At 66.1% G+C, this 52,890-nt stretch carries 39 protein-coding genes, 2 other RNA genes and 8 pseudogenes; 21 read left to right on the top strand and 28 right to left on the bottom strand.

Annotated elements, in window-relative coordinates; translation table 11 throughout:
* Window positions 1-254, top strand: a 254-nt coding sequence (locus tag XCSCFBP4642_RS30210) for a hypothetical protein (RefSeq protein ID WP_235048243.1), incomplete at its 5' end; no start/stop codon positions are given.
* A 145-nt stretch (window positions 255-399) separates the two neighbouring features.
* Here the strand turns inward: XCSCFBP4642_RS30210 and XCSCFBP4642_RS0119230 are convergent.
* Window positions 400-2,373, bottom strand: coding sequence for a transglycosylase SLT domain-containing protein (locus XCSCFBP4642_RS0119230; RefSeq protein WP_029221201.1), 1,974 nt, complete (start codon window positions 2,371-2,373; stop codon window positions 400-402).
* Between the two features lie 274 nt (window positions 2,374-2,647).
* Between XCSCFBP4642_RS0119230 and XCSCFBP4642_RS25350 the strand changes: the two are divergent.
* Window positions 2,648-5,527, top strand: a pseudogene (locus XCSCFBP4642_RS25350) (TonB-dependent receptor).
* Between the two features lie 441 nt (window positions 5,528-5,968).
* Here XCSCFBP4642_RS25350 and betA read toward each other — a convergent pair.
* The 7 genes from betA to XCSCFBP4642_RS0119185 all read right to left on the bottom strand — a co-directional run bounded on the left by betA (window position 5,969) and on the right by XCSCFBP4642_RS0119185 (window position 14,671).
* A complete protein-coding gene (gene betA / locus XCSCFBP4642_RS0119215) occupies window positions 5,969-7,639 on the bottom strand; it encodes a choline dehydrogenase (protein ID WP_029221200.1) in 1,671 nt (556 codons plus the stop codon).
* 148 nt (window positions 7,640-7,787) lie between these two features.
* Window positions 7,788-9,260 carry a betaine-aldehyde dehydrogenase gene (gene betB, locus XCSCFBP4642_RS0119210; protein ID WP_029221199.1) on the bottom strand — a complete coding sequence of 491 codons (1,473 nt, stop codon included), beginning with the start codon at window positions 9,258-9,260 and terminating at the stop codon, window positions 7,788-7,790.
* A 39-nt stretch (window positions 9,261-9,299) separates the two neighbouring features.
* A complete protein-coding gene (gene betT, locus XCSCFBP4642_RS0119205) occupies window positions 9,300-11,279 on the bottom strand; it encodes a choline BCCT transporter BetT (protein ID WP_029221198.1) in 1,980 nt (659 codons plus the stop codon).
* A 136-nt stretch (window positions 11,280-11,415) separates the two neighbouring features.
* Window positions 11,416-12,153, bottom strand: a complete 738-nt coding sequence (locus XCSCFBP4642_RS0119200) for an endonuclease/exonuclease/phosphatase family protein (RefSeq protein ID WP_029221197.1) — start codon at window positions 12,151-12,153, stop codon at window positions 11,416-11,418.
* Window positions 12,154-12,202: 49 nt separating this feature from the next.
* Window positions 12,203-13,018, bottom strand: a complete 816-nt coding sequence (locus XCSCFBP4642_RS0119195) for a thiol:disulfide interchange protein DsbA/DsbL (protein WP_029221196.1) — start codon at window positions 13,016-13,018, stop codon at window positions 12,203-12,205.
* A gap of 91 nt (window positions 13,019-13,109) precedes the next feature.
* Complete coding sequence (locus XCSCFBP4642_RS0119190; protein ID WP_029221195.1) at window positions 13,110-13,760, bottom strand: thiol:disulfide interchange protein DsbA/DsbL; 651 nt, start codon at window positions 13,758-13,760, stop codon at window positions 13,110-13,112.
* A 113-nt stretch (window positions 13,761-13,873) separates the two neighbouring features.
* Complete coding sequence (locus XCSCFBP4642_RS0119185; RefSeq protein ID WP_029221194.1) at window positions 13,874-14,671, bottom strand: c-type cytochrome; 798 nt, start codon at window positions 14,669-14,671, stop codon at window positions 13,874-13,876.
* A 142-nt stretch (window positions 14,672-14,813) separates the two neighbouring features.
* Here XCSCFBP4642_RS0119185 and yihA point away from each other — a divergent pair, with 142 nt between their 5' ends.
* The 3 genes from yihA to XCSCFBP4642_RS27625 all read left to right on the top strand — a co-directional run bounded on the left by yihA (window position 14,814) and on the right by XCSCFBP4642_RS27625 (window position 17,482).
* A complete protein-coding gene (gene yihA / locus XCSCFBP4642_RS0119180) occupies window positions 14,814-15,437 on the top strand; it encodes a ribosome biogenesis GTP-binding protein YihA/YsxC (RefSeq protein WP_029221193.1) in 624 nt (207 codons plus the stop codon).
* Between the two features lie 435 nt (window positions 15,438-15,872).
* Window positions 15,873-17,237, top strand: a complete 1,365-nt coding sequence (locus XCSCFBP4642_RS0119175) for a glutamate--cysteine ligase (RefSeq protein ID WP_029221192.1) — start codon at window positions 15,873-15,875, stop codon at window positions 17,235-17,237.
* A 169-nt stretch (window positions 17,238-17,406) separates the two neighbouring features.
* A non-coding RNA gene (locus XCSCFBP4642_RS27625) (sX9 sRNA) lies at window positions 17,407-17,482 on the top strand.
* 122 nt (window positions 17,483-17,604) lie between these two features.
* On the opposite strand, the pseudogene XCSCFBP4642_RS0119170 reads toward XCSCFBP4642_RS27625, so the two are convergent.
* The 3 genes and pseudogenes from XCSCFBP4642_RS0119170 to XCSCFBP4642_RS0119165 form a co-directional block, all read right to left on the bottom strand.
* Window positions 17,605-18,633: pseudogene (locus tag XCSCFBP4642_RS0119170) on the bottom strand (ATP-binding protein); the annotation flags it as partial.
* Between the two features lie 116 nt (window positions 18,634-18,749).
* Window positions 18,750-19,089, bottom strand: a pseudogene (locus XCSCFBP4642_RS30890) (two-component sensor histidine kinase); the annotation flags it as partial.
* A complete protein-coding gene (locus tag XCSCFBP4642_RS0119165) occupies window positions 19,086-19,805 on the bottom strand; it encodes a response regulator (protein ID WP_084624595.1) in 720 nt (239 codons plus the stop codon). The gene XCSCFBP4642_RS0119165 and the pseudogene XCSCFBP4642_RS30890, both read right to left, overlap by 4 nt.
* A 143-nt stretch (window positions 19,806-19,948) precedes the next feature.
* On the opposite strand from XCSCFBP4642_RS0119165, the gene XCSCFBP4642_RS0119160 reads away from it, so the two are divergent.
* The gene (locus XCSCFBP4642_RS0119160; RefSeq protein WP_029221189.1) at window positions 19,949-21,049 is read left to right on the top strand and encodes a glycosyltransferase; all 1,101 of its coding nucleotides are present in this window, start codon (window positions 19,949-19,951) and stop codon (window positions 21,047-21,049) included.
* Between the two features lie 195 nt (window positions 21,050-21,244).
* On the opposite strand, the gene XCSCFBP4642_RS30405 is transcribed toward XCSCFBP4642_RS0119160, so the two are convergent.
* Window positions 21,245-21,418, bottom strand: a complete 174-nt coding sequence (locus XCSCFBP4642_RS30405; protein WP_266104124.1) for an SLAC1 family transporter — start codon at window positions 21,416-21,418, stop codon at window positions 21,245-21,247.
* On the bottom strand, window positions 21,415-22,326 hold the full coding sequence (locus XCSCFBP4642_RS25345; RefSeq protein ID WP_266104125.1) for an SLAC1 family transporter: 912 nt from the start codon (window positions 22,324-22,326) through the stop codon (window positions 21,415-21,417). Before XCSCFBP4642_RS25345 ends, XCSCFBP4642_RS30405 begins: the two co-directional genes overlap by 4 nt.
* A gap of 101 nt (window positions 22,327-22,427) precedes the next feature.
* Between XCSCFBP4642_RS25345 and XCSCFBP4642_RS0119150 the strand changes: the two genes are divergently transcribed.
* From XCSCFBP4642_RS0119150 to XCSCFBP4642_RS0119125, 6 genes are all read left to right on the top strand, one after another.
* Window positions 22,428-23,342 carry a LysR family transcriptional regulator gene (locus XCSCFBP4642_RS0119150; RefSeq protein ID WP_029221188.1) on the top strand — a complete coding sequence of 305 codons (915 nt, stop codon included), beginning with the start codon at window positions 22,428-22,430 and terminating at the stop codon, window positions 23,340-23,342.
* A 219-nt stretch (window positions 23,343-23,561) separates the two neighbouring features.
* Complete coding sequence (locus XCSCFBP4642_RS0119145) at window positions 23,562-23,837, top strand: metal/formaldehyde-sensitive transcriptional repressor (RefSeq protein ID WP_029221187.1); 276 nt, start codon at window positions 23,562-23,564, stop codon at window positions 23,835-23,837.
* 61 nt (window positions 23,838-23,898) lie between these two features.
* On the top strand, window positions 23,899-25,008 hold the full coding sequence (locus XCSCFBP4642_RS0119140) for an S-(hydroxymethyl)glutathione dehydrogenase/class III alcohol dehydrogenase (RefSeq protein WP_029221186.1): 1,110 nt from the start codon (window positions 23,899-23,901) through the stop codon (window positions 25,006-25,008).
* A 68-nt stretch (window positions 25,009-25,076) separates the two neighbouring features.
* Window positions 25,077-25,652: an S-(hydroxymethyl)glutathione synthase gene (gfa, locus tag XCSCFBP4642_RS0119135; RefSeq protein ID WP_029221185.1), complete on the top strand. Its 576-nt coding sequence runs from the start codon at window positions 25,077-25,079 to the stop codon at window positions 25,650-25,652.
* Window positions 25,653-25,711: 59 nt separating this feature from the next.
* Complete coding sequence (gene fghA / locus XCSCFBP4642_RS0119130; protein ID WP_029221184.1) at window positions 25,712-26,542, top strand: S-formylglutathione hydrolase; 831 nt, start codon at window positions 25,712-25,714, stop codon at window positions 26,540-26,542.
* 547 nt (window positions 26,543-27,089) lie between these two features.
* Window positions 27,090-28,010, top strand: a complete 921-nt coding sequence (locus XCSCFBP4642_RS0119125; RefSeq protein WP_029218350.1) for an IS110 family RNA-guided transposase — start codon at window positions 27,090-27,092, stop codon at window positions 28,008-28,010.
* 225 nt (window positions 28,011-28,235) lie between these two features.
* Here XCSCFBP4642_RS0119125 and XCSCFBP4642_RS25340 read toward each other — a convergent pair.
* Window positions 28,236-29,123: pseudogene (locus XCSCFBP4642_RS25340) on the bottom strand (aminotransferase-like domain-containing protein); the annotation flags it as partial.
* A 6-nt stretch (window positions 29,124-29,129) separates the two neighbouring features.
* On the opposite strand from XCSCFBP4642_RS25340, the pseudogene XCSCFBP4642_RS30570 reads away from it, so the two are divergent.
* Together XCSCFBP4642_RS30570 and XCSCFBP4642_RS25335 are read left to right on the top strand one after the other, a co-directional pair.
* Window positions 29,130-29,401: pseudogene (locus tag XCSCFBP4642_RS30570) on the top strand (phenazine biosynthesis protein PhzF); the annotation flags it as partial.
* Window positions 29,398-30,026 (top strand): annotated as a pseudogene (locus tag XCSCFBP4642_RS25335) (EamA family transporter). The pseudogenes XCSCFBP4642_RS30570 and XCSCFBP4642_RS25335, both read left to right, overlap by 4 nt.
* Window positions 30,027-30,075: 49 nt before the next feature.
* Here XCSCFBP4642_RS25335 and XCSCFBP4642_RS0119100 read toward each other — a convergent pair.
* Both XCSCFBP4642_RS0119100 and XCSCFBP4642_RS0119095 read right to left on the bottom strand, forming a co-directional pair.
* The gene (locus tag XCSCFBP4642_RS0119100) at window positions 30,076-30,414 is read right to left on the bottom strand and encodes a hypothetical protein (RefSeq protein ID WP_029221181.1); all 339 of its coding nucleotides are present in this window, start codon (window positions 30,412-30,414) and stop codon (window positions 30,076-30,078) included.
* 87 nt (window positions 30,415-30,501) lie between these two features.
* Window positions 30,502-31,446 carry a DegV family protein gene (locus XCSCFBP4642_RS0119095; RefSeq protein ID WP_029221180.1) on the bottom strand — a complete coding sequence of 315 codons (945 nt, stop codon included), beginning with the start codon at window positions 31,444-31,446 and terminating at the stop codon, window positions 30,502-30,504.
* A gap of 487 nt (window positions 31,447-31,933) precedes the next feature.
* On the opposite strand from XCSCFBP4642_RS0119095, the gene XCSCFBP4642_RS0119090 reads away from it, so the two are divergent.
* The gene (locus XCSCFBP4642_RS0119090) at window positions 31,934-32,749 is read left to right on the top strand and encodes a GH12 family glycosyl hydrolase domain-containing protein (protein ID WP_029221179.1); all 816 of its coding nucleotides are present in this window, start codon (window positions 31,934-31,936) and stop codon (window positions 32,747-32,749) included.
* Between the two features lie 337 nt (window positions 32,750-33,086).
* Window positions 33,087-33,878, top strand: coding sequence for a GH12 family glycosyl hydrolase domain-containing protein (locus tag XCSCFBP4642_RS0119085; protein WP_084624594.1), 792 nt, complete (start codon window positions 33,087-33,089; stop codon window positions 33,876-33,878).
* A gap of 191 nt (window positions 33,879-34,069) precedes the next feature.
* On the opposite strand, the pseudogene XCSCFBP4642_RS25330 reads toward XCSCFBP4642_RS0119085, so the two are convergent.
* From XCSCFBP4642_RS25330 to XCSCFBP4642_RS0119055, 7 genes and pseudogenes are all read right to left on the bottom strand, one after another.
* Window positions 34,070-35,671: pseudogene (locus XCSCFBP4642_RS25330) on the bottom strand (rhamnogalacturonan lyase B N-terminal domain-containing protein).
* A 229-nt stretch (window positions 35,672-35,900) separates the two neighbouring features.
* Window positions 35,901-36,083, bottom strand: a pseudogene (locus XCSCFBP4642_RS30200) (hypothetical protein); the annotation flags it as partial.
* Window positions 36,077-36,517, bottom strand: a complete 441-nt coding sequence (locus XCSCFBP4642_RS29725) for a hypothetical protein (protein WP_029221177.1) — start codon at window positions 36,515-36,517, stop codon at window positions 36,077-36,079. The gene XCSCFBP4642_RS29725 and the pseudogene XCSCFBP4642_RS30200, both read right to left, overlap by 7 nt.
* A 21-nt stretch (window positions 36,518-36,538) precedes the next feature.
* Window positions 36,539-36,958 (bottom strand): ribosomal maturation YjgA family protein, encoded by a 420-nt coding sequence (locus XCSCFBP4642_RS0119070; protein WP_029221176.1) that lies wholly within the window; start codon window positions 36,956-36,958, stop codon window positions 36,539-36,541.
* Window positions 36,955-37,536 (bottom strand): hypothetical protein, encoded by a 582-nt coding sequence (locus XCSCFBP4642_RS0119065; RefSeq protein ID WP_029221175.1) that lies wholly within the window; start codon window positions 37,534-37,536, stop codon window positions 36,955-36,957. The genes XCSCFBP4642_RS0119070 and XCSCFBP4642_RS0119065 overlap by 4 nt, the downstream gene beginning before the upstream one ends.
* Window positions 37,537-37,784: 248 nt before the next feature.
* Complete coding sequence (locus XCSCFBP4642_RS0119060; RefSeq protein WP_029221174.1) at window positions 37,785-39,065, bottom strand: amidohydrolase family protein; 1,281 nt, start codon at window positions 39,063-39,065, stop codon at window positions 37,785-37,787.
* Complete coding sequence (locus XCSCFBP4642_RS0119055) at window positions 39,062-40,462, bottom strand: amidohydrolase (RefSeq protein ID WP_029221173.1); 1,401 nt, start codon at window positions 40,460-40,462, stop codon at window positions 39,062-39,064. The genes XCSCFBP4642_RS0119060 and XCSCFBP4642_RS0119055 overlap by 4 nt, the downstream gene beginning before the upstream one ends.
* A 139-nt stretch (window positions 40,463-40,601) precedes the next feature.
* Between XCSCFBP4642_RS0119055 and XCSCFBP4642_RS0119050 the strand changes: the two genes are divergently transcribed.
* Window positions 40,602-41,162, top strand: coding sequence for a DUF924 family protein (locus XCSCFBP4642_RS0119050; protein ID WP_029221172.1), 561 nt, complete (start codon window positions 40,602-40,604; stop codon window positions 41,160-41,162).
* A gap of 212 nt (window positions 41,163-41,374) precedes the next feature.
* Here the strand turns inward: XCSCFBP4642_RS0119050 and grxD are convergent, their stop codons facing one another.
* Complete coding sequence (grxD, locus tag XCSCFBP4642_RS0119045) at window positions 41,375-42,301, bottom strand: Grx4 family monothiol glutaredoxin (protein WP_029221171.1); 927 nt, start codon at window positions 42,299-42,301, stop codon at window positions 41,375-41,377.
* Window positions 42,302-42,346: 45 nt separating this feature from the next.
* On the opposite strand from grxD, the gene XCSCFBP4642_RS0119040 reads away from it, so the two are divergent.
* Both XCSCFBP4642_RS0119040 and XCSCFBP4642_RS0119035 read left to right on the top strand, forming a co-directional pair.
* Entirely contained in the window at window positions 42,347-43,138 is a 792-nt protein-coding gene (locus XCSCFBP4642_RS0119040) for a polysaccharide deacetylase family protein (protein ID WP_029221170.1), read from the top strand.
* 513 nt (window positions 43,139-43,651) lie between these two features.
* Window positions 43,652-45,835 carry a TonB-dependent siderophore receptor gene (locus tag XCSCFBP4642_RS0119035; RefSeq protein ID WP_029221169.1) on the top strand — a complete coding sequence of 728 codons (2,184 nt, stop codon included), beginning with the start codon at window positions 43,652-43,654 and terminating at the stop codon, window positions 45,833-45,835.
* Window positions 45,836-45,838: 3 nt separating this feature from the next.
* Here XCSCFBP4642_RS0119035 and XCSCFBP4642_RS27620 read toward each other — a convergent pair.
* From XCSCFBP4642_RS27620 to XCSCFBP4642_RS0119020, 4 genes are all read right to left on the bottom strand, one after another.
* Window positions 45,839-45,914: non-coding RNA, sX9 sRNA (locus tag XCSCFBP4642_RS27620), on the bottom strand.
* A 160-nt stretch (window positions 45,915-46,074) separates the two neighbouring features.
* Entirely contained in the window at window positions 46,075-46,746 is a 672-nt protein-coding gene (locus XCSCFBP4642_RS0119030; RefSeq protein WP_029221168.1) for a class I SAM-dependent methyltransferase, read from the bottom strand.
* Between the two features lie 268 nt (window positions 46,747-47,014).
* Window positions 47,015-47,677: an SGNH/GDSL hydrolase family protein gene (locus tag XCSCFBP4642_RS0119025; RefSeq protein WP_029221167.1), complete on the bottom strand. Its 663-nt coding sequence runs from the start codon at window positions 47,675-47,677 to the stop codon at window positions 47,015-47,017.
* Window positions 47,677-48,948 (bottom strand): pyridoxal phosphate-dependent aminotransferase, encoded by a 1,272-nt coding sequence (locus tag XCSCFBP4642_RS0119020; RefSeq protein WP_029221166.1) that lies wholly within the window; start codon window positions 48,946-48,948, stop codon window positions 47,677-47,679. The genes XCSCFBP4642_RS0119025 and XCSCFBP4642_RS0119020 overlap by 1 nt, the downstream gene beginning before the upstream one ends.
* Before the next feature lie 461 nt (window positions 48,949-49,409).
* On the opposite strand from XCSCFBP4642_RS0119020, the gene XCSCFBP4642_RS0119015 reads away from it, so the two are divergent.
* The gene (locus tag XCSCFBP4642_RS0119015; RefSeq protein WP_033899406.1) at window positions 49,410-51,512 is read left to right on the top strand and encodes a type I secretion system permease/ATPase; all 2,103 of its coding nucleotides are present in this window, start codon (window positions 49,410-49,412) and stop codon (window positions 51,510-51,512) included.
* Window positions 51,509-52,890: HlyD family type I secretion periplasmic adaptor subunit (locus XCSCFBP4642_RS0119010; protein ID WP_029221164.1), on the top strand; the 1,382-nt coding region annotated here is incomplete at its 3' end. The genes XCSCFBP4642_RS0119015 and XCSCFBP4642_RS0119010, both read left to right, overlap by 4 nt.

Genomic DNA, 52,890 nt, shown 5'->3' with positions numbered 1-52,890 from the left:
ATGGAAGGACGGCTGATCGTAGATCCAAGTGCGTCATGAGCCGGATCGGCCAGTTCGCTGGCCGTTGCGACTACTTGATCAGCGTTGCCCTAACGCCATGGATCGTGGAGTGTTATGCCGCTGGTAAGGGCAGCGTGCACTCGGGTAAAGAATCACGCTTGAGTAGCGTTCGCCTTGCGCTGCATGAAGCAAGCGCTCTGCTTGCCCGCGACGCAGCGCAGGAGATCGCCGATCCCGTCGCAGAGCCCAGTTGAGGATTCGCCGAAACGGGTCATATGACCGTCTGATTCTCGGTGGACGGGCGCTTCATGCCGCCACAGGGCACTGTCTGCGCTCCGTTGCGGCGCATTACGTGAATCCCGCTCTTGGTAGCGGCCGTGCCAGTCGGCCGCATTACGCTCATTCCTGCGCCGCGTTGTTCGTGCCTTCGCCCGGCGTGCACACCGGCTTCTGGCGCTTGTCCACCAGCTTGCCCATCAAGCGGTCGCTCAGTGGCAGCATGTCGCCGTTGAGGCGCCAGTCGTAGATCACACTGAAGGCCAGCACGCGCGCGACATAGTCGCGCGTCTCCTTGTAGCTGATGGTTTCGATCCAGAAATCCGGTTCGAAATTCGGCCGCTGCGATTGCCAGCGGCCGGTCGGGCCAGGGCCGGCGTTGTAGGCGGCGATGGTGAGATACGGCAACCCATAGGTATTGAGCAACTGACGCAGGTAGGCCGTGCCGATGGCGATGTTGGTGTCCGGCTCATAGAGGCTGGTGGCACCGGCATAGCCGGGCAGGGCGATGCCTTTGGCCACGGCGGCGCCGGTGCCGGGCAATACCTGCATCAGGCCCATGGCGTTGGCCGGCGAGCGCGCACGCGGATTGAAGATGCTTTCGGCGCGGATCTCTGCGGCCACCCAGGCCGGGTCGATTGCGTTCCTGGCGGCTTCGCGGCGAATGCTGTCGTCGTGATGCAGCGGGAAGCGCAGTGCATACAGGCGCTGTTCGTCCGGTTGCTTGCCGAGCGCAAATACCGCGCGGTCGAACCAGCCATTGTCGCTGGCAACCTCCACGGCAAGGCGGCGTTGGGTGTCATCGAAACGACTGGCAGCATCGTTCCATTCGGCCACCGCCCAGCCAGGGCGATCGATCTGGAACAGGGCAATGGCACGGCCCAATGCCGGATCGCGCGCCACTGCGGCCTTGGCCTGCGCGCTGTCCTTGGGTTCCCATGGACAGATCCGGTACGGCTGCTGCAGACGGTCGGCCGCCAGGAACCCATGGAAGGTCGGTGATTGCGCGGCGGCGCGATACAACGGTTGTGCAGCTGCTGCCGAGCCGGTCTTCTCGGTCAGGCGCGCCTCGAAATACTGCCAGCGCGAGTCGGCCCGCTGGCCGGCCGGCATCTTGCGGATCGCCGCCAGTGCCGCCGGCCAATCGCCGCGCGACATCGCCTCGCGTGCGCGCCATTCGTGCAGGCGTTCGTCGTAGGAGGCATCAGGCACCGCATTGAGCCGGCGCGCCGAATCCGGCAGATACGAGGCGACCGTCCACAGTGCGATCTGATACAGCACCTGCCCACGCTGCGCATCGCTGAAGCCCAGTGTGCTGGCCAGCTGCGGCAACTGTTGTTCGGCCGCGTCCGGGTCGCTCTTGGCGAGTTTGGCCAGGCCATCGACGGCAATGCGACGGCTGCGCTCGGTCTTGGGCCAGCCTGGTGCACGCGGGTGGACCTTGTCGAGAAAGGCCGCGTAATCGGTTGCCAGTGCCAGATCAGCCGCCGGCAAGCCACGCGCTGCGGTCCGCATCACCGCAGGCAGCTGCGCATCGGCGGCGGCTTCCACCCGTTCCCAGCGCAGTGCTGGTGTCAGCTCGCCGCGGGATTCCAGTGTGGCAACCACCGGATCACAGGCATCGGGGAGTGCCTTGCCGTTGCGCCACAGCGTGAGCGCATCGCGGCTCCACTGCGCGTCCAGCTTGCCGGTGGCCTGGCGTGCGGTGAGCTGCGCGCAGCGCAGGCCGATGTTGTCGGTGCTCTTCCAGTTGGCCAGCAGGGTGGCCCAGTCCTGCCGACGTGCCACCGCCGGCAGCCAGGTGCTGCGGAAGCTCTCGGCCACCGGCTGGCCGGCGTAGCGTTGCAAAAAGCCCTGCGCCTGCGCGTTGGACACGTTGTCGATGCTGCGCTTGAGCGTGGCCAATTCCAGCCAGCCGTACAGCGGGTGACGGCGCAAGGCGGCCAGTTGCGCGGGGTCGGATTGGCCGCGCTCGGCAGCGGCGATCGCATCGCGCATGGCCGTCAACTGCGGGTCGAGGCTTTGTGCGTGCAATGCGGTACTGGCAAGACACAACAGGCCAGCGACGAGAGTGGCGAAACGGGGGGAAGAAGTCATGGCGCGATGATACCGAAGCAGGCCTGAGCGCTTGAGTGAACATGCGCTGCCCCTGTGCATCGGCATGCCCGCACCGGTGCGCACCGCGAGCGCGATGGCCAGCCGGTTGGGCGCGCGTATCCGGCGTTGTCGCGCTGGGATGCGCGCTGCGACGCCCAGCGCAGTGCTGCACCGCCAGATTGCGGTGCGTTAAGGTTTCGTTTAAGACTCGGGATGGACCGCAGGGCACGGGGGCGTGCGGACACTTTGAAGAATCCTTCTGGAGAGAGAAAGGGTGAAGCGTCTGATCCGTCCGTCGCGGTCATGCCTGGCCGTGCAGTTGTCGCTGTGCCTGATTCCCACCCTGGCCTGGGCGCAACAGCCCGACGCCGCCCCTGGTACGCGCACGCTCGACAGCGTGCAGGTCACCGGCACCCGCATCAAGACTGCCGAGCTGCAAGGCCAGGTGCCGATCCAGACGCTCAATCGCGCCGACATCGAACGCACCGGCCTGACCTCGATCGGCGAGGTGCTGCAGGAACTCACGGCCTCGGGCTCGGCGCTCAACGCCAAGTTCAATTCGTCAGGCAACTTCGGCTTTCCGCCCGATGGCGGCGGCGTGGGTGCGGGCTCGGCGCAGGTGGATCTGCGTCACCTCGGTTCCAAGCGCGTGCTGGTGCTGGTCGATGGCATCCGCTGGGTCAATGAATCCTCCGCGTCCGGCGTGGGATCGTCGACCGACCTCAACACCATTCCGCTGGCGATTGTGGAACGCATCGAAGTGCTCGAAGACGGCGCCTCATCGTTGTACGGCTCCGACGCGATTGCCAGCGTGGTCAACATCATCACCCGGCGCAGCTTCGATGGCGCGCAGGTCACCCTCAACTATGGCCAGTACGGCAAGGGCGATGGTGCCAACCAGGGCGTGGACCTGGCCTGGGGCACCAGCGGCGAGGATTTCAGCCTGTTTTCAGGCGCCAGCTACGTCAAGCAGGATCCGATCTACGCGCGTGACAGGGCGCAGGCGCGTTTCCCGATTCCGGGCACCGGGCTGACCTTCGGCAGCTCGGCCACACCGGACGGGCGCTTCCAGTTCTTCGACCCGAACACCGGCGCGCGCCAGAACCTCACGCCCAATGCCGGTGTCGGCACACCGCAGTACGACGGCAGCGCCGGCTGCACCCGCAGCGACGATTACCACTGCTTCGGCACCGCAGACCGCTACAACTTCGCCGAGCAGAACCTGTTGCTGACCCCATCCGAGCGCAAGGGCGTGTTCGCGCAATTCCGCTATTACTTCAACGACGACGTGCAGTGGTACGTCAAGGCATTGGGCAATCGGCGCGAGTCGACCAACCAGGCCGCGCCCGAGCCGATCTTTCTCGGCCCCGATGCCGGCACCGGCAACCCGCTGGCCGACAACATCGTGATTTCGGCGCTCAATCCGTTCAATCCGTTCGGCTTCGATCTGAACTCGGCCACCAACCTGATCCAGATCGGTCGGCGTCCGGTGGAAGGCGGGCCGCGTCGCTACGAGCAGCAGGTGGACACTCAGTATTTCGGCACCGGGCTGGTAGGTAGCTTCGAGGGCGGCGCGCGCACCTGGTACTGGGACGTCAACGGCATGTACAGCAAGAACAAGGCCGAACAGACCAACTACGGCAGCTACAACCTGTACAACATCAACCTGGCGCTGGGCGACCCGGCCGCCTGTGCGGCGGTGGCCGGCTGCGTGCCGCTGGATATCTTCAGTGGCGCGGGCAGTATCACGCCCGACATGTTGCGCTGGATTCAGCCGGTGGTGCGCGACCGCAGCCAGAACGAATTGAGCCTGTTCACCGCCAATCTCAGCAGCGAGTTGTTCCAGTTGCCTGGCGGCGCGGTGTCGTTCGCCACCGGCTACGAATACCGCAAGTACGAAGGCGCGTACCAGCCCGATCCACTCACCGTGGCCGGGCGCTACAACGGTGTGCCGTCGTTGCCGACCTCCGGCAGCTACGACGTCAACGAGGCCTATCTCGAACTCAATATCCCGATTTTCGCCAACTCGTCGTTGGGCGACAAACTCGATCTGACCATCGCCGGCCGCTATTCGGATTACTCCACCTTCGGTGGCGAGTTCACGCCCAAGTACGGCTTACGCTGGCAGGTCACCGACGAGCTGGTGCTGCGCACCAGCTATGCCGAAGGCTTTCGCGCGCCGACCATCGGCGAGCTGTTCGGTTCGGCTGCGCGCGCCGACCTGCAATTGTCCGATCCCTGCTTGATCGGCCTGGGCGGTACCGCGCCGCGCGGCAGTGCAGCCAATTGCGCGGCACTGGGCGTGCCAGGTGGCTATCAGCAGGCCAATCAGCAGATTTCGGTCACCACTGGCGGTAACGAGCAACTGGACCCGGAACGTTCGCGCAGCTTCAGTGCCGGCTTCGTGTTCAGTCCGGGCTTTGCCAGGAATGCAAGTTGGTCGGATCGGCTCGATATGGAAGTGACCTTCTATCGTCACCATGTGGAGGGCGCGATCCAGGCGATCAATGCGCAGACGCAGCTGGACCTGTGCGTGGAGACGCTGGATGCGCTGTATTGCGACGGCATCGGGCGCGCGTCCACCGGCGGTATCAACGCCTTCAACAACCGCCTGACCAACCTGGGCTCGATCAAGACCGACGGCTAGGACGTGGACCTGTTCTGGACCTTGCCGGAAAGCGCGTTGGGCCGCTTCAAGTTGTCATGGCAAAACACCTTTGTGGGCCGTTACGAAGCATTGAGCGCGGCCGGGCAGCGGCAGCCGCAGGGGCCGGGTATCGAAGTGGTCGACAGTGCGATTCCCGAATAGACCAGCAATGCGGTGCTGGATTGGTCGCTGGGCAACTGGACGGCGTCGTGGACGGCACGCCACATTTCCAAGCTTACCGAGCAGTGCGGCGATGCAGTGGAATTTGCGGTGTGCTCCAACCCTGCAGAAGGCACCAATCGACTGGATGCGATCACCTACCACGATGCACAGCTGGGATACCGCTTCGACTGGCTCAAGGGGTTGCAACTCACCGCCGGCTTGAACAACGTCTTCGACAAGGATCCTCCGATCTGCCTGTCGTGCTCCTTCAATGGCTACGACGCCTCCACTTACGACATCCCTGGTGGACGCTTCTGGTATGCGCGGGTGGATCTGAAGTTTTAGCCCATCAGGTCGGGTCGGTCGTAAAGCGGAGAGCGGCTGATCTGTGGCTTGACCGCAGGGCCCTCGCCCGCCAACCCTCGCGTGACACGCCGCAAGTACGTCCTTGTAAGGCTCTTACGCGGCATCCATACCGCGTAAGAGCCCGCGACGGAGAGCGGACAAGGACCATCGAAGATGGTCGGTGTGCATGGCTTCAAGCAATGCATGACGTGCATTGTTCGGCAATGGCGCATCCGATCAGCTTCGCAACGCAACAAGATCAGGAGACGGGCTTTCAATAAACGCCTGAAAACTCTCTGGCGCGGTGTCCTCGCCGATTGTGGGACCGTGTGGCGGCATGGATGCCGCCACCGAGCCTACGAGGATGTACCTGCGGCGTGCCCCGCGAGCGGTGAGGGCGCCACGCACTCGACCCAGGGTGGCGCACCGCGTTTTCTAGCATCACCCGCGCACAGGCGCATCGCCCGCAACGTAGTAATCGGCCGTGCTGCGCGGCAGCGGTGTGCGCCCCCGCATACGGTCGGCGATCTTCTCGGCAATCATGATGGTGGTGGCGTTGAGGTTGCCGGTGATGATGCGCGGCATGATCGAGGCGTCGATGACACGCAGGCCTTCCAGGCCGTGCACGCGGCCTTGTCCGTCCACCACGGCCACGTCGTCGGTGCCCATCGCGCACGAGCACGATGGGTGATACGCGGTCTCTGCACGCGAACGCACGAATGCGTCCAGCTCGGCGTCTGTCCTGCAATCGGCACCGGGGCTGATCTCGCGCCCGCGATACGCATCGAGCGCGGGCTGGGCGATGATCTCGCGGGTGATGCGGATCGCGTCGCGGAATTCCTGCCAGTCCTGGTCGGTGGACTGGTAGTTGAACAGGATCGACGGATGCTGGTGCGGGTCGCGCGACTTGGCATGCACGCGGCCGCGACTGGGCGTGCGCATCGAGCCCACGTGCGCCTGGAAGCCATGCTCCTTTACCGCATTGCTGCCGTTGTAATTGATGGCGACGGGCAGGAAGTGGTACTGGATGTTGGGCCAGTCGAACTCGTCGCGTGTGCGGATGAAACCGCCGGCTTCGAACTGGTTGCTGGCGCCGGTGCCGGTGCCGGCGAACAGCCACTCGGCACCAATCGCAGGCTGGTTCCACCACTGCAAGGCCGGATACAGCGAGACCGGCTTGGTGCAGGCGTATTGAATATAGACCTCCAGATGATCCTGCAGGTTCTGGCCGACGCCGGGTAGGTCGTGCACCAACTGCACGTCGAGTGCGCGCAGCAGCTCCGGCGCACCCACACCGGAGCGCTGCAGCAGCTGCGGTGAGGCGATGGCGCCCGCACACACCAGCACTTCGCGACGCGCATGCGCATCGATGCCCTCGCTGCTGTTGCCCACCAGATAATGCACGCCGATCGCACGCTTGCCGGCAAACAGGATGCGGTCGGTGGTGGCATGGGTGACGATATTCAGGCCATCGCGCGGCTTGGCCATGTCCAGATAGCCGCGTGCAGTACTCGCGCGCCGTCCGCGTGGCGTCACGGTGCGGTCCATCGGCCCGAAGCCTTCCTGCCGATAGCCGTTGAGGTCGTCGGTGCGCGGATAGCCGGCCTGCACGCCGGCATCGACCATGGCATGGAACAGCACGTTGTTGTCGTTCTTTGGCGTGGCCACGCTCACCGGGCCTTCGCCGCCGTGATAGTCATTGGCGCCGATGTCGCGTGTCTCGGCCTTGCGAAAGTACGGCAGCACATCGCGGTAGCTCCAGTCTTCCAATCCCGGGCGCTTGGCCCAGTGATCGAAATCCAGCGCGTTGCCGCGGATGTAGCACATGCCGTTGATCAGCGACGAGCCGCCCAGGCCCTTGCCGCGCCCGCATTCCATGCGGCGGTTGTCCATGTGCGGCTCCGGCTCGGTTTCATAGGCCCAGTTGTAGCGGCGGCCCTGCAGCGGGAACGCCAGCGCGGCTGGCATCTGGGTGCGGAAATCCAGCCGGTAATCCGGTCCGCCCGCTTCGAGCAAGAGCACCGTCACGCCCGGGTCTTCGGTCAGACGTGCGGCCAGCACATTGCCTGCCGAGCCGGCGCCGATGATGATGTAGTCGTATTCGCGTTGCATGGTGGTCTCCTGATGCGTAAGCGGTGCAGCGGCAGTCAAGGCACTGCGCGGTCGCTGTTCTGGGCGCGGCACTGTGGTGATGCGCGCAGTGCGTGTGTAGGGCGCAACGCACGCATCCAGCGATGACGTGCGTTGCAGCGTCGGCCGCTCAAAACACCGATGCGTAGCGTTCCAGCTCGACCTGAACCGACTTGGTGCGCGTATAGGCCTGCAAGGTGGCCAAGCCGTTCTCGCGACCCACGCCCGATTGCTTGTAGCCACCTACCGGCATCGGCGCGGGCGACTCGCCCCAGGTGTTGATCCAGCAGATGCCTGCTTCCAGTCGATGGATCAGCCGGTGCGCACGCGCCAGATCGGGCGTGACCACACCGGCGGCCAATCCGTAGCTGGTCGCATTGGCACGGGTCACCGCTTCGTCGTCGTCGTCGTAGGTGAGCAGGCTCAGCACCGGCCCGAAGATTTCTTCGCGCACGATCGTCATGACATCGCTGCAATCGCTGAAGATCGTCGGCGCCACGTAATAGCCCTGCGCCAACGCGCCGTCGCGTAGCCGCTCGCCGCCGCACAGCAGGCGTGCACCTTCGGCCTTGCCCTGTTCGATGTAGTCCAGCACGCGCTGCATGTGCGCGGCGCTGACCATCGGGCCGAAGGTGGTGCGTTCATCGAGCGGGTCGCCGATATGGATGCGTTGCACGCGTGCCAGCAGCCGCGCTTCGAAGGCGGTGCGCAGTGCCCGCGGCACGAACACCCGGGTGCCATTGGTGCACACCTGCCCGGAGCTGTAGAAGTTGGCCATCATCGCGATGTCGGCAGCCAGGTCCAGATCCGCATCGGCACAGACGATCAGCGGCGATTTGCCACCCAGTTCCATGGTCACGTCTTTCAACGACGAACTCGATGCGCTGGCCATCACCTTGCGGCCGGTGGCGGTGCCGCCGGTGAAGCTGATCTTCTCGATGTGCGGATGCTCTGTGAGCGCCGTGCCCACGCTGGCGCCATCGCCTGGCAGGACGTTGAATACGCCATCGGGAAGTCCCGCTTCGGTGAACAGTTCCGCCAGTTTGAGTGCAGTGAGCGGCGTGACTTCGCTGGGTTTGAAGATCATTGCGTTGCCGGCCGCCAGCGCGGGCGCTGCCTTCCACAGCGCGATCTGGATCGGGTAATTCCACGCGCCGATCGCGCCGACCACGCCGAGCGGCTCGTGCCGGGTGTAGAAGAAGCTGCCTTCGCGCAGCGGGACCTGCGCACCCTGCAGCGCCTGCGCCGCCCCGGCGTAGTACTCCAGCACGTCTGCGCCGGTGACGATGTCCACGTTGCGCGTTTCGGTCAGCGGCTTGCCGGTGTTGAGCGACTCCAGCTCGGCCAGCGCATCGTTGCGCTCGCGCAGCAACGCCACCGCGCGCAGCAGGATGCGTGAGCGCTCCACCGTGGTCAGCGCGGCCCACACGCGTTGGCCGGCCTTGGCACTGTCGACCGCAGCGTCCAGATCGTCGGCGCCGGCGTTGTGCACGTTGGCCAGTACCTCGCCGGTGGCAGGGTTGACCACCTCGAAGGTGTGGCCGCTGCGGGCGGGAACATAACGGCCGCCGATGTACAGCAGCTGGTCGGGAAAACGTGGCATGACAAACCTCCTGTGGGACGGTCGCCGCAGCGAGGCAGCTCAGCGCGTGAGGTGCAGGAACTGCAGGTGACGCTCGTATTGATCGATGATGTCGTTGATGATTTGTTCGCGGCTGTAGCTAACCAGGTCGTAGTCCTGGCTGCCTTCGTATAGATAGACCTCGGCGCGGTAGTAGCGCTGGTTGCGGAAGCGCTGCGCGGCGAACGACGGGGTGAGATAGCCGCGCATCACCACCTGGTAGCGGAAGCCTTGTTGTTCGCCGTGATCGACGCTGATTTCCATGTCGCCATCGTCGATGCGGCTACTGACGTTCCAGCCTTCTTCCTGCAATTGCGTGGTCACCGCCTCGATCGCCGGGCGCACCTGGTCGTGCATGAAGCGGTAGACCTCATCGCGCGCCGGGAAATGCATCGCCTGGCCCAGGCGCTGACGCCAGCCGCGGTGATGACGCGATTGCCCGATGAGCGGGCTGGGGCTGTAGAGCTGCGCACGTTTGCGCTGCGATTCCTCGCTCAATGCGCGTGACAGGCCCCATGCCATCAGCAGCAGCACCGCAGAAAACGGCAGCGAGGCAAGCACTACCGCCGATTTCAGCGCATCCATGCTGCCGGCCAACAGTAACCCTGCCGTGACCACGGCAGTGAGCACGCCCCAGAACACGCGCAGCCAGCGCGGGCCGTCGTCGTGCGGCTCGCCGCCATGCGAGGACAGCGTGGACAGCACCACGGTGCCGGAGTCGGCCGAGGTGACAAAGAACACGAAGCTGATCGCCACCGTCACCGTGATCACCGTGCGGCTCCACGGGTAGCTTTGCAGCAGTGAGTACAGCACCGTCTGTGGCGCATCGATGGCCTGTTGCGCCCATGCGCCCTGGCCATGGTGCAACAACTGATCCAGCGCGCTGTTGCCGAAGATCGACAGCCACGCCAGGGTGAATCCCAGCGGGATCAACAACACGCCCAGCACGAATTGGCGAATGGTGCGGCCGCGCGAGATGCGCGCAATGAACAGGCCGACAAACGGTGCCCAGCCGATCCACCAGGCCCAATAGAACACCGTCCAGTTGCCCAGCCAGTCGGCGCGCCCGCCATAGGCGTAGACGTCGAAACTCTTGCCGACCACGCTGCCCAGGTAGTCGCCCAGGTTCTGCATCAGGGCGTTGAGCAGATACTGGGTCGGCCCGGCGAACAGCATGAACAGCAGCAGCGCGATCGCCAGCAGCATGTTGATGTCCGACATCCAGCGCACGCCTTTTTCAACGCCGGACACCGCCACCACGATGGCCGCGCCCATCATTGCCACGATCAACGCGACCTGCACCCAGTGCGTATGCGGCACATCGAACAAGGTGCTCAGCCCGGCGTTGAGATGCAGCACGCCAAAGCCCATGTCCGCACCGATGCCGAATACCGTTGCCACGATGCCCAGCGCATCCACGGTGTAACCGATCGGCCCGTTGATGCGTTTGCCGATCAGCGGATACAGCGCCGAGCGCAGGGCCAGCGGAAGGTTATGACGGAAGGCGAAATACGCCAGCGCCATCGCCGCCAGCGCGAACACGCCCCAGCCATGCAGCCCCCAATGCAGGAAGAGCAACTGCATCGCCTGCCGCGCGGACGCTTCGCCACTGCCGGTACCGCCTTGTGGCGGTTGCAGATAGTGGGTCAGCGGTTCGGAAACGCAGAAGAAGAAGAGCGTGATGCTGATGCCGGCGGCAAACAGCATGCCGGCCCACGAGAGATAGCTGAATTCCGGCTCGTCGTGGTCGGCGCCGAGCTTGATGTTGCCGTAGCTGGACAAGGCGGTGCCGAGCACGAACACCAGATACAGCGTCATCGCCAGCAGGTAGTACCAGCCGACATTGCGCGAGGCCCAGATCTGCGCATCCAGCAGCACACGGCCTGCATCCAGTGGAAACAGCGCAACCAGCAAGGCGAATGTGCAGACCACCGTCGCCGCCAGCAAGAACACCGGCCGCAGAGTGCGTACCGGCAACGGCTGCGGTTCGACTGCACTCATATCGACGCACTCACAGGATGCGTGTCACGTGACGTGCTCCCAACGAAAAAACCGCCTGCGTTATCGCACAGACGGTGTCTAGGGGGTGTCGTCGGTCGAGTTCGCCAGTGCGAACCCCGTTGGCAGTTCAGGTGCGCTAGCGCAGCAGCTGCAGCGGAACGCGGATATCCATACCGACTGCCAGGTGATCGGAGAAGGCAGCGGGAATGGCCTCGGTGTGTTCGATCACCAGACTGTCGCTGACCAGGATATGGTCGATGGCACGATCCGGCCGCCAGCTGGGAAAGGTGTGCACCACGCAGCCCGGAGGCTGCAACCGGGTGTGGCGATACAGGGCCTGCATTTCCGGACGGTCGGCCACGCAGTTGAAATCGCCCATCAACATCACATTGGGATGCTGGGACAACAGTTCGGCAATGAAGGCCAGCTGCGCCATGCGCGAGTTGGCGCCCAGCGACAGATGCGCCACTGCCACGGCAAGGCCATCGCGGCCCTGCCCGAACTTGGCCAGCAGGATGCCGCGCCCGCCGATGCGGCCGGGCAGGGCATGGTCCTGCACTTCCAGCGGTTCCAGCTTGCTCAGCAGGCCATTTGCGCTTGAGGCTACCCCGCCCATGCGGCGGTTGGGCTGATGGCTCCAGTAGTGGAAGCCGGCGCGCTCGGCCAGATAGTGGGTCTGGTTGGTGAAGCCCGAGCGCAGGCTGCCCGGGTCGGCCTCCTGCAGGCCGACGATGTCGCGCTCTCCGGCCAGTTTGGCGATGCTGTCCAGGCTGGTGCGCTTGCTGCCCAGCGGCAACGCATGCGACCAGCTGCGGGTCACGTAATCGCTGTAGCGGCGGGTGCTGGAGCCGGCCTGGATATTGGCGGTCAGCACCCGCAGGGTGCGCGAATCCGAAGCGTTCACAGGGCGGCGATCGACAGGATCACTTGGCCAGCGTGGCGCGCTCGCGCGCGATCAGGTGATCGGCGATGCGCAGCATGTCCGGAAAGCTCTGGCCCTTGACCAGGTACTTGCCGTTGACGATCAGCGACGGCGTGCCGGTGATCTTGCTGCGGGTGGCGAACTGCTTGGCGCGATTGGTCTTGGCCGACACACCGAAGCTGCTCATGGTGTCGATGAAGGTCTTCTGGTCCACGCCGTACTTGGCGTAGAACGCGGCGATATCCTGCACCGAATCCTTGCCGCGCTCGCCCTTGAGGGTCTGGTCGACGTGGATGGCCTTGTACAGCGCTTCGTGGGTCTTTTCCTGCACGCCCAGCGTTTCGGCGGCGTAGAAGGCGCGACCGTAGTCATCCCACGGGCCACCGAACATCGCCGGCACATAGACGAAATGCACGTCCGAGGGCAGGCCGGCCTTCCACGGGCCGATCAGCGGCTGGAACGCGTTGCAGGCAGGGCAGACATAGCCGAACACCTCGGCCACTTCGATCTTGCCGGCGGCCTGCTGGTACGGCTGACCACCTTCGATATCCACATAGTCGGTGCCGGCGACCGGCTCCGGGCCATTGGGCGCGCGCGGGGCAGCGCTGGGCGCGGCAGGCGGCGGGGTGGTGGCGCTTTCGCCAGCAGCGGGCGGAGCCGCCGGATCGGCGGCCGGCGTCGCGGCGGCCGGAGCGGGCGCCGTTTCGGCAGCGGGCGTGGCGGCGGCGGGCGAGGTGTCGGACGAGCCGTCCTGGGCCTTGCAGGCGACCAGGATCGGGAGCAGTGCCATCAGCGTCAGGGCAAAGCGGGTCTTCATCGGATGGAATCTCCAGCGTGGGGCGAGGAAAGGGCCGGGCGGCCGCGGGACGCATGATGCCACGGGCGGCCGTCGGTAACGGTTACGTGGTTCAGCGCTTGGCCGGCCCGGCGTGCTCGCGTGCAATCAGGTAGTCGGCAATCTTCAACATGTCCGGATAATTGCGCGCGCCGATCAGGTAGCGCCCGTTGACGATCAGGGCCGGCGTGCCCGGCAGCTTGCTGCGCAGCGCGAACTCGCGCGCAGCCTTGAGCCTGGCATCCACCGCCTCGCTCTTGAAGATGTCCACGAAGCGCTGCTGCGGCACGCCGTAGTCGGCATAGAACACGGCCAGTTCGTCCGGGGAGACGTTCTGGGTCGGCACGCTCTGCTTTTCATGGATGGCATCGAACATGGCGCGATGGCTACGCTTGGCCACGCCCAGCATGTCGGCGGTGAAGTAGGCGCGCGCGAAGGCATCCCAGAACCCGCCGAACGCCGCCGGCACCGGGGTGAAGCGCACGTAGGACGGTTGCTTGGCGACCCAGGCCTCCAGCACCGGCTCGAAATGCGCGCAGTGCGGGCAGGTATAGCCGAACACTTCCACCACTTCGACCTTGCCGGCCAGCGGTGCATACGGTTGGCCGCCGTCGATCAGGGTGTAGTCCTCGCCTGCGACCGGCGCGGCCTTCTTGTCGGCGGCACAGGCCGCCAGTGGCACCAGGATCAACAACAGCAGGGACAAACGGGAAAACAGATTCATGCAGGCTCCGTGGGGATGCAGGGGGGAGGGCGGGAAACGACGACGCCGGTCGCGGGACCGGCGTCGTGACATGGTGAGGCAGTGGCGCGGGCTAACTCATGACCATACCGGCCTCATGAGCGCGCCGGCGACGCGGCAGGCGGCCGTGCGGCCGCCGCGTCGTCGGCGCGGTCGTGCAGACCTTGCAGATAGCTGGATAGCGCCTGGATCTCCTGCTCGGTCAGCGGGTGCGCCACCTGCGCCATGATATTGAACAGCGCCGGATTGCGCTCCTGGGTGGTGCCGGCCTGGTATTCCTTCAGGCGCCGCGCCACGTACTCGGCGTGCTGGCCGCCCAGGCGCGGATAGGCCGGGCCCGGATTGCCGCCACCGGACGGGCCATGGCAGGCCATGCAGGCCGGGACCCCACGCGCCACGTCGCCGCCGCGGTAGAGCTTTTCGCCAACTTCGTAGAACTTCATCCCCTGGTACGGGCCCTCGGCGATCACCGCGTCGTCGGCCACGCCGGCGGCGGACTTCTGGGTGGCGAAGTAGGCGCCCAGGTCGCGCATGTCCTGCGCGGTGAGGTCCTTGACGAAGGGCACCATCACCGCCGACATCCCGGTATTGCGCTCACCGCTGGCGATCAGCGCCACCTGATGCGCCACGTAGCGCTCGGTCTGACCGGCGATGCGCGGATACATGGCCACCGCCGGATTGCCGTCCGGCCCATGGCAGGCCGCGCAGGCGGCGGCCTTGGTCTGGCCGGCCTTGGCGTCGCCCCAGGTGGTCTTTGCCAGGTCCACCTCCAGCGGCGCAACGCGCACGGGTGGCGGATCGGGGATCGGCGTGACCGCCGATTGCGCAAACGCCACGGCCGCAACGACCGGCACGGCGAGGGCGGCGAGGACTAGCACACGAGCATGGCGCATCAGCTAAAGCTCCGTATGGACCCTGCCCGCGCGTTGGGTACTGGCTGTGGCAGGCGTGCTTCGATTATCGACACGCCTTTGCGCCAGGGTCAACGAACAGTGCAGCAAAACCGCCAGCGCCCGAACGTGCGATCCTAGCGGGATGTCGCTCCTTATCGAACAAGCCCGCTACCACCTGTCCGCCCACAACGCCCGGCAATTGCCTGACGATGGTGGTTACGAGGTGGCCTTCGCCGGCCGCTCCAACGCCGGAAAATCCAGCGCGCTCAATGCGCTGACCCGCCAGAATTCGCTGGCGCGCGTGTCCAAGACCCCTGGCCGCACCCAGCAGCTGGTGTTCTTCCAGATCCAGCCCGAGCGCTATCTGGTGGATCTGCCCGGTTACGGCTATGCCAAGGTGCCGCAGGATCTGCAGGCGCACTGGCAGGCCTTCATCGACCGCTATTTCCGCACCCGCGAGGCGCTGCGCGGGCTGGTGGTGGTGATGGACATCCGCCACCCGCTCAAGGACTACGACCTGCAGATGCTTGGTTATGCGGCCGAACGCGGCCTGCCCGCGCACGGATTGCTGACCAAGGCCGACAAGCTCGGCCGTGGCCAGCAGATGCAGACCCTGCAGAAGGTCAAGAAGGAAGTGACCTCGCGCTTTGGCGACAGCGTGACCGTGCAGACCTATTCGGGCCAATCGCGCCAGGGCGTGGACGAACTGCGCGGCATCGTCGGCGGTTGGCTGGGCCTGGACGTGGAAACCACCACGCCACAATGATGCCGTGCAACACGATTGTCAGGCCGGGGCCGATGCCCAGGGTCGTATAGCAACGGCGGACTTCGGTCCGCCGTTTGCGTTTCAAGCCACATGCCGGGCGAGGTGGACACGAGTGCGGATGCGCGCGCTGCAGCCTGCAATGACCGGCAGGCCGCATGCGGTTATGGGCGTCCTGCTCAGCATGGCGGGCGAGCAGGACCGGCGCGCAGTGATTGTCGGTCCTTGCCGGAGGGCGCTGCTTCCTCGGGCCGCGCAGCCTGGCAGGTTGACGTGGATCACGCCGCCGCTGCCAGCGATGGCGGGCGCGCATCGATGGAAATGTCATGCCCTGCCGGTGTCGCCAATCCTTTCGCGCCGGGCGGTTATAGTGCGGGCCTTGCGGTGGCTGGGGAGGATCCCCACATCGTCCCACCCCTTTCGTTTGCGAGCCTGCCCTTGTCGAGTCCCAGCCACGTTGCCGAAACGCCGATCACCGAACGCGCGGAACTGGTGCAGGTCCTCGCCTCCGGCGAGAAGCCCAGCGCTGACTGGCGGATCGGCACCGAGCACGAAAAGTTCGGCTTCCAGCTCGATGATCTGCGTGCGCCCACCTTCGACGGCGCCCGCGGCATCGAGGCCCTGCTGACCGGCTTGACCCGCTTCGGCTGGGAGCCGGTGCAGGAAAACGGCCGCACCATCGCGTTGCTGCGCGACGGCGCTTCGGTGACGCTGGAGCCGGCCGGCCAGCTGGAACTGTCCGGCGCGGCAGTGGAAACCCTGCACCACACCTGCGTGGAAACCGGCACCCATCTGGACGAAGTGGCGCAGGTGGCCGGCGAGTTGCAGCTGGGGTTCCTGGGCATGGGCTTCCAGCCCAAGTGGCGCCGCGACCAGATGCCGTGGATGCCCAAGGGCCGCTACCAGATCATGAAGAGCTACATGCCCAAGGTCGGCTCGCTCGGCCTGGACATGATGACGCGCACCTGCACGGTGCAGGTCAACCTGGATTACGCCACCGAAGCGGACATGGTGAAGAAGTTCCGCGTCTCGCTGGCGCTGCAGCCGATCGCCACTGCCTTGTTCGCCGATTCGCCGTTCACCGAGGGCAAGCCCAACGGCTACCTGAGCTACCGCTCGCATATCTGGACCGATACCGACGCCGACCGCACCGGCATGCTGGATTTCGTGTTCGAGGACGGCTTCGGCTACGAGCGCTACGTCGATTACCTGCTCGATGTGCCGATGTATTTCTCTTGCCGCAACGGCGTCTACGTCGATGCCAGCGGGCAGAGTTTCCGCGATTTCATGCAAGGCAAGCTGCCGGCGCTGCCTGGTGCATTGCCGACGCTGCGCGACTGGTCCGATCACATGACCACCGCATTCCCGGAAGTGCGCCTGAAGAAGTATCTGGAAATGCGCGGCGCCGATGCCGGTCCGTGGAATCGCCTGTGCGCGCTGTCGGCGTTCTGGGTGGGTCTGCTTTACGACGACACCGCGCTGGATGCGGCCTGGGACCTGGTCAAGGATTTCAGCCCCACCGAGCGCCACGCCTTGCGCGATGGCGTGCCCAGGCAGGCGCTGGGCCTGCCGTTCCGCAATGGCACCGTGCGCGACCTGGCGGTGGAGGCGGTCAACATCGCCCGCGAGGGGCTGCGCCGGCGTGCGCGTCTGAATCGCGACGGCCAGGACGAAACCGGGTTTCTGGATGTGATCGCCGAGATCGCCGAGAGCGGCGTCACCGCCGCCGAGCGCAAGCTGGCGCTGTATCACGGCGCGTGGAAGGGCGATATCGATCGCGTGTTCCGCGAGTTCGCTTACTGAGTATCGAGGCCGGTAGTAAAGGGCACGCTGGCATTGCCGCGCGTCTGGCCGGGTCTTGGTGTGGAATGCGCTGGGGGCGATGCGGAGTGCTTGCGCTGTTGCCACTAAAACAGCGAACAAAACGACTGCGCCGCCGCCAGGCGGGCGCGGGCGTTGTCCGGAGTCGGCGGCGGGCTACGCGTCCGCTCCGGTTCCGAGCGCGGCATCCATCCACACCTGACGACTGCGCGCTACATGTGTCAGCTGCCTGAGCCGTCATCGCAAAGGCTGCAGACTTGGGGGCAGTGCTGACGCCGGGTGCTGATCGCCACGGCTCCGTGTCCGCGTGATCGATCTGAGCCTCAACGACCGACCGGCGTGCTCGAGATCAGCGGCGCTCCGGCATGCACGGCAGGCGCACGGTCACCCTCAGGCCGCCCTGGGCGCGATTGTCCAGCCGTAGGTCGCCGCCATGGGCCAGCACGATGCTGTGCGCGACCGACAGCCCCAGGCCGATGCCGCCGGTGCCGCGGTTGCGCGAGGACTCGCCGCGCACGAACGGCAACAGCAATTGTTCGCGCTGCGACGGATCGATGCCCGGGCCGTCATCGTCGATCCAGAGCACCCCGTCTTCGCCGTCGCGCTGCAGTTGCAGGCGTGCGCATTTGCCGTATTTCAGCGCATTTTCCAGCAGATTCATCACTGCGCGGCGCAATGCCAATGGGTCGCCATCCAGGGTGATCGCCGGACCGGGCAGTAGCACCGCGTCGGCGCCGATGTCGGTGGCATTGTCGACCACGCTCTCCACCAGCAGGCGCAGATCCAGCGGCGCGCGTTCGCCGCGATGGCGATCGTTCTGGATGAAATCCAGCGCTGCGGAAATCATCGCCTTCATCTCGTCGATATCGGCCAGCGCCTTGTCGCGCAGTGGCGGTTGCAGGTCGTCCAGGCGAAACGACAACCGTGCCAGCGGCGTGCGCAGGTCGTGCGCGATCGCAGCGACCATGTGGGTACGCTCGTTGATCAGGCGGTTCAGGCGGCCCTGCATGGCATTGAACGAATCGGCCGCACGTACGATCTCCGGAGGGCCGCTGCGCTGCAAGGCGGCGGCGTGGGGATTGCGGCCCAGCCGGTCGGCGGCCTCGGCAAAGCGCTTGATCGGCGCCGACAACGCGCGCGAGAACCACCAGGCCAGCGGCACATTGGCCAGCAGGCCGGCCAGGAACAGCAGCACGATATGGGTCTTGAACTCGGTCGACAGCCGCCGGCGCGGTGATTCCACCGTGCGCCAGCGGCCATCGGGCTGCTGCAGTGCGGCGGTGAAGCCGTCCAGCAGCGGCACGCCGGGGGTCAGCCGTTCGCTTTCCCAATCCTCCGGCGCCTGGGCCGGGCGCAGCCCGGTGCCGAAAGGGGCCGCATCGGCGGACCGGTTCGGGTGCCATCGGGAGGCCATCGGCAGCGAGCCACCGCGGCCTCCGGCTTCGCTGTTGCGTTGCGGATCGGGCGCACGCTGCACCTGGCCGCTGTCCGGGAACGGGTCGTCGCGGTCCTCTGCATTGCGGTAGAACCGCACGTGGCGCTTGTCGACATCCAGCCAATGGGCCAGCAGCATTTCCGCAAACGGGTCGCGGACCTGGTCTGCAGGTGGGGTCGGCGCCTGCGCACCATCGTGGACCTTCAGAGTCTGGGTGCCGGCCGGCATGCGCGTGGACAGCAGCGCCACCACTTCGGGCGGATGCACCGGCGGCTCGTACACCGGAGTCCGCATCACCAGCAGGGCGATACCGATGATCTGGGCGGTGAGCAAGGCCACCGCCAGCAACACGAAAGTACGGGCAAAGATCGACAGCCCGCGCCGTGCCGGTTTGCTCACAGGCGCGAGACGCTCGGCAGCAGCATGTAGCCTTCGTTACGTACGGTGCGAATCAACTCGGTATGGACGCGCTCATTGATCTTGCGGCGCAGGCGGCTGATCTGGCTATCGATGGCGCGGTCGTAGACGTCGGTGTCGCGGCCGCGGGCGTGGTCCAGCAGCTGATCGCGGCTGAGCACGCGCTGCGGGTGCTCGACAAAGGTGCGCAGCAGGGCGAATTCGCCGTCGGATAGATTGATGAAGATGCCGGTAGGGTCGCGCAGGTCGCGCCGCACCACGTCCAGCCGCCAGCCGGCGAATTCGTAGACGTTGCCGCGCTGGTCGGCCTGCTCGCTGCTGGCCTGGCTGCGGCGCAGCAGTGCACGCACGCGGGCCAGCAATTCCCGCGGATTGCAGGGCTTGGCGAGGTAGTCGTCGGCACCCACTTCCAGGCCGATGATGCGGTCGGTATCGTTGCCCAGCGCGCTGAGCATGATAACCGCCGGTGAACCGCGCTCGCTGGCCAGGGCGCGGGCCGCGCTCAGCCCATCTTCTCCAGGCATCATCACGTCGAGTACGATGAGATCCGGACGCTGCCGTGCCATGCTGGTGCGCATGTCCGCCACGTTCTCGGCGACGTCCACCTGGTAGCCATGGGCGCTCAGGAATTCGCCGATCAGCTTGCGCAGGTCGGGGTCGTCGTCGACCACGAGAACACGGGGTTGCTGCAGGTCCATGGAAGTCGTCGTCGGTGGCACGGACACTGGCCCGCGCAAGGTGGAGGCTGAGGCTGCCGGATACATGGTGCTCGCAGGTACATGGCTGGAATAGCCATCATAATGATTGAATTTGTCAACCATTGGCACACGTGCAAAGCGACATGACGGGACGAGACATCACACAGGACATCATCGCCTCGACACTGTGCCGCCCGGGTGGCGAGCGTGCGCATGACAAGGCATATCCGATGATGCGGGTGATCAGCCGCGACAATGGCGTGGGCCTGACCCGGGACATGGTACTGATGGCGCAGACCCTGCGCGCCGGCGGCGTGCCGGTGCAGGAGGTCGGGTTCACCAGCCAGCGGCTGCAGGATACCGGGCGCGAAGTCCGGCTGTGGGCCAGCCGCGCCCTGTTCGGTCGGGTGCCGTTGCAGATCTATTCCGAACGCGTCTACGCGCGCTGCCTGCCGTTGGGGCAGAGGAATCTGCTGGTGCCCAACCCGGAGTGGCTATTGCCCAAATGGTTGCCGTTGCTGCCGAAGTTCGATGCGGTGTTGTGCAAGACCCACCACGCCGAGCGCATCTTCCAGACCCTGGGCTGCACCACGCGCTATATCGGCTTCACCAGCCCGGACCGCTTCGATGCGCAGGTGCCGCGCCAGCGCGCGTTCTTCCATCTGGCCGGGCGCAGTACCGCCAAGGGCACCCGGGTCTTGCTGGAGACCTGGAGACAGCACCCGGAATGGCCGTTGCTGACGGTGGTGCAGAACCCCCGCACCGCCGGCAAGCCGGTGGTTGCGCCCAATATCGATCACCGGGTCCGCTATCTGGACGATGCCGAACTGCGCCGGTTGCAGAACGCCCACCTGTTCCACATCTGCCCCTCCGAGGCCGAGGGCTTCGGGCATTACCTGATGGAGGCGCTCAGCGTAGGGGCGGTGACCCTGGCCACCGATGGCGAACCCATGAACGAGCTGGTCAGGCCGGAGCATGGCGTGCTGATCCCGGTGGCCGAGGTACGCCAGCGGCGCCTGGCCTCGTATTACTACGTCGATGGGGCCGGCATTGCGCATGCGGTGGAGGCTGCACTGGCCCTGTCGCAGGCAGCGCTCGATCACCTGTCGGCCCATGCCCGAGCGTTCTACCAAGCCAATGACAGCGCATTTCCGGCGCGGTTCCGCGCTGCGGTGCTGGCTTCGCTACCCGAGCACGTCGCCGAGGCGGCGATCGGCGCGGCACCGGTAGTCGTCGAGCGCTGATCTGGCGCGGCGGCCGGTTGCGACACCGCCTGTCGCCGCCGCTGCACGCGGCAGGCAGCGTGCCGGCGAATTGTCCAGTGCTGTCCGCCACACGCGTCACTGCGCGGCAGTGCCCCGCTGCGCATCGGCCAGGCATGGTGACACGAACAGGTCGCCGCGACACGCGCCCAGCGCGGTCCTGCTTGCCGTGACTGCCTATAGTGCCGCCAGTGCCACGACCAGCGCCGTGCCGGCGACATCGAAGAACGCCAGATGCAAGGCGGTACCGAGTTTCAGGCTGGCCAGCGCGTACACGCCCAGCGGAAAGGTGAAGCCCCACCATCCGAGGTTGAATGGCACTCCGGCGCGTAAGTAACCGGCCGTGATCAACCCCGCCAGCAGCCACCACCACGCCCCCGCGCCCCCGCGCCCCAGAACAGCACCGCACCGATCACGCCCAGACCACCGGCGATGCGTCCGAGGTCGGTCAGGCCCTGCGCGGCGAGAATGGCGGGAGCATGCTGGCCGATCGACAGCATGCCCAGTGCAGCGGTGCCGAGCGGGCCGAGTGGCAGCCAGATCGAGGCCGCCATGCTGGCCGGCGGCAGCGGATGCAACGCCATGCGCAGCAGCAGGATCACCAGGATGCCCATCGCCACCGGCACCGAGTATGCCCATAGCGCGTAGCTGGCGATGGTCACGATGAATTGCGCCTGCGCATCTGCCAGCTGCGCTGCCAACGGGCCGCCGCTGGCAGCGGCCACCTCGGCGGCGACCACCGGCAGTAGCCACAGCGCAGTCATGTCCTGGAGGCGGTGCTGCTGGCGGGTGAACATCAGATACGGCACGCCCACCCCGCATGCCAGCGCGAGTGCCACATCCATCCACCACAGCGCCTCGGCCAGCGGGACAGCGGCACTGCTCCAGCGAGGCACGCCGTACAGCAGCAGGCCGTTGATCACGGTCGCCAGTCCCATCGGAATGGTGCCCAGAAACAGCGACGCGGAGGCATGCCCGAAAATCCGCCGGGCTTCATCGAAGAACAGTGCCCAGCGTGCCGCATACAGCAGGCTGAACAATAGGAACAGGGCACCGTTGCACAGCCACAAGAGTTCGCCCACAGCCGTCAGGCACGGACTGTGCCGGGGCAGTTGCCCGAGCGCCAGCGCGAAGATGCCGGGGCCCATGGTGGCGCCGAACCAGTTCGGGGTGAACTGGCGGATGAGCTGGCGTGGGCCGGACAACGCAGTCGAGGGACGGAGTTGCCGGGTGCCGGGCAGTGCGTTGGGAGTGCGCATGATCAGAGGCGATGCGATGGTGACGGCCGCAGTGTCGAACCGATGGGTATAGCTGTAAAACGGGTAATATCGCTAGCGATTACCCGGAAAGCAGGTAGGTTGTGCGTCTGACGTTGCGCCAGCTCCAGATCTTCTGCGCCATCGCCCAGCATGGCAGCACCACCGGTGCCGGGCTGGCCGTGGCGTTGTCGCAGTCGGCCACCAGTGCGGCGCTCAACGACCTGGAGCATGCGCTGGACACGCAGTTGTTCGATCGGGTGGGCAAGCGGCTGGTGCTCAACGATGTCGGCGCCGCACTGCTGCCACAGGCACGCAAGCTGCTCGATGGCGCCCACGCGATCGAGGCCGGATTCACGCCGGGCGCTGCCGCGTCGGCAGGTCGCCTGAAGATCGGCTGCAGTACGACCATCGGCAATTACGTGTTGCCGCTGGTGCTGCGGGCGCTGCACACGCAGGCACCCGGGTTGCGCGTGGACATGGATAGCGCCAACAGCAGCGGTATTGCCGGCAAGGTGGCGAACTTCGAGCTCGACATGGGCCTGATCGAAGGGCCGTGTCATCTGCCGGAACTGCACGCCGAACCCTGGCTGCTGGATGAGCTGGTGGTGGTGGTGGGCAGCCGGCATGCGTTGGCCAAGCGGTCCAGGGTCACGCCTGCCCAGCTGCGCGACGCCGACTGGCTATTGCGCGAGCCAGGCTCGGGCACACGCGAAGAAGTGGAACAGGCGTTGCTGCGGCATCTGCATACGCTCTCGGATACCCGCCAGATCGGCAGTTCCGAGGCGATCAAGAACGTGCTGGTGCAAGGTGTGGGCGTGAGCTGCCTGTCGCGGTGGGCGGTAGACGGGCTGATCGCGTCGAAGAAGCTGCAGCCACTCAGCAGCGGGCTGCCGCGGTTGACCCGGCGGTTCTTCCTGATCTGGCATCGCGACAAGTTCTTTTCGCCGAACCTGCGGCGCTTCCGCGACGCCTGCAGGCACTTCAAGCAGACCCGCGAGGCGCCCGCGCGGCGCTAGACCTCGTCGGGTGCCGCGCTGCGCATGCGCGTGCGGCAATGCAGTCGTTGGTGTCTTCCGGCCTGCATCGAGGGGCGTCCAAGCGCAGGTTGACGCTGGCGTGAGCGCCATCACTGTTCATCGCCAGTTCTCTGCTGGATGCAGCATTGCCTGCATCGGCATCGCTTTTTTTCCGGATTTCCCTATACTGCCCCCCAGTATCCTGGGTCGAGGGCCGGCATGCCGCATTCGCCGCTGGAAAAGAAACGTGCACTGGCGCGGGTACGGCGCTTGCGCGGGCAGTGCGACGCGCTTGAGCGCGCGCTGCAGTCCGGCGCAGACTGCGCCCCGGTGCTACAGCAGATCGCCGCGATCCGGGGGGCCGTCAATGGGCTGATGTCGCAGGTACTTGAAGCGCATATCCGGGAAGATTTCGGGCATGCCGCCGCCTCCGATGCGCAACGTGCCGAGCGCGTGCAGGACCTGCTCGGTCTGGTCCGGTCCTACCTCAGATGAACTCCCACCGGGCCGCATTGCCGCGCCCGTCCCCGAACATCCCTGTCAGGAGCGTTATTCCATGAAATCCCGTGCAGCAGTCGCATTCGGACCCGGCAAGCCGCTGGAAATCGTCGAAATCGACGTCGCACCGCCGAAGGCCGGCGAAGTGCTGGTCCGCATCACCCATACCGGCGTGTGCCACACCGATGCCTTCACGCTGTCCGGCGACGATCCGGAAGGCATCTTCCCGTCGGTGCTCGGCCACGAAGGCGGCGGCATCGTCGAGCAGGTGGGCGAAGGCGTCACCGGCGTCAAGGTCGGCGACCACGTCATCCCGCTGTACACCGCCGAATGCCGCAAGTGCAAGTTCTGCCTGTCCGGCAAGACCAACCTGTGCCAGGCGGTGCGCGCCACCCAGGGCAAGGGCCTGATGCCGGACGGCACCACCCGCTTCTCCTACAACGGCGAGCCGATCTACCACTACATGGGCTGCAGCACCTTCAGCGAATATACCGTGGTGCCGGAGATCTCGCTGGCGGTGGTCAATCCGGAGGCGCCGCTGGAAAAGGTCTGCCTGCTCGGTTGCGGCGTCACCACCGGCATCGGTGCGGTGCACAACACCGCCAAGGTCAAGCCGGGCGAGAGTGTGGCGGTGTTCGGTCTGGGCGGCATCGGACTTGCGGTGATCCAGGGCGCGGTGCAGGCCAAGGCCGGGCGGATCCTGGCCATCGACACCAATCCTGGCAAGTTCGACCTGGCGCGCAGCATGGGCGCCACCGACTGCATCAACCCGAAGGATTACGACAAGCCGATCCAGGACGTCATCGTCGAGCTGACCGATGGCGGGGTGGATTTCAGCTTCGAGTGCATCGGCAACGTCAACGTGATGCGGTCGGCGCTGGAGTGTTGCCACAAGGGCTGGGGCGAGAGCGTCATCATCGGTGTGGCCGGTGCCGGCCAGGAAATCAGCACCCGTCCGTTCCAGTTGGTGACCGGGCGCGTGTGGCGCGGCTCGGCATTCGGTGGGGTCAAGGGCCGTACGCAGTTGCCGGGCATGGTGGAGCAATCAATGAAGGGCGAGATCGATCTGGATCCGTTCATCACCCACACCATGCCGCTGGACGAGATCAACCACGCCTTCGACCTGATGCATGAAGGCAAGTCGATCCGTACCGTGATTCATTTCTGACCGGATGGCCAGGAGCGGCGCGCGGCCGCTTCCGCGCACGTGGAACCCGAGACTCCGGGAGAGGCGTGATGACTAATGTGTCGATCCATCTTTCGGTAGATGGTGGTGTTGCGCGAGGCGGGGCAGAAAACTTTCAGGGGGGAACCCTGGAGTGCCACTGCGCCACCGACAAGGTGACGCTGGAAGTGGGTGCGCAGACTGCGCACAACCACGCATGCGGCTGCAGTAAATGCTGGAAACCCGAGGGCGCGACCTTTTCGGTGATCGCGGTGGCGCCGCGGAACAAGGTCAAGGTGACCGCGCACGCAGAAAAGCTGAAGATCGTCGATGAAAGCGCGGCGATCCAGCGCCACGCGTGTGCCGGGTGCGGTGTGCACCTATTCGGCCGCATCGAGAACAAGGAGCATGCGTTCTACGGGCTGGATTTCGTGCACACCGAGTTGTCCAGGCAACAGAACTGGTCGGCGCCGGGTTTTGCCGCATTTGTCTCGTCCATCATTGAAACCGGCACGCCGCCGGAGCAGATGGATGGAGTGCGTGCGCGCCTGACCGAGCTGGGCTTGCCGCCCTACGACTGCCTGTCGCCGGCGTTGGTGGATGCGTTATCGACGCAGGTGGCACGCAAGAAGGGTTTGCTGCATTGATGGTCCAACCCTGCGGCTGGTGACCCGGCCGCTGGGTTTTCTCTTCGTAAGGAATCTTCATGGAACGTATCGAACACCGCGCCTGTTTCGGCGGCTGGCAGGATGTGTATCGGCATCAGTCCAAGAGCCTGGGATGCAGCATGCAGGTTGGCGTCTACCTGCCGCCGCAGGCGGCAGGTGGCCCATTGCCGGTGCTGTACTGGCTCAGCGGTTTGACCTGTACCGAGCAGAATTTCATCAGCAAGGCCGGCGCGCAGCGCTATGCCGCCGAGCACGGCGTGATCCTGGTGGCGCCGGACACCAGCCCGCGCGGCGACGATGTGGCCGATGCGGAAGGCTACGACATCGGCAAGGGCGCCGGCTTTTACGTCGATGCCACGCAGCAGCCGTGGGCGGCGCACTACCGCATGTACGACTACGTGGTGAACGAATTGCCGGCGCTGATCGAGGCCCATTTCGTCACCAACGGTGCGCGCGCCATCAGCGGCCATTCGATGGGCGGGCATGGCGCCTTGACCATTGCATTGAAGAACCCGGGCCGCTATCGCAGCGTGTCGGCGTTTTCGCCGATCGTGGCACCCAGCCAGGTGCCGTGGGGCGAGAAAGCGTTTGGGCAGTATCTGGGCGAGGATCGTGAAACGTGGAAAGCCTACGACGCGACGGCATTGATCACCGAAGCTCAGGAACGTTTACCGTTGTTGATCGACCAGGGCGATGCTGACGAATTTCTTCAAAATCAGCTAAAAACCACGCTATTCGAAGACGCCGCCAATGCGGCCGGTTATCCGGTCACCGTGCGGATGCAAACTGGGTATGACCATAGCTATTACTTCATCGCCAGTTTCATTGGCGAGCACATCGCGCATCATGCGGCGGCGCTGCGCGGGTGATGGGGTGCGGTTGAGGGTGTGATTGGGCGGGATGGGATGGCACGGGCAAAGTGGCAGACATCCCGCAGTCCCCGGAGCGCACCGACTGGTGGCAACGCAGACGACCGCAGACCGCAAGTCAGTCGTTCCCTTCTCCCTCGGGGAGAAGGTGCCCCGAAGGGGCGGATGAGGGTACGGACGAAGCCGCATGGGGCTGAACGTGGCGAGGGCTTCGCCACGTATCCTCACCCCAACCCCTTATCTCTTGGCGATCTGCCAGATTAGGCGTCGAGAGGCGGCGTGGTCGACCGATAACCCATAGGTCTGAGCGACCGCGGGAGAGCGAGGTCGCCACGNCCCCTTATCTCTTGGCGATCTGCCAGATTAGGCGTCGAGAGGCGGCGTGGTCGACCGATAACCCATAGGTCTGAGCGACCGCGGGAGAGCGAGGTCGCCACGCCGCAATCTCCTGGCAAACGCCCGAACAGTTGCTCGAGTAGGCGCTCGTAACGATAAGGCTGGGCTGCCCAGGAGAGCTCTCGACCCGTCGAGCATAGCGGAGTTGATCATGAACGAGAGTGTCGGAATCGATGTCTGCAGGCAGTGGTTGGACGTGCATGTGCATGGCTTGCAGCAGGCGCGGCGATTTGCCAATCAGGCCACGGGCCTGCGTCAGTTGCGTGACTGGCTGGCGCCGCTGACGTTGTACCAAGTGGTGGTGGAAGCAACCGGGGGTGCTGAGCAATTGGCGCTGGACACGCTGCATGCTGCCGGCCTGCCGATGGTGCGGATCAATCCGCGCCAGGCGCGCGATTTTGCCAAGGCCACCGGTCAGCTGGCCAAGACCGATCGGCTGGATGCGCGTGCGTTGGCACACATGGCGGCGGTACTGCCGCTGACACGCTATCAGCCGTTGGAGGACTGGCGCCGGCAACTGCGCGCCTATCAGCAGCGGCGGATGCAGGTGGTGACCGTCGTGCAGCAGCAGCGCCAGCAGCTGTCTACGCTTACCGATGCCTGGCTCAAGCGGCAGGCGCACAGCGCAGTGCGGCAGTTGCAGCAGCAGGTGGCGCAGCTGGACGCACGCATCGCCCAGCAATTGGCCGCGCGTGCAGAGTTGCAGGTGCTGCGTCAGGTCAAAGGTGTCGGCCCGGTGCTGCTGGCGAGCCTGGCGGCACAGCTGCCGGAACTGGGCCAGCTGAGCGGCAAGGCCATTGCCAAGCTGGTCGGGGTCGCACCGCTGGCGCGCGACAGCGGCGCGATGCGTGGGGTGCGGCGCATCTGGGGCGGGCGGGCCGGCATCGGCCAGGTGCTGTACATGGCCACCCTGGTGGCCGTGCGCTTCAACCCGCCACTGCGCGATTTTTATCAACGGCTGCGTGACAAGGGCAAGGCCGGCAAAGTGGCCCTGGTGGCGGCCATACGCAAGTTGCTGGTCATCCTCAACGCCAAAATGCGGGATCAACTGGCGGCTGCCGCCGCCAGTTGATCAAGACAGTTGCTCTCCCGNNNNTGGCGGCCATACGCAAGTTGCTGGTCATCCTCAACGCCAAAATGCGGGATCAACTGGCGGCTGCCGCCGCCAGTTGATCAAGACAGTTGCTCTCCCGGCGGGAGAGGGGCTTGCTACTTCACTGAACGTCAGTGCCGCGTTGGTGCGGGTATCGTGGTCACACCCAACACCAACACCAACAAAGCTGATACCTACAACGCGCTAGCGCGCCACTTGCGCTGCCAGCTTCCCCAATCGCCGCATTGCGCGCTCCAGCGTCTCGTTCCACGGCTGGCCGCAGCTCAGGCGGAGATGATCAGCGTAGTCGCCGCGGCTGGACTACAGATGGCCCGGCGAGGTGCCGATGCCTTCGGCCACTGCGGCTTCGAACAAGGCCTGGCCACTGCCACCCTCGGGCAATTGCAGCCATAGCGAAGGTCCGCCAGCCGGGTCGCCCGCCCGCGTGCCCTCAGGCCAATGCCGCATGATCGCATCGCGCAGGCGTTGGCCATTGTCGGCCAGGGTACGGCGTAGCTTGCGCAGATGCCGTTCCAGATCGTGTTGCGTCAGATAATCGGCCAATGCCAATTGCGGCAGGCTGGCGCTGCCGACGGTGGAAAGGTATCTGGCGCGCACCAGGGCGTCGGTCCAGTCGCCGCCGAGCAGCCAGCCCATGCGCAGGCCGGGCGATAGCGCCTTGGAGAACGAGCCGCAGGTGATCACGTTGGCATGCGTGTCGAAGTGGCGCAGCGGGCGCGGTCGCTGGCCCGACCAGTCCAGTTCGCCGTAGCTATCGTCTTCGATCACCACGGTGCCGTGACGTGCGCAGCTGTCCGGTAGCGCGCGTTTGGCAGTGTCGGGCGCGAGGCTGCCGTTGGGATTGTTGACGTTGGGCACCTGCACTGCGGCACGCACCGGCGTGCGCTGCAGCAGCGCGTCCAGGCGCGCCACATCGATGCCCTGGCCGGCGCGGTTGGGGACTTCCAGCACCTTGAGCCGTAACGCGGCCACCGCCTGCAGGATGCCGTGGTAGGTGGGCGTTTCCATCAGCACCACATCGCCCGGTGCGGTGCGCGTGCGCAGTGCCAGGCTGATGGCTTCCATCGCGCCAGGGTGTCGAGCGAGCTGCGCTTTCCCAACCAGATGCCGGTGTTGCTGCCGGTGGCGCCGCAAACGGTGTTGGCGTCGTTGTCGATTGCGCCACAGGCCGTGTATGCAAACGCGCAGGCATATATCGCCGTCTACGCCAGGTGCGTGCGGTGGTGCCGGATCTGAGCCGGATGCTGGCGCTGGCGCCGCGCGATGTACTTGCATGCCGGGTCGAGCCGCAGCATGTGTCTGTGCGCGGCAGCGCCGTGCGGTATCTGCAGCGAACGATTGCGCCATGAGCATCGCCGTGTCTGTTCAAGCCATATCGGCCGGCACTGCGCGACGTGCGATCTGGCACTTGCTGGTGGCCGAAGTGTTGATCGGGTCGGTGGGCGTGTTCGTGCACGAGAGCGGGCAGGATCCGGTCGCGGCGGCGTTCTATCGCTGCCTGTTCGGTGCGCTGTTTCTCACCGCCTGCGGCCTGATCGGCGGGCAGCTGCGCGACGCGGTCGTCAGCGGCGTCTTGCTGGTGCTGCACTGGGTGGCCTTGTCCGCCGGCATGGCGCGCTCGTCGATCGGCGTGGCCACCATCGTCTATCCCGTGTTTCCGCACTGTTGCGGGCTGGGTTTTCCAGCCGCGCCGCGCTGCATCCGGGCCTGCACTGGGTCTGGCTGGTGGGGCTGGGCGTGATCCACCGCGGGATCGTGTATGTGCTGTTCTATTCGGCGTACCGGCATCTGCAGGTGGCCACGATCGCCGTGCCGGCGTTCGTCTATCCGCTGGCCGCGCTGCTGCTGGACCATCTGCTGTACGGCCACGCCCTGGTGCCGGTGCAGTGGCTGGGTCTTGCGCTGATCGTGGTCGGCACGCTGGCGGTCAACCTGACACGGCGCTGGCCGCACGGTGCACTGGCGCAAGCATGAGCCGGCCGCCACACGGGCAGCGTGGCGGCATCGCCTTGATGGTCGTGCGTCAGCGCACGTCGCGCATTTCCCAGTGACCGCCCGCCAGCGCCTGCATGCGCTGCTTGAACAGATCGCCGGGGATATTGGTGGTGGCCACCAGATCGACGCGCAGATCCTGCTGTTTGCCGGTGACCGTCGCTGCCGGGTCGGTGATGCCCAGCGTCGGGTCCACCTCGTCCGGGTCGGCCTGCAGCTGGCGCCAGCGATCGAACCAGGCCGGGTCGCGCAAGGCCGCCTGCAGCTGTTCGGCAAATGCGTCGGCGCCATTGGCGGTGAAGCTCACCGACGGTGCGCTGCCGCGGGCGAGCTTGGGGTCGGGCAGGCTGATCGAGTAGCTGACAGGCATGGGAGGACTCCGTTGAATGACGGCGGCACGTTAGCCAAGACGGGGTGACAACACCGTCGAGGACGCAGATGCCCGCGCGCTGTTGCTTCAGGCGGAGAAGGTGTGCGGTTCGGCCGCGAATGCGACTGCCAGCGCGCCCTTGCCCACGTTGACCATGCCGGTCAGACTCATCACGCTTTCGAACAATTCCACGCCATGGGTCTGGCAGGCAGCCTGCAGCGCGGTGTAGCCGGGCAGGGCATGCAGCTCGGACAGCTCGCCGCCGTACCCCACGCACACCGTGGGCGTCATCAGGCCTTCGCGGATCTTGCGCACGGTGAAGCCGAACAACTTCTCCGCTGAGGGCTCGAAGCCCTTGAGCTTGGCCACCGGTTCGGTGACGCCGCGGTAGGCGCGCAGCACCGGCTTGATGTCCAGCGCACTGCCCAGCGCCGCACCGATCAGGCCCACGCTGCGATCGCCCTTGGTGCGGGCACGTGCGCGCAGGTAGTACAGATCGCGTGGAATCATGTAGCCATAGGTGTGTTCGGCCAGTTGTTCCAGGCGGCTGCGGATCGCCGCCACGCCCTGGCCCTGGTCACGCAGGCGCACCGCTTCCACTGCGGTGATGCCTTGCCCGGCAAACAGGTTGAGCGTGTCGATCACGCGCAGCGCGAACGGCGAGCTGTGGCCGGCCGCCTGGCGGATCGGCTTGTAGTCGTTGAGGATCGCGAAGCTGGCCTGCATGGCGTTGTCGAAGATCTGGCTGCGCAGCTTGGAGATGGTCAGGCAGAACACATGGTCGTAGTCGATCACCAGCTGCTGCAGGAACAGGTCGCGGATCTGGTTGACCGAAAACGGCGTGGTCTCGGCCTCGTGCCCGCGCTCGGCGACATGCGCCTGCAGGAAGCTCAGCGTGGCCTCCTCGTCGCGGTGATCGGCCAGCACGGCTTCGCCGATCCTGACGCTGATCGGCAGCACGATGACGTTGTTGCGTTGGATGAAGTCCTGCGGCAGGTCGCATGCACTGTCCACCACGATTCCGATGCGCATCGTCGCCCCCTCCGGCTATTGCGTCGTCTCCAAGTGCGAACGCTATCGCAAACCCGGTCCCAGGCGTAGACCCACGCACCGAATGCCTGGCCGGCGGGCCTGCAGCCGTGGACATGGCGCGCCGTCGCTGCCCTGCCGGCGCGGCAGCGCAGCGCCAGCTTCCGCGCCAGCTGCAGCCTGTCCCCCGACCGTCCCGGCCTCTCTCACCGGACGGCGCATGCATGTGGCTGTGCAGCATTGGTGCACCAGGCGGGGCTGGGCACCTGAGCCGGACATGACGCCCTGCCCGCGCAAGGGGCAGGAACTGAGGACCAGTGCACGCTTCGGGTGACAGGTGGCGCCCGCTATCGCGCTTGGCGCGCTCGCCCTGCCGGAATCGCTATAGCTCCTCCCGCGCAGGCGCTGCTAGGGTCGGTCGCAACCGCTACAGGGCAGGTCTCGGCGGCGCCGTACCGGTGTCGCTGCGCCAAACACAATGGAGAGTCCAATGCACACCACCCCATCCAACTCCCTCGCTCAGACCGGCGCACAGGCGCCCCGCCCGCGGCGGCACGCATCGCGCTGGTGGAAGGCGGCGCTGGTCATCGGCCTGGTGGCGCTGGCACCGGCGGCCCTGGCGGGGCCGTACAAGATCTTTGGCAACCACTATGCGTGGGTCAATAACTTCAACGACCCCAACAACATCATCCAGGGCACCTTCGGAACCGGCAGTACGCCCGAACTGGCAGTCACCTTCAATTTCGCCGACTACAACCTCTACGGCTACCCGGCGATCGTGCGCGGCTGGCACTACGACTGGAATCCGACCAGCGACAAGCTGTTTCCCAAGCAGATTTCCTCGATCAGCTCGCTGCCATTCAAGTTCAACTACAGCGCTGGCGGCAGCAACCTGGCGGGCGATTTCGCCTACGACATCTTCTTCCGCTGGGATACCACCAAGGGCAACCCGCAGCTGGAAGTGATGATCTGGGGCGACCACAACTCCTGGCCGATCGGCACCGTGACCGCGACCAAGGTGATCACCGCCGGCGGGCGCACCTTCGATCTGTGGGAAGGCTTCAACTCCGGCGCCGGCTACTACGTCTACACCTTCATCCCCACCGGTACCGCGGGCCAGCCCACGCTCAAGACCAGCGGCAGTCTCAATATCGATGCCAAGCCGTTCCTGACCTGGTTGCAGAACAACCGCTCCAGGGACGGCCGCTACAACAACAGCATGTACCTGCACGCGGCCGAGGCGGGTTTCGAAGTGGTGCGCGGCAACGGCTGGGCCAAGGTCAGCGCAACGATGGACGCGAAGTAACACCCACCACGGATGACAGCGCATGGTCCGCCGCCGAGGCGGTCCATGTCCGCTGGACCTCGCTGACGCGATGCACGGCAGGCTGCGCCTGCCGCGGACGTCAGCTGCGTGGAAGCAATGACATGGTCGTGTGTGCGACGCCTGCAGCACAGGCGCCGCACCTCGGACGAGACCATGGTGACCGGTCTGCATGGATGCGCTATCCGCGCTCCGTAAGTGCGTGGCGGTGCACGACACGCGTCGTCGCGCCGGACGAAGCAACCCTCGTTCGCCCACTGCGCGGCGTGTTGCCGGGGACGTGGGCGCATTCCTCTCATGCATGATCGGAGTTCACCCCATGTACCTGCACCACAGCGTTCGTCTGCCTGCCTCTGGCGGCCTGCTGCCGCGCGCCGCTGCCTTGGCCCTGCTGCTGCTCGCAGGCGGCGCGATCGCCTATACCGGCGAGACCAAGGTCTACGGCACGCATTATGCGTACAACAATAATTTCAACGACGGCAACAACAACATCAAAGCCACGTTCGGCTCCGGCAGTACGCCCAGTCTGACCGTGTCCTACAACCTGCCCAGCGGCCAGCTGTATGCCTACCCGGCCATCTGCCGTGGCTGGCACTACACGATGAACCCGGCCACCGACAGCTACTTCCCGCACCAGGTGTCCAAGATCGGCAGCCTGAGTGGCGCGCTGACCTTTACCACCAAGGGCAGCGGACAGACCGGCGACTTCGCCTACGATCTGTTCTTCCGCAAGGACACCAGCAAGGGCAACCCGCAACTGGAGGTCATGATCTGGGGCGCCAATAACTCGTATCCGCTGGGCAGCCTGACCGCATCCAATGCGATCACCTCCGGCGGTGTCACCTACGACCTGTGGGAGGGCAACAATTCAGCCGCGGGCTACTACGTGTACACCTTCATTCCGCATGGCACGGCCGGCAACAGCAATCCGCTTCCGGCCAAGGGAAATCTCAATGCGGACGTCAAGGCGTTCCTGACCAAGCTGCAGGCCTTGCGTGGCAGCGATGGCCGCTACAGCAGCGACCTGTACCTGCAGGTGGTGGAAGGCGGCTTCGAGGTCACCGGCGGGATGGGCACGGTGTCGTTGAGCGGGTCCATCGCTGCGAAGTGATCCGGCGCGCGCTGCATCGTGCGTCACCGAGGCACGTTGCCAGCGAGGTAGTCGAACGACAGACAAGACATCGCCGTACCCCGCAGCTGCCGGCAGGATGGCCGGCACCTGCCTGACCGCGTGCCGCGGTGTTGCTGAATCCATGTCCTCCATCGCTGCGGCTGCGCGCGGTGGAGGACATGCCGGCCGTGCTACAACGCCACCAGCTGCACGCTGTCCAAGACCAGGGCTGGGCTCAGGTAGCCGTTATCCGGCGATCCCGAGGCAATGCCGATCTCGATGCGGTTGGTGCCCGTCTGCAGTGCGGAGGCCGGAATGTCCACCTCGTACAGCGTGTTGTTGCCGCGCGTGGTGCCACGGGTGATGCCACGCGTCTTGGGCTGCGTGGGCGCGGCGGGCACCGGACCGTTCCAGCGGGCATTCACGCTGATCTGCGGACGTGCACTGACCTGTGCCAGCGGCACGAAGATGCGCAGGCGATAAGCGCGCACCGCGTTGGCTGCCAGGGTGAAGTCGATCCGGGTGGGCGTATTGATGCCGCGCCACTGCACTGCCGGGAAGCTGCCCACATTGCTGGAACCCACGGTGTAGGTGAGCGGGGTCCAGCGCATGCGCGTGTCGGAAGGATGCGCGCGTGGCAGCAGGTCGGCATGCCGGAATCCGCCCGGCGTGCCGTCGGCAATGCCGATCTGCCATGTCAGCGTGCCCGGCAGGGCGGTCGCCTGCAAGGCAGCTTGTGCGGTGGCATTGGCGAACACTTCGACATCGCGTTGCGCCACCTCCAGCTCGTGTTGATACAGCGTCATGCGATAGCGGCCCGGGCGCACACCGGCAATCTGGTAATCGCCGCTGCCATTGGCGGTGGCCCAGTACTGCGCCTGTGCGTTACGCAGGCCGATCACCGCCGGTTGCCCGGCCAGCACGCCGCTCACCCGCCCGCTGACGCCGCCGCGCCCGCTGCTGGCCAGGTAGCCGCTGAGCCCCAGCGTGGCATCGATGAAATCGGTGCTGCGTTGTGCGCTGGACGGCGCACCGCCATCGGTGAACAACAGGCCATAGACGCCATGCAGGCCGCCGCGGAAGGCTTCGGTCTGGGTATGGTCGGAGTACATGTAGTTGTAGAGCTCATGCGTCATGCGGGTTTTCTGTGTGGCGATGTCCTTGAAGAACGGCCCGCCCGAGCTGTGTTCGCGATTGCCCATCAGCATGAACACCGCAACGCCGGAGCCGCTGACGCCGTGCTCCTGGTCGTCCAGCATGCGTCGCGCCGAATAGAACTTGGAGCTGGTGCGTCCATCCGGCAGCAGGAACACATCTTCGCCTTCGATCGCCGTCCCGACGTTGGAATCGGGTTCCTGCTGCGCAGTGGGCAGCTTGCCGACATTCAGGCGCGCAATGAAGCGCAGTTCACCCACCGGTAGCAGGGTCGGCGCATAGGTGGCCATGTAGATCGCGTCACGGCCCTTGCGTGCGATGTAGTACTGGATCAGATCGCCCGCTTTGGCCGACACCACGATCGCCCCGCCCACCACGCGTGCCTCCACGCTGGCGCTGCCCAGCCCGGAGGCGAGATGCGAGCCCTTGGATTCGGTGGTCTGCAGTTCGTTGTTGCGATAACGCATCGAGACGATATCGCCATTGTTGGCGTTGACCGAAAACACCAGCTCTGCACCGGTGTCCACCACGATGCGGTCGCTGCTGCGGGTGAACCCGAATGCAGCCATGGCCGGCGTGTTGACGCCGCCTTACAGACATAACGCGCACGCCAGCATGCGCAGGGTGGAGCGGAGCATGTTCTTGTTCCCGTCGAAGTAGGGGTGTGGCCGTGAGGCCGCTGCGCGATGCTAGGCGGGCCGGGCCGATGCTGCGACCGCCACAGACGCAGAGCGTGCACCCGGTTCGAATTTCAGTAATGAACCGGTGTGCAGGTCACGCTTGCACTGCGACCCGGGATGGATGCGTTGCTGCACGACGGCGACGGCGACATGCCGCGGCCACACGGGTGCTCAGGACTGGCTGGAGAAGCGCAGCGCATGCGCTGGCAATGGCGGCCATCCATTGGTCGCGTTTGCCGATCACAAACCGGTAGTCGTCGCCCTTGTGTACCTGCACGGCCAACGATGTCGGCGCGACCGGCAACGGCCCGAGCAGCGGTGTCCAGCGTGGTTGCAGCGACACGATCTCGCTGAGCGGGATGGTCAGCGAACAGGGAGCTGTCCGCCGGTGCGCGTATCGATCAGCACCCCGGCAAGGCTGTCGCCATCGCGGTGATGGAGCAACACATACGCATCGCGACGATCGCAATAGCGGTAGGCGGCGCCATCCAGTGGCTCATCGTAGGGCGGGCTGTCCTCGAACACCTGCGTGCCCGCATCGGTTGCCACTTCCAGCCGATGTGGGCCCACGCGCCGCACGCGATCGCCAGCGCCTGCGGCAAGGCCGGCAGCCTCCTGCGTGAGATCTCCCGGATCCGGGCAGTGCAGCGTCACTGCGGTGCGGGCAGGCGCCGTTGCGGCCGCAGCGATCGCTCCGGCACGCGCTGGCGATGCAGGCGTGGCATCGGGCCCACAGGCGCCCAGCGCAAGCACGATGACAATGGCGGCGCAGCGGGTGATATGCGAAGACAGACGGAGCGCCATGACAGTCCAGGGCCAGCAGGATCAATCAACCAGGGGTGCCGCAGGCATTGCACGACGCCGCCGTGGCAGCAGCGCATCGCAGCCGAGGGCGATCGCGCCGCCGATGGCATACATCAGCACATCGTGCAGCGTTGCGGTGTTGCCGAGTGCGATAGAGGCCGCACTGCCGGGGCGCAGACCAAGCCGGTCGGCCAGATGGATGGCCTGCAACCCTTCGATCGCGCAGCCGATGCCGACTGCCAGCAGGCAGGTCCACCCTGGCGCAGTGCCAAACACGCCGCGCAGACCGCAGTAGACCAGTGCCACGGCGAGCACATCGCCCAGGCTGCCGCGCACCCACGCACCGCCGATCCACCCTGCGGCAATCGCCACTTCGATCAGCAATAGCGCAACGGCCAGCAGCAGGTAGCCCGCACGCGCGCGCCACGACAGGGCATTCATGGGGTCTTTGCCGGCTGCCGCTGGCGGCCCATGGTGAAGCTGCTGACAAGCGGAATGCGGATGCCGCGCCGCCGGTCGTTGACGGTGACCTGCACCTGCCAGCGGCCGGGCGGGTCGCTCGCCTCCGCACGCACCGCCAGGCCGACCTGGGCCAGATAGACGTGGCGCGGGTCGCCTCCGATTTCCGTCTGCAGGCAGGGCGCATCGACGGTGTCCTGCGCGGCATGGCCGGTGGGGTCGACGACGCGGATGCTGCACACCACATCGGCGCGTCGTTGTGCATCCAGGCCCGGGTTGGAGAGAAAGATCAGCACGAACAAGGTGTCGCCAGTGGCCACATGATCGGCCTGGTTGAAATGCGGAGTGATGTCGCTGGGCGTGTTCCACTTCTGTTGCCAATCCGCGTCCGGGGTCAGTAACAGGCTGGCGCCCATGTCCTGCACGGTTTTGCGGCTGGGCGAGGCTGCAATCGGCTCGCCTTGCGCGTTGATCCATCCCGCTTGCGCCACGCTCGACAGCGGCAGCAACCCCAGGGATGCGGCGAGGAGGGATGACACCAGGCGGCGCGGCAAGCGCATCGGCAGTCCTTGCAAGTCATGCCGGCAGGGTGCCGGCGATGGTGGATGCGCAGGCCGATGCATGCACGGGACTGCGCTGGCGAAACCACTGCAACACCGCGCAGACAACAACGCACGCCGCTGGAGCGAGCGGTGACCGGCTCGGCGTGGCCGCTGCGAAGCAAGCGCAGCGTACGAAGCGGACATGTCGCTTGAGCGTGCCGGCCACCTTGCCAGGTGGCCGCGCAGGCGTGGTTTCGTGCGCGACGTTACTTCAGATACGCACGCGGCAACGGGCCGGCCTGCGGCATGTAGCGGTCGCGCAGCTCGGTCTGACGCGAGCGCATCGGCATCTCGCGCCCGCCCAGCCATACCTGCTCGGCGTAGTGCGCAACGTCCAGCGGGTCGCCTTCCCACAACACCAGATCGGCCTGCTTGCCCACCGCGATGCTGCCGATGCGATCGCCCACGCCGAAGATCTCTGCGGGCACGCGGGTCAGTCCGGCCAGGCCGGATTCCCACGGCAGGCCGTTGGCCACCGCATTGCCGGCCAGCTGGCGCTGTTTGCGCGCGTTATGCGAGGCATCGCCGCTCTGGGCAAAGCTGACCTCCACGCCGGCCGCGCGCAGACGTGCGGCGTTTTCCAGCGTTGCACCGATCTGGTCGAAGGTGGACGGCAGGTCCGCCAGCGCGTCCACCAGCACCGGAACCCCGGCCTGCGCCAGTTGCGGCGCGAGCTTCCAGGCCTCGGCGCCGCCGGCAATGGCGATGCGCACCTTCTCGCGCTGCGCCCAGCGCAGCAGTTGGCGGATGTCGGCGGCGCGTTCCACCTGCACCACGATGCGGCCTTGCCCGACCAGATACCTGGCCAGCACGCTGCGGCCCATCGGGGTCAGCAAGGCATGCGGCGAATCGGCCGGCACGCGGCCGCGCGCTTCGGCCACCAGTTGATCGAGCAGCATCCACTGCGCGGCGCGCGAGCTGCCGGTGAGATCGGAGGCTGCCGCGCCGATGCGGAGAAACAAGGCATGTGGCCCGACCGGATCCGGGCTGCCATCCAGCCGCACGATGCCGCCCTGGCCGGCGATGAAGGCGCCACTGGTGGTCGCCCCCAATGCGGTGAAACCGATGCCTTCCACGCGCGCCACCGGCACCAGCACCGACTCCGGGTTGTAGGCCAGGGTCACGTCGAACTCCGGGCGCATCGGTTGATCGGCCAGCTTGACGCCGCTGTCCACGGTGCTGTCTTCGCCGGAGACTTCCTCGATGCCGATCTCGGTGATGCCGCCGAACAGCGCCGGGGTCAGCGGCCGGCCCCTGGCGTCGATCACGCGACCATCGGCCGGTGCCGCCAGGTTGCTGCCGATGGCGCGGATCACGCCGCCCTGCACCAGCACGTCGGTGTTGCGCAGCGTGCCCTGTGCGGTGGCGGTGTGCACGGTGGCGCCGCGGATCAGCACCTGCTGGGCGGCGGCGGGCAAGGCCAGCGCCGCGAGCAGCAGGGCTGACAGTGCGCGCAGACGCGGGCGATCAACGCGGGTGCGGCTCATCGTGCCACCTCCTGGCCAAGCATGAAGTCCGAGACCGGTTGCAATGCGCGGTTGTGGCGGTCGTAGACCTGCGCACCGTCGATGTACACCTGCTCGGCCAGCGCGTAGGAGCTGAAGGGGTTGCCGTTCCACACCACCACATCGCCCATCTTGCCCGGCTCCAATGCGCCGGTCTGCTGCTCGATGCCCAGTGCCTTGGCGGTATTGCTGGTGAGCCAGCGGATCGCACGTTCGGGCGGAATCTCCATGCCGCTGCGGCGCGCGTTGGCAATCACCTTGGCCGCTTCCTGGTTGAGCCGCTGGATGCCTTCTTCCGAATCCGAATGCACGATGGCGCAGCTGTTGGCCGGGCGGTCGACCAGCGCGATGTTCTCCTGGATGCCATCGAAGGCTTCCATCTTGAAGCCCCACCAATCGGCCCACAGCGCGCCGCAGACGTTTTCCTGCGCCAGCCGGTCGGCAAGCTTGTAGGCCTCCACGCCATGATGGAAGGCGGCGATGTGGAAGCCGAATTCTTTCGAGAGATCCAGCATGGTGGCCATTTCGTCGGCGCGGTAGCAGTGGATGTGCACGCGGATGTCGCCATTGATGGCGCCGGCCAGCGTGTCGAGCTTGAGGTCGCGCTTGCCGCCGGCATCGCCGCTGCTGTCGTTGTCGCCGCCGCGGCTCCACCAATGGCGCTTCTTTTCGGTTTTCTTCTTCGGTGCGTTCTTCTGCAGGTATTCGGCCGCATCGATGAAGGCGGCGCGGTAGCCGGCCACATTGCCCATGCGGGTGCCGGGCCCGCCCTTCTCGCCGTAGACGCGCTTGGGGTTCTCGCCGCAGGCCATCTTCAGGCCCCATGGCGCGCCCGGGAATTTCATGCCCTGGTAGGTGGTGGAGGCGACGTTCTTGAGCGTGACGCCACGCCCACCGATCAGGTTGGCCGAGCCGGGCAGGATCTGCAGCGAGGTGATGCCGCCAGCCAGCGCGGTGCCGAAGCCCGGGTCCTGCGGCCAGATCGAATGCTCTGCCCAGACATTGGGGGTGACCGGCGCGGTCATCTCGTTGCCATCGCTGTGCGCGCTGACGCCGGGGCTGGGATACACGCCCAGATGCGAATGCACGTCGATGATGCCGGGGGTGACCCACTTGCCGGTGCCGTCGATGCGGCGTGCATCGGCCGGTGCCTGGAGTGCGCGGCCCACGGCAGCCACCTTGCCGTCGCGCAGCAGTACGTCGGCATCGTCCAGCCGCTCGCCGGTGCCGGTCAGGACCGTGGCGTGCTGGATCAGCACCGGACCGGACGCAAGCGCGTGGTAGGTGCTGGGGTAGGGGTCTTGCACGAAACGCGATGCCGCAGACGCAGGCCCGCACAGCAGCGCCGCGCCAAGGGCGGCGCACAGGATGGAACGCATGGATTTCCCCGGTGACACGAAAGTGTAGGCCGCAAACCTAGCCGCCTGCGCCCGGATTGCCAAGTGCGGAAGGTGCGCCATGCTGGCTCCAGCATCCGCGGCGGTGCATGCTATGCCGTATTCGCCCAGGAAAACGTCGATGATCGCCAAGTCAGAGCGCAACAAGCAGGCCGATGTGGTGCTGGCTTTCTGGGAGCTGGCCGGCTCGGCGCGCTGGTTCACGCATAACGATGCGTTCGATGCCAACTTCCGCCAGCATTTCAGCGAGCAGCATTTCGCTGCGGCGCGCGGCGAGTATGCGCACTGGATGGAGCGCGCCGAGGATGCGCTGGCATTGTTGATCCTGCTCGACCAGTTTCCGCGCAATGCCTTTCGCGGCAGCGCGCATGCCTATGCCACCGATGGCCTGGCGCTGCAGTGTGCCAAGCAGGCCCTGGCGCGCGGGTTCGATCAGCAGGTGTCGGCGCAATTGCGTCTGTTCTTCTATCTGCCGTTCGAGCATGCGGAGGATCTGCAGGAGCAGGCGCGCGCGGTGCAGCTGATCGGTGCATTGGACGAGGCGGAAACCACGCGATGGGCGCTGGAGCACCAGCAGATCATCCAGCGCTTCGGCCGCTTCCCGCATCGCAATGCCGTACTGGGGCGTGCCACCACGGCCGAGGAACAGCAGTTCCTGGATGACGGCGGGTTTGCGGGTTGACCCTAGGGCGGGCACTGGGATTGCCAGATCGGCATGGCCTCAGGTGCGCTGCCGTATCGGGTCACGCCGTGCGGCGGCAGGACGCATGCGGCCGGTGATCGGACCGCCTGCAGGCGGCGCCATTGGAGCACGTGGCCGCTCCCTGAAATCCGTCCATACCAAAACGGGCGCCCCGTGGAGCGCCCGTTTTGGTCAGCGGTGTCTGGCCAGGTTCAGTACTTGGCAACGCCGTTGTCCACGGCGTCCGACCACGCGTCGATGCCGCCGGTGACGTTGTAGACGTTGGTGAAGCCCAGGCCGCGGAAATGCTCGGCTGCCTGCAGGCTGCGGCCACCGCGGTGGCACAGGAACGCCAGCGGAGTGTCCTTGGGCAGTTGCTCGATCGCCTGGCGCTCGTGCGCATCCAGGGTGCGGAACGGCGCGGCCACTGTGGCCAGTGCACGTTCGTCGGCCGGGCGCACGTCCACCAGGGTCAGGCCGCCGGCCTTGAGGCGGTCGTCGGCATCGCGCACCGACAGCTCCTGCACCGGCTTGGGCGCATTCGGATTGTCGATGGCCAGGCCGCGACCGCGGATATCGTCGACCCAGTCGATGGTGATGCCGTCGGCGCGGCGCGCGCTGGCGAGGTCGAACTGCACGCGCAGGCCATTGGATTCGGCCGCGATCGCGTTCGGGTTGGTCGGCGCCAGCTGGAAGTTGGGCTGGAAGTTGGCGTCGATGGCCAGCGTCAGCGACGCATCCGGCGCATCGGCCAGCGCACCCTTGAGCATGTCCACCGCCGCCGGGGTGATGGTGATCCTGGGCGGGCTGCGGTCCGGCGCCTGCAGGCCGAGCATGCTGCTCAGCTCGCCGCTGTCGGCCATCTGCACGATGATGTCGCTGCCGCCGACCAGCTCGCCGTCCACGTACAGCTGCGGAATGGTCGGCCAGTCGCCATAGGCCTTGATGCCCTCGCGGATGTCCTGGTCGGCCAGCACGTTGACGTGGGCATAGTCGATGCCCAGGCCGTCCAGCACGCCGACCGCCTTGGCCGAAAAACCGCACTGCGGCATGCCGGGCTGGCCTTTCATGAAGAGCACCACGCGGCTGGATTGCAGCAGCGTATCGATACGGGAACGCAGGGCGGGATCGAGGGACATGGCAGCACTTCGGTCGGGTCGTGGAGACCGTCCATTCTACGCCGCATGGCATCATGCGGCATGACCACGCCGGAAACGCTGTATCGCACCCCCTCGCGCCCGTATCGCTGGGTCGGCCCGTTCGCGCTCTCGCAAGCGGTAGTGGCGTTGCTGTGGTGGCATCTGGGATGGGCCTGGGGGCTGCCCGCGCTGCTGTCGTCGCATGCGCTGTTCGTGGTGCCGGTGTTCCTGCCACGTGCGCGGCTGTATGCGCCGGTATTGGCGCGGCTGCCCGGACGGGCGCCGCAGGTGTGGCTGACCATCGACGATGGCCCCTCCGACGACACCCCGGCGATACTGGACCTGCTCGACGCCTACGACGCCCAGGCGACCTTCTTCGTGGTCGGCGCACGCGCCGAGCAGCGGCCGGACCTGGTGCGCGAGATGGTGCGGCGCGGGCATGGCATCGGCAATCACAGCCAGACCCATCCGCAGGCCTGGTTCTGGGCGCTGGGACCGCGCCGCATGGCGCAGGAAATCGGCCTGGCGCAGCGCACCCTGGCCACCATCACCGGGCAGGCGCCGCGGCTGTACCGCTCGGTCGTGGGCATGACCAACCCCTTCGTCGCCTCGCCACTGCGTGCGCACGGGCTGACCCGGGTGGCATGGAGCGCGCGCGGCTTCGACGGCGTGCGTTGCGAGCCGGACGCCACCGTGGCGCGCATCGTGCGCGACCTGCACCCCGGCGCCATCGTGTTGCTGCACGAAGGCGCCGCGCACGGCCACAACCTCACCATCCTGCGCGGCGTGCTGGACGCGATGCAGGCGCGCGGGCTGGCGGGGCGGCGCCCGGATTGAGGTTGGCGCGGGCGCTGTGCGCTGCCAGCGCACGCGGCGCCGTCGCTTGGCGTGCCGGTGCCTGCGGCTGACGCAGTGGGTGCGCCGCGTTGCATCGCGGGATTGTGGCGATACGCCAGTGCGCATGGCCAGGCCGCTGGTGCCGGTAGCGCCTGTGGTCGTCAGGCCGATCAGTGCGCGCTGCGTGTCGACTTGGCTGGGCCGGCGCAGCAGCCAGGTACTGGGGCAGGGAGCCAGACGCGGCGATACACCGAACGCGATGGTGGCAGTGCGTATGGAGGTGAGGTGTAGCGCGGAAGTTTCCATCGCGTCGCATGCGAGTGGTGTTCCGTTCGATCACATTGATGCGTGCCGCAGGGTCAGCCGCGCGCGTCTGCGTTCTATTGACAGCAGTTTCAAGCAGATCGAACATGCGCCCCCCAGCCAGCTTCCGGATCGCGCTGTTTCGCGCCGCGCTCCCCGCCAGCCTCCATGGCCGTCGTCGACGGCAGTTCCGATCATGAGGCTGACCCCATGTTTCATCGCAATGTCTTCGCGCGTGCCGCCGTGCGTGCGGATTTCCGTTCGTCGCGCATCGGTCTGACGCCGTGCGTGCTGGCTGTGGCCTGTGCGTGGCCGTGGATGGTTGCCGCGCAGTCGGCCACGCGCGATCCGGTGGAGTTGGATGGCCTGCAGGTACAGGCACATCGCGGTGCCGCCACCGAGGGGCGCGATTCCTACACCGCCGATATCGCCCGCAGTTCGACCAAGCTGGAGTTGTCGCCGCGCGATACCCCGCAGTCGGTGGTGGTGGTGACGCGCCAGCAGATCGTCGATCGCAACCTGCAATCGCTGCAGGACGTCACCGACACCGTGGCCGGCTTCAATTCGCCGACCTGGGATACCGAGCGCACCTACATCACCGCGCGCGGCTTCGAGGTGGACTACTACCGCATCGACGGCATTCCCACCGACTACAGCGGCGATGTGCAGCAGAACATGGCGATCTACGACCGCGTGGAAATCGTCCGCGGCGCCAATGGCCTGACCTCCGGTGCAGGCAGCCCGGCCGCCTCCATCGACCTGTTGCGCAAGCACGCCGACAGCGGGGTGGCCACCGGCCGCGTGGATCTGTCGGCCGGTCGCTGGGATCGCTACCGCGGCACCGCCGATCTGCAGTCGCCATTGAATGCCGCCGGCAACGTGCGCGGCCGCGTGGTGGCCAGCTACGAAGACAAACAGTCGTTCCGCGATTACTACAGCAAGCAATCCACGTTGTTCTACGGCATTGTCGATGCCGATTTCAGCGCGTCCACCAGCGGCTATATCGGCGTCAACAAACAGCGCAACGATGGGCGCGGCACCACCTGGGGCGGAGTGCCGGCGTATTTCAGCGATGGCAGTCGCACCGACTTCGCTCGCTCGGATGCGTTCACGCCGCGCTGGGCGCGTGGTGTGGCCGATACCACCAACGCGTTCGCCGGGCTGACCCACCGCTTCGACAATGGCGCGCAGCTGCACGTGGAGTATTCGCACCAGCGTTTTGAAACCGACTGGAAGTCGGTGCTGTTCGGCTATCTGGATTATCCGGACAAGGACACCGGCCTGGGCCTGTCCAGCACCTTCGGCGGCAGCTACCCCACGCTCAGCGCGCAAAACAGTCTGGATGCCTATGTCAGCCTGCCGCTGGGGCTGTGGGGCCGCGAGCACGAGATCGTGGCCGGCGCCACCTGGATGAACCGCGCGATCCGCAGCTGGTTCGACCTGCCATTGCAACCGCTGGTGGCCGAAAGCGTCTACGCCTGGACCGGTACCATGGCGCAGCCCGCGTGGTCGCCGCTGAGCAAGGGCGAAGAACGCGAGGTGCGCCAGGTGGCCGCCTACGCGGCCGGGCGCTTCCAGCTGAGCGATGCGTTGAAGGCGATCGTCGGCGCGCGTGTCACCGACTGGAAGAGCACCGACGCGCTGCTGCCGGCCAATTCCTATGCGCGCCGAGGCCGCACCACGCCGTATGCCGGCCTGATCTTCGATGTGGACGACCATCATTCGCTGTATGCCAGTTACACCGGCATCTTCAAGCCGCAGGACAATCGCGACCGCGGCGGGCGCTATCTGGATCCGCTGGAAGGCAATAGCTACGAGATCGGCGGCAAGGGTGCGTACTTCGCTGGCCAGCTCAACGCTGCACTGGCGCTGTTCCGTATCGAGCAGGACAACCTGGCCGTCAACGACCCGGGCCAGCTGGTGCCGGGCACCACCACCCAGGCCTATCTGGCTGCCAAGGGCACGGTCAGCCAGGGCGTGGAGTTTCAGCTGGATGGACAGCTGTCCGAGCAATGGCGCATCGCGCTGGGGGTTGCCCAGTTCGATGCCAACGACGCCAGCGGCGTGGACGTCAATCCGGCCAGCCCGCGTCGCGAAGCCACGTTGTTCACCAGTTGGCAGACCGGACCGTGGCGGCTCGGTGGTGGGCTGAGCTGGCAGTCGCCGATCCACGAATTGATGGCAGGGCCGCTGGGGACCACGCAGCGGCTCAGCCAGGGCAGCGTGGTGCTGGCCAATGCGATGGCGCGTTACGACATCACCCCGGCATGGTCGGCGCAGCTCAATGTGCGCAACCTGTTCGATCGCCGCTACTACGCCAACATCGTCTACCAGAGCCAGCTGATCTACGGCGACCCGCGCGATGTGGAGCTGACGCTATCCTGGAAGTTCTAGGAGCGCTGACAAAACGCAGCGAGCGAACGTCAGGCAGCTGCGGACGGCGTGGAGAAACCGGAGTGTAGGAGGGGTTGATGCCGATTCCGAGCACCGGCCGCGCCCGCCTGGCGGCCGCGCAGTAGTCGTGTGAGCTGCTTTAGGGACGCGCGGCGCGCGTCGGCTGCGCAGGTCAGCAATGGAGACGGTGCATGCAGCCATCGGGTCTGCTTGCACTGGTCTTGCCAGGACCGCCGCGCTCAGCGCGGTTCGGCCACGATCAGCCAGTTGTTGAATGGCGTATTGCCGTACAGCGGCGCAAACGTGGCGCGCAGGCCTGCGGCATCCAGCTGCGCCTGCAGGCTGTCGCGGGTGGGGTAGCTGCGCGGCATGCGTTGCATCCAGCCGCTGAAGTACGCCAGCACGTCGGTGACGCGGCTGGTGCGGCCGCGCCGGCTGTCGTCGCCCAGGGCGCTGCGGATCACCAGCTTGGCACCGGGGGTCAGCATCTGCGCCACGCTGTGCAGCAGGCCGGCCTGCATGTCCGACTGCAGGTACTGCAGCACATCCAGGATGGTCACGCTGCCCTGGTGCTGCGGCCATGCCAGGCTCAGGTCGACCACTTCGAATCTGGTGTTGCCCAGCGCCGAACGCTGCGCGATGTGGTGCGCGCGGCGGATCTTGGAGGCGTCCACATCCACGCCGTAGTACGCCAGCGCCTGGCCATCGGCGTGCAGGGCATGCGCCAGCAGGCCCAGCCCGCAGCCCAGGTCCAGCACCGGCGCGGTGGTGCTGCGCAGCTGCGCCAGTACGCCCGGATACAGCGGGTCGGTGCGCAACTTGGCCTGGGTGTAGTAGTAGTCGTAGCGGTTGCCCAGCGGATGCGGGGGCAGGAAGGCGCGTGCGATCGCCAGCGCCTGTGCGCGGCTCATCGGTTGGGTAGCGGGGCTGTGCAATGTCGTTCCTTGGCAATCAGACGTGTTGCGCGGGTAGCTTAGGGCCTGGCGGCGCGATTGGGGTAGGCCGGGTTTGGCGTTTCTGCCACCTGTCTGGACCGGCCAGGACGTGCTGACGGCTGCGCTGGAGGTCATCGGCAGCCGCAGGGCCCCCGCTGCGTACGAGAACGGCAGACCTGCGGCCAGATGATCCTGCTGCCTCTTACGCGAGCGCCGATGGCGGCTGCTGGCGCCGGGCCACTGGCTAGAGCAGCGGAGGGCCGATCGGATCCACCGAGCCGACCGCGCCCAGTGCATCGCGCGCTGCGGGCAAGGCCACGGCGGCCCAGCGCGCATACATCGCGGCTGAGGGGTGCAGGCCATCTTCGACCAGCATCTCCACCGCATCGCCGCCGTCGCGGCTGGTGGGTGTGATATCGACGAAGCGGACTGCGCGCTCGGCACAGCGCTCCGCCGCCACATCGTTGAATGCGTCGATCTGCGCCGCAATCAGTCCGGCATCGCGGCCTTGCGCGCGTGCGAACGGCGTCAGCCCCCAATCGGGAATGGACAGCACCAGCACGCGTGCGGCATGCCCGCCGGCCAGTTCGATCGCGCGCTGCAACAGCGCATCGAACTGGCTGCGGTAGTCGTCCAGTGCGCGCTCGCGGTACTGGTTGTTGACACCGATCAACAGGCTCACCAGATCGAACGGACCCTGCGGCGCGGTCGCGTCGATTCCGGCCTGCAATTCGTCGGTGGTCCAGCCGGTGGTGGCGATGATCTGTGGTGGGTGCGCCGCCCAACCATGCGCACGCAGGCCATCGGCCAGCTGCGCCGGCCACCCCTGCGCAGCGGCAACGCCTTCGCCAATGGTGTACGAATCGCCCAGCGCCAGATAGCGCTGCGGCACGCCCAGTGCGGCCATCACGCCACGCTGCGCGGTTTCAGCGGCACCACCTTGGTCACCGCCTCGGCGCGGTGCGCCAGGGCGCGGTCGATGCGCGCGAACACGTCGCGCATCACGCTGGCTTCCGGCATCAGGGTCACGCGGAAGTGATGGCGATACGGCACGTTGAAGCTGGAACCGGGCACCACCAGCACGCCTTCCTCGTTCATCAGATCGAGTGCGAACGCGTGATCGTCGAAGTTGCGCGCGGCCGCGCCCACCACCGCCGGGAATGCGTACAGCGCCCCGGCCGGTGCCACCAGCTGCAGATGCGCGCTGGCCGCACAGGCCTCGATCACCGCGCGGCGGGTTTCATACAGGCGGCCACCGGGCGCGCACAGCGCCGAAATGGTGTCCGGTCCATTGACCGCCGCATCGATGGCGTACTGGCCCGGCACGTTGGCGCACAGGCGCAAGGCGCCGAGCAGGTCCATTGCGTTGCGCAGGTCGTTGATGCGCGATTGCTCGCCGGATAGCAGCGCCCAGCCGACCCGCCAGCCGCAGGCACGGTGCACCTTGCTCAGGCCGCTGAAGGTGATGCACGGATGCGCACCGGCCAGCGGCGCCACCGGCACGAATTCCGCGCCGTCGTAGAGTACCTGGTCGTAGATCTCGTCGACCATCAGCAACAGGTTGTGCTTGGTCGCGATCGCCACGATGCGCTCCAGCAGTTCGCGCGAGTAGCTGGCGCCGCTGGGGTTGTTCGGGTTGATCAGCACGATGGCGCGGGTGCGCGAGGACACCAGCGTCTCGATCTCCACCGGGTCCGGCTGAAAGCCGTTTTCCGGCGCGCAGCGGTAGTACACCGGGCGGCCGTCGTTGAGGATGGTGGCCGCCGACCACAGCGGGTAGTCGGGCGAGGGCACCAGCATTTCGTCGCCGGGATTGAGCAGGGCGCGCAGCGACAGGTCGATCAACTCGCTGACGCCGTTACCCAGGAAGATCCGGTCCGGGTGCGCATCCGGGTGCTTGCGACGCGAGTACGCGGTGGCGATGGCTTCGCGCGCTTCCGGCAGGCCCTGCTGATGGGTGTAGGGATCGGTGCGGCCCATGTCGTCGGCGATCGCGCGCTGCAGATGCTCCGGCGCCCGGAACCCGAATGCACCCGGATTACCGATATTGAGCTTGATCAGCTTGCGGCCCTGCGCCTCCAGCTCCCGCGCTCGCCGCGCCAGTTCGCCCCGGATTTCGTAGCGGACTTCGGACAGACGCTCGCGAATGGCGAGCGGCTTTTGCGGGGCAGTGGACATACGGCGGGCCGGTTGTAGGCGTGAGGCTTGGCATGGTAGCGGAAATATGACAAGCGGACATGCTTGCATCGGCAACGATGTCAAGGGGCGCCCCTTGCTGCTTACCATTAGTAGGTATTCCTATAAGGGTATGACCCGTTCGATATCAGTGGCTGCGTCTCAGCCCGAGAGACGGCTGATTGAGAAAATAGATCGTCAGCAGGGGTTGGCTGATTGACAGGTTCTTAACATCCCAAGATTCTATTCCGTCACTTGAGCCCATCGGCTCTCAGCAAGGAACGCGTATGTCAGGGGGAAGTGCGTCGCTCTCGTTGGTCGAGGGCGGCTCGTCGGTGCATGACCGGCCGGATCTGGGGCTGCAGGGGTTGGTCCTGCTGGCGCAATTTCATGGCGTTGCCGCAGACGCGGTGCAGCTGGCGCATGGGTTCGGTCGTGGGGGCGAGCCATTCGACGAGACCACACTGCTGCTGGCGGCCAAGCAACTGGGGCNGGCGCAATTTCATGGCGTTGCCGCAGACGCGGTGCAGCTGGCGCATGGGTTCGGTCGTGGGGGCGAGCCATTCGACGAGACCACACTGCTGCTGGCGGCCAAGCAACTGGGGCTGAAAGCCAAAGTCGTTGCCCAACCGGCGACGCGGATCGGCATGGCCGCGCTACCGGCCCTGGCCCTGGTGCCGGATGGCCACGCGTTTATTATCGCCAAGGTCGGCGCGGACCAGATCCTGATCCACGATCTGGTCGAAAAACGGCCGCGCTCCATCTCGCCCGCCGAGTTGGAGGCGCGTTACCAGGGTAGGTTGTTGCAGGTGGCCTCGCGGGCTTCGGTGCTCGGCGACCTGGCCAAGTTCGACTTCAGTTGGTTCATCCCGGCGGTGGTCAAATACCGCAAGTTGATGCTCGAGGTCTTTATCGTCTCGTTCTTCATCCAGCTGTTCGCGCTGATCACACCGCTGTTCTATCAAGTGGTGATGGACAAGGTACTGGTGCATAACGGTCTGACCACATTGGACGTGATCGCGATCGGGCTGGTCTCGATGGCGATGTTCGATGTGCTGCTATCGGGACTGCGCACCTATGTGTTCGCCCACACCACCAGCAAGATCGATGTGGAGCTGGGTGCGCGGCTGTTCCGGCATGTGCTGTCGTTGCCGCTGGCGTACTTCGAGTCGCGGCGGGTGGGCGACACCATTGCGCGCGTGCGCGAACTGGAGAACATCCGCAACTTCCTGACCGGCCAGGCGCTGACCTCGGTGCTGGACCTGTTCTTTACCGTGGTCTTTCTGTCGGTGATGTTCTGGTACAGCGGCTGGCTGACCTTGATCGTGGTGCTGTCGTTGCCGCTGTACGCCACGATCTCCGGATTGATCACCCCGGTGCTGCGCAAGCGCTTGAACGACAAGTTTGCTCGCGGTGCGGACAATCAGTCCTTTCTTGTGGAAACCGTCAGCGGCATCGGCACGGTCAAGGCAATGGCGGTCGACCCACGGGTGACGCGCACCTGGGACAACCAGCTCGCCGGATACGTCAGCGCTGGCTTTAATGTCACCCGCATTGCCACGCTGGGTCAGCAAGGCGTGCAGCTGGTGCAAAAGCTCACCGCAGTGGCGGTGCTGTTCTGGGGCGCCAAGTTGGTGATGGAGGGCAAGCTGTCCATTGGTCAGTTGATTGCCTTCAACATGTTGTCCGGCCAGGTCACCGCGCCGATCATCCGCCTGGCCCAACTGTGGCAGGACTTCCAGCAGGTCGGTATCTCGGTCGAGCGGCTGGGCGACATCCTCAATACCCGCACCGAGGTGCCGGGCAGCCGCCTGGCCTTGCCGCCGATTCGCGGGCAGGTGACGTTCGAGCGGGTCACGTTCCGCTACCGGCCGGATGCGCCCGAGGTGCTCAACGGCATCGAGCTGGACATTCGCCCAGGCGAAATCATCGGCATCGTTGGCCGTTCCGGCTCCGGCAAGAGCACGCTCACCAAGCTGGTGCAGCGGCTCTACACGCCCGAGCGTGGGCGGGTGCTGATCGATGGTCAGGATCTGGCGCTGGCCGATCCTGCATGGCTGCGCCGGCAGCTGGGCGTGGTGCTGCAGGAAAACTTCCTGTTCAACCGCAGTGTCCGCGAGAACATCGCGTTGTCCGATCCCGGTATGCCGCTGGAGCGGGTGATCCATGCGGCCAAGCTGGCCGGTGCCCACGACTTCATTCTGGAATTGCCCGAAGGCTACGACACCAAAGTGGGCGAGCACGGCACCGGTCTGTCGGGCGGGCAGCGCCAGCGCATTGCGATTGCGCGCGCACTGATCGGCGATCCGCGCATCCTGATTCTCGACGAAGCCACCAGTGCGCTCGACTACGAGTCCGAGCATGCAGTGATGAGCAATATGCGTGCGATCTGCAAGGGGCGCACCGTGCTGATCATTGCCCATCGCCTGTCCACCGTGCGGCAGGCCAACCGCATCGTCGTGGTGGAGAAGGGCCGCATCATCGAAAGCGGCTCGCATGCCGAGCTGGTCGACCGCCCGGAAGGCCAATACGCCCACTTGTATCGACTGCAACAGGGGACACCATGAAGCACCTGCTCCAGGGATGGCGCGATTTCTTCCTCCGCTACCTCAAGATCTTCAAGTCGGCCTGGGCAGTACGCCGCCAGCTCGACCCGCCCGAGCGCAGCGCAGACGAGCGCGCGTTTCTGCCGGCTCACCTCGAGCTGACCGAAACCCCGGTCTCGCCCACCGCGCGCTGGACGATGCGCATCATCATCGGCTTCTTCTGTGTCGCGCTGCTGTGGGCGTGCCTGGGCAAGCTCGACATCGTCGCCGTGGCACCGGGCAAGACCGTGGTCGACTCGCGGACCAAGGTGGTGCAGACCGCAGAAACTGCGGTGGTGCGCAGGATCCTGGTGCGCGACGGGCAGGCGGTGAAGAAAGGTCAGTTGCTGGTCGAACTCGATGCCACCGCCACCGGCGCCGAATTCGTCCAGGCCGGCGACGCGCTGGTCAACGCACGGCTCGCTGCGCTGCGTCAGGCCACGCTGGCGACCGCCATCGCAACCGGCCAACCGCCGCAGTTGGGGGCGGCACCGGATCTCCCCGCAGAGCGGGTCGCCAACGAGCAGCAACTGGTCAGCAGCCAATTCGACGCCTTCCAGGCCCGCCGGCACAATCTGCAAGCCAGCATCGCCCAACGCCAGGCCGAGTTGCAGACCACTCAGGACGCGATCCAACCGCTGGCCGAATCCGCACGCATCTCCAAAGTGCGCGCAGAGGACTACGGCCGCCTGGTCGAAGGCAAGTACGTCGGCCGCCACGACTATCTGCTGCGCGAACAGGAACGCATCGCCGCAGAAAGCCAGCTCGCCACCCAGCGCAACCGCCTGCAGGAGATCCGCTCGGCGATCAGTGCGGCGCAGGAGGAGTTGCGCGTGCTTGTTACCGACACCCGCCAGCAGGCACTGGATGCCTTGCGCCAGGCAAGCGAGCAAGCCGGCCAGCTGACCCAGGACGTTGCCAAGACCGGCCAGCGCGACAAGCTGATGGCGCTGCACGCACCGGTTGACGGCACCATCCAGCAGTTAGCCGTCCACACCGTAGGCGGTGTGGTCACGCCCGCACAGCCGTTACTCGTCGTAGTGCCGGCCGAAGAAGCGCTGGAGGTTGAAGTCACCGTCCTCAACAAGGACATCGGCTTCATGCGCCCCGGCCAACCTGTCACCGTCAAGGTCGACAGCTTCCCCTACACCCGCTACGGCTATCTGACCGGCACGGTCGCCAGCGTGTCTCACGATGCCGCACAGGACGAAAAGCTGGGCCTGGTATTCCCCGCGCGCATCAAATTGGATGGCAGCACGCTGGAGATCGATGGGGTCAAGGTGCGGATGAGTGCCGGGATGAGCTTGAGTGCGGAAGTGAAGACGGGCAAGCGGCGGGTGATTGATTACTTGTTGAGTCC

The organism is Xanthomonas cassavae CFBP 4642, from assembly GCF_000454545.1.
GTDB lineage: Bacteria > Pseudomonadota > Gammaproteobacteria > Xanthomonadales > Xanthomonadaceae > Xanthomonas > Xanthomonas cassavae.
This window is presented reverse-complemented; position numbering and strand designations above follow the sequence as displayed.

Bases quoted from the DNA above. Each gene is read 5' to 3' on its own strand.
- XCSCFBP4642_RS0119230 (WP_029221201.1), bottom strand. From the start codon at position 2,373: ATGACTTCTTCCCCCCGTTTCGCCACTCTCGTCGCTGGCCTGTTGTGT.
- betA (WP_029221200.1), bottom strand. From the start codon at position 7,639: ATGCAACGCGAATACGACTACATCATCATCGGCGCCGGCTCGGCAGGC.
- betB (WP_029221199.1), bottom strand. From the start codon at position 9,260: ATGCCACGTTTTCCCGACCAGCTGCTGTACATCGGCGGCCGTTATGTT.
- betT (WP_029221198.1), bottom strand. From the start codon at position 11,279: ATGAGTGCAGTCGAACCGCAGCCGTTGCCGGTACGCACTCTGCGGCCG.
- XCSCFBP4642_RS0119195 (WP_029221196.1), bottom strand. From the start codon at position 13,018: ATGAAGACCCGCTTTGCCCTGACGCTGATGGCACTGCTCCCGATCCTG.
- XCSCFBP4642_RS0119190 (WP_029221195.1), bottom strand. From the start codon at position 13,760: ATGAATCTGTTTTCCCGTTTGTCCCTGCTGTTGTTGATCCTGGTGCCA.
- XCSCFBP4642_RS0119185 (WP_029221194.1), bottom strand. From the start codon at position 14,671: ATGCGCCATGCTCGTGTGCTAGTCCTCGCCGCCCTCGCCGTGCCGGTC.
- yihA (WP_029221193.1), top strand. From the start codon at position 14,814: ATGTCGCTCCTTATCGAACAAGCCCGCTACCACCTGTCCGCCCACAAC.
- XCSCFBP4642_RS0119165 (WP_084624595.1), bottom strand. From the start codon at position 19,805: ATGGACCTGCAGCAACCCCGTGTTCTCGTGGTCGACGACGACCCCGAC.
- XCSCFBP4642_RS0119160 (WP_029221189.1), top strand. From the start codon at position 19,949: ATGACGGGACGAGACATCACACAGGACATCATCGCCTCGACACTGTGC.
- XCSCFBP4642_RS25345 (WP_266104125.1), bottom strand. From the start codon at position 22,326: ATGCGCACTCCCAACGCACTGCCCGGCACCCGGCAACTCCGTCCCTCG.
- XCSCFBP4642_RS0119145 (WP_029221187.1), top strand. From the start codon at position 23,562: ATGCCGCATTCGCCGCTGGAAAAGAAACGTGCACTGGCGCGGGTACGG.
- XCSCFBP4642_RS0119140 (WP_029221186.1), top strand. From the start codon at position 23,899: ATGAAATCCCGTGCAGCAGTCGCATTCGGACCCGGCAAGCCGCTGGAA.
- gfa (WP_029221185.1), top strand. From the start codon at position 25,077: ATGACTAATGTGTCGATCCATCTTTCGGTAGATGGTGGTGTTGCGCGA.
- fghA (WP_029221184.1), top strand. From the start codon at position 25,712: ATGGAACGTATCGAACACCGCGCCTGTTTCGGCGGCTGGCAGGATGTG.
- XCSCFBP4642_RS0119125 (WP_029218350.1), top strand. From the start codon at position 27,090: ATGAACGAGAGTGTCGGAATCGATGTCTGCAGGCAGTGGTTGGACGTG.
- XCSCFBP4642_RS0119100 (WP_029221181.1), bottom strand. From the start codon at position 30,414: ATGCCTGTCAGCTACTCGATCAGCCTGCCCGACCCCAAGCTCGCCCGC.
- XCSCFBP4642_RS0119095 (WP_029221180.1), bottom strand. From the start codon at position 31,446: ATGCGCATCGGAATCGTGGTGGACAGTGCATGCGACCTGCCGCAGGAC.
- XCSCFBP4642_RS0119090 (WP_029221179.1), top strand. From the start codon at position 31,934: ATGCACACCACCCCATCCAACTCCCTCGCTCAGACCGGCGCACAGGCG.
- XCSCFBP4642_RS0119085 (WP_084624594.1), top strand. From the start codon at position 33,087: ATGTACCTGCACCACAGCGTTCGTCTGCCTGCCTCTGGCGGCCTGCTG.
- XCSCFBP4642_RS29725 (WP_029221177.1), bottom strand. From the start codon at position 36,517: ATGGCGCTCCGTCTGTCTTCGCATATCACCCGCTGCGCCGCCATTGTC.
- XCSCFBP4642_RS0119070 (WP_029221176.1), bottom strand. From the start codon at position 36,958: ATGAATGCCCTGTCGTGGCGCGCGCGTGCGGGCTACCTGCTGCTGGCC.
- XCSCFBP4642_RS0119065 (WP_029221175.1), bottom strand. From the start codon at position 37,536: ATGCGCTTGCCGCGCCGCCTGGTGTCATCCCTCCTCGCCGCATCCCTG.
- XCSCFBP4642_RS0119060 (WP_029221174.1), bottom strand. From the start codon at position 39,065: ATGAGCCGCACCCGCGTTGATCGCCCGCGTCTGCGCGCACTGTCAGCC.
- XCSCFBP4642_RS0119055 (WP_029221173.1), bottom strand. From the start codon at position 40,462: ATGCGTTCCATCCTGTGCGCCGCCCTTGGCGCGGCGCTGCTGTGCGGG.
- XCSCFBP4642_RS0119050 (WP_029221172.1), top strand. From the start codon at position 40,602: ATGATCGCCAAGTCAGAGCGCAACAAGCAGGCCGATGTGGTGCTGGCT.
- grxD (WP_029221171.1), bottom strand. From the start codon at position 42,301: ATGTCCCTCGATCCCGCCCTGCGTTCCCGTATCGATACGCTGCTGCAA.
- XCSCFBP4642_RS0119040 (WP_029221170.1), top strand. From the start codon at position 42,347: ATGGCATCATGCGGCATGACCACGCCGGAAACGCTGTATCGCACCCCC.
- XCSCFBP4642_RS0119035 (WP_029221169.1), top strand. From the start codon at position 43,652: ATGTTTCATCGCAATGTCTTCGCGCGTGCCGCCGTGCGTGCGGATTTC.
- XCSCFBP4642_RS0119030 (WP_029221168.1), bottom strand. From the start codon at position 46,746: ATGAGCCGCGCACAGGCGCTGGCGATCGCACGCGCCTTCCTGCCCCCG.
- XCSCFBP4642_RS0119025 (WP_029221167.1), bottom strand. From the start codon at position 47,677: ATGGCCGCACTGGGCGTGCCGCAGCGCTATCTGGCGCTGGGCGATTCG.
- XCSCFBP4642_RS0119020 (WP_029221166.1), bottom strand. From the start codon at position 48,948: ATGTCCACTGCCCCGCAAAAGCCGCTCGCCATTCGCGAGCGTCTGTCC.